The 56710-nt window shown below is 70.2% G+C and carries 51 protein-coding genes and 2 pseudogenes (1 of these 53 cut by a window edge); 32 read left to right on the plus strand and 21 right to left on the minus strand.

Annotated elements, in window-relative coordinates:
• The 3 genes and pseudogenes from EFK10_RS23040 to rplI form a co-directional block, all read left to right on the plus strand.
• A pseudogene (locus tag EFK10_RS23040) lies at positions 1–186 on the plus strand (single-stranded DNA-binding protein); the annotation flags it as partial.
• 45 nt (positions 187–231) lie between these two features.
• Complete coding sequence (rpsR, locus tag EFK10_RS23045; protein ID WP_026250812.1) at positions 232–468, plus strand: 30S ribosomal protein S18; 237 nt, start codon at positions 232–234, stop codon at positions 466–468.
• Positions 469–485: 17 nt separating this feature from the next.
• Entirely contained in the window at positions 486–935 is a 450-nt protein-coding gene (rplI, locus tag EFK10_RS23050) for a 50S ribosomal protein L9 (RefSeq protein ID WP_127357546.1), read from the plus strand.
• Positions 936–991: 56 nt separating this feature from the next.
• Here rplI and EFK10_RS23055 read toward each other — a convergent pair whose 3' ends face one another.
• On the minus strand, positions 992–2395 hold the full coding sequence (locus EFK10_RS23055) for an MATE family efflux transporter (RefSeq protein WP_127357547.1): 1404 nt from the start codon (positions 2393–2395) through the stop codon (positions 992–994).
• Between the two features lie 443 nt (positions 2396–2838).
• Between EFK10_RS23055 and dnaB the strand changes: the two genes are divergently transcribed.
• The 3 genes from dnaB to helR all read left to right on the plus strand — a co-directional run bounded on the left by dnaB (position 2839) and on the right by helR (position 9543).
• Complete coding sequence (gene dnaB / locus EFK10_RS23060) at positions 2839–5562, plus strand: replicative DNA helicase (RefSeq protein ID WP_206305553.1); 2724 nt, start codon at positions 2839–2841, stop codon at positions 5560–5562.
• A gap of 416 nt (positions 5563–5978) precedes the next feature.
• On the plus strand, positions 5979–7205 hold the full coding sequence (locus EFK10_RS23065) for a glycosyltransferase (protein ID WP_127357549.1): 1227 nt from the start codon (positions 5979–5981) through the stop codon (positions 7203–7205).
• A 190-nt stretch (positions 7206–7395) separates the two neighbouring features.
• A complete protein-coding gene (gene helR / locus EFK10_RS23070; protein WP_127357550.1) occupies positions 7396–9543 on the plus strand; it encodes an RNA polymerase recycling motor ATPase HelR in 2148 nt (715 codons plus the stop codon).
• A 560-nt stretch (positions 9544–10103) separates the two neighbouring features.
• Here the strand turns inward: helR and sigJ are convergent.
• Entirely contained in the window at positions 10104–10988 is an 885-nt protein-coding gene (gene sigJ / locus EFK10_RS23075; RefSeq protein ID WP_127357551.1) for an RNA polymerase sigma factor SigJ, read from the minus strand.
• A 74-nt stretch (positions 10989–11062) separates the two neighbouring features.
• Here sigJ and EFK10_RS23080 point away from each other — a divergent pair, with 74 nt between their 5' ends.
• The gene (locus EFK10_RS23080) at positions 11063–11521 is read left to right on the plus strand and encodes a carboxymuconolactone decarboxylase family protein (RefSeq protein ID WP_127357552.1); all 459 of its coding nucleotides are present in this window, start codon (positions 11063–11065) and stop codon (positions 11519–11521) included.
• A gap of 278 nt (positions 11522–11799) precedes the next feature.
• On the opposite strand, the gene EFK10_RS23090 is transcribed toward EFK10_RS23080, so the two are convergent.
• A complete protein-coding gene (locus EFK10_RS23090) occupies positions 11800–12678 on the minus strand; it encodes a GNAT family N-acetyltransferase (RefSeq protein WP_127357553.1) in 879 nt (292 codons plus the stop codon).
• A gap of 60 nt (positions 12679–12738) precedes the next feature.
• Here EFK10_RS23090 and EFK10_RS23095 point away from each other — a divergent pair, with 60 nt between their 5' ends.
• Both EFK10_RS23095 and EFK10_RS23100 read left to right on the plus strand, forming a co-directional pair.
• Complete coding sequence (locus EFK10_RS23095; RefSeq protein WP_127357554.1) at positions 12739–13389, plus strand: HAD family hydrolase; 651 nt, start codon at positions 12739–12741, stop codon at positions 13387–13389.
• A 191-nt stretch (positions 13390–13580) separates the two neighbouring features.
• Entirely contained in the window at positions 13581–15020 is a 1440-nt protein-coding gene (locus EFK10_RS23100) for a globin domain-containing protein (protein WP_127357555.1), read from the plus strand.
• Between the two features lie 22 nt (positions 15021–15042).
• Here the strand turns inward: EFK10_RS23100 and EFK10_RS23105 are convergent, their stop codons facing one another.
• From EFK10_RS23105 to EFK10_RS23120, 4 genes are all read right to left on the minus strand, one after another.
• The gene (locus tag EFK10_RS23105) at positions 15043–15552 is read right to left on the minus strand and encodes an NUDIX domain-containing protein (protein WP_127357556.1); all 510 of its coding nucleotides are present in this window, start codon (positions 15550–15552) and stop codon (positions 15043–15045) included.
• 67 nt (positions 15553–15619) lie between these two features.
• Positions 15620–16516 carry a LysR family transcriptional regulator gene (locus EFK10_RS23110; RefSeq protein ID WP_127357557.1) on the minus strand — a complete coding sequence of 299 codons (897 nt, stop codon included), beginning with the start codon at positions 16514–16516 and terminating at the stop codon, positions 15620–15622.
• Between the two features lie 243 nt (positions 16517–16759).
• Positions 16760–17896, minus strand: coding sequence for a cystathionine gamma-lyase (locus EFK10_RS23115; protein WP_127357558.1), 1137 nt, complete (start codon positions 17894–17896; stop codon positions 16760–16762).
• Positions 17897–17970: 74 nt separating this feature from the next.
• Complete coding sequence (locus EFK10_RS23120; RefSeq protein WP_127357559.1) at positions 17971–18348, minus strand: phage holin family protein; 378 nt, start codon at positions 18346–18348, stop codon at positions 17971–17973.
• Positions 18349–18396: 48 nt separating this feature from the next.
• On the opposite strand from EFK10_RS23120, the gene EFK10_RS23125 reads away from it, so the two are divergent.
• Positions 18397–18717 carry a cupin domain-containing protein gene (locus EFK10_RS23125; protein WP_127357560.1) on the plus strand — a complete coding sequence of 107 codons (321 nt, stop codon included), beginning with the start codon at positions 18397–18399 and terminating at the stop codon, positions 18715–18717.
• 94 nt (positions 18718–18811) lie between these two features.
• On the plus strand, positions 18812–19027 hold the full coding sequence (locus EFK10_RS23130) for a DUF5326 family protein (RefSeq protein ID WP_127357561.1): 216 nt from the start codon (positions 18812–18814) through the stop codon (positions 19025–19027).
• A gap of 92 nt (positions 19028–19119) precedes the next feature.
• Here the strand turns inward: EFK10_RS23130 and EFK10_RS23135 are convergent, their stop codons facing one another.
• The 3 genes from EFK10_RS23135 to EFK10_RS23145 all read right to left on the minus strand — a co-directional run bounded on the left by EFK10_RS23135 (position 19120) and on the right by EFK10_RS23145 (position 22251).
• Positions 19120–20601: an SPFH domain-containing protein gene (locus EFK10_RS23135; protein WP_206305554.1), complete on the minus strand. Its 1482-nt coding sequence runs from the start codon at positions 20599–20601 to the stop codon at positions 19120–19122.
• A 143-nt stretch (positions 20602–20744) separates the two neighbouring features.
• Positions 20745–20999 (minus strand): hypothetical protein, encoded by a 255-nt coding sequence (locus EFK10_RS23140; protein ID WP_206305555.1) that lies wholly within the window; start codon positions 20997–20999, stop codon positions 20745–20747.
• A complete protein-coding gene (locus EFK10_RS23145; RefSeq protein WP_240677411.1) occupies positions 20959–22251 on the minus strand; it encodes a YibE/F family protein in 1293 nt (430 codons plus the stop codon). The genes EFK10_RS23140 and EFK10_RS23145 overlap by 41 nt, the downstream gene beginning before the upstream one ends.
• A 171-nt stretch (positions 22252–22422) precedes the next feature.
• Between EFK10_RS23145 and thiC the strand changes: the two genes are divergently transcribed.
• Positions 22423–24192, plus strand: a complete 1770-nt coding sequence (thiC, locus tag EFK10_RS23150) for a phosphomethylpyrimidine synthase ThiC (protein ID WP_127357562.1) — start codon at positions 22423–22425, stop codon at positions 24190–24192.
• On the opposite strand, the gene EFK10_RS23155 is transcribed toward thiC, so the two are convergent.
• The 3 genes from EFK10_RS23155 to EFK10_RS23165 all read right to left on the minus strand — a co-directional run bounded on the left by EFK10_RS23155 (position 24189) and on the right by EFK10_RS23165 (position 27517).
• Positions 24189–25085 (minus strand): phage holin family protein, encoded by an 897-nt coding sequence (locus EFK10_RS23155; protein WP_127357563.1) that lies wholly within the window; start codon positions 25083–25085, stop codon positions 24189–24191. The two genes, thiC and EFK10_RS23155, sit on opposite strands and share 4 nt — an antisense overlap.
• Positions 25086–25220: 135 nt before the next feature.
• On the minus strand, positions 25221–26261 hold the full coding sequence (locus tag EFK10_RS23160) for a metallophosphoesterase (protein WP_127357564.1): 1041 nt from the start codon (positions 26259–26261) through the stop codon (positions 25221–25223).
• 158 nt (positions 26262–26419) lie between these two features.
• Entirely contained in the window at positions 26420–27517 is a 1098-nt protein-coding gene (locus EFK10_RS23165) for a LacI family DNA-binding transcriptional regulator (protein ID WP_127357565.1), read from the minus strand.
• Between the two features lie 291 nt (positions 27518–27808).
• Between EFK10_RS23165 and hisC the strand changes: the two genes are divergently transcribed.
• The 5 genes and pseudogenes from hisC to EFK10_RS23190 all read left to right on the plus strand — a co-directional run.
• Complete coding sequence (hisC, locus tag EFK10_RS23170) at positions 27809–28882, plus strand: histidinol-phosphate transaminase (protein WP_127357566.1); 1074 nt, start codon at positions 27809–27811, stop codon at positions 28880–28882.
• A 259-nt stretch (positions 28883–29141) separates the two neighbouring features.
• Positions 29142–30650, plus strand: coding sequence for a cytochrome ubiquinol oxidase subunit I (locus EFK10_RS23175; RefSeq protein ID WP_127357567.1), 1509 nt, complete (start codon positions 29142–29144; stop codon positions 30648–30650).
• Positions 30651–30665: 15 nt separating this feature from the next.
• Complete coding sequence (cydB, locus tag EFK10_RS23180; RefSeq protein ID WP_127357568.1) at positions 30666–31673, plus strand: cytochrome d ubiquinol oxidase subunit II; 1008 nt, start codon at positions 30666–30668, stop codon at positions 31671–31673.
• 28 nt (positions 31674–31701) lie between these two features.
• Positions 31702–35247: a thiol reductant ABC exporter subunit CydD gene (gene cydD, locus EFK10_RS23185; RefSeq protein WP_127357569.1), complete on the plus strand. Its 3546-nt coding sequence runs from the start codon at positions 31702–31704 to the stop codon at positions 35245–35247.
• 39 nt (positions 35248–35286) lie between these two features.
• Positions 35287–36450 (plus strand): annotated as a pseudogene (locus EFK10_RS23190) (GAF domain-containing sensor histidine kinase); the annotation flags it as partial.
• A gap of 19 nt (positions 36451–36469) precedes the next feature.
• On the opposite strand, the gene EFK10_RS23195 reads toward EFK10_RS23190, so the two are convergent.
• Entirely contained in the window at positions 36470–37333 is an 864-nt protein-coding gene (locus EFK10_RS23195) for an HAD family hydrolase (protein WP_127357571.1), read from the minus strand.
• 97 nt (positions 37334–37430) lie between these two features.
• Between EFK10_RS23195 and EFK10_RS23200 the strand changes: the two genes are divergently transcribed.
• Entirely contained in the window at positions 37431–37862 is a 432-nt protein-coding gene (locus tag EFK10_RS23200) for a DUF6083 domain-containing protein (protein WP_240677412.1), read from the plus strand.
• Here EFK10_RS23200 and EFK10_RS23205 read toward each other — a convergent pair.
• Positions 37855–38742 (minus strand): LLM class flavin-dependent oxidoreductase, encoded by an 888-nt coding sequence (locus EFK10_RS23205; RefSeq protein ID WP_127357572.1) that lies wholly within the window; start codon positions 38740–38742, stop codon positions 37855–37857. The two genes, EFK10_RS23200 and EFK10_RS23205, sit on opposite strands and share 8 nt — an antisense overlap.
• Before the next feature lie 70 nt (positions 38743–38812).
• Between EFK10_RS23205 and EFK10_RS23210 the strand changes: the two genes are divergently transcribed.
• From EFK10_RS23210 to EFK10_RS23240, 7 genes are all read left to right on the plus strand, one after another.
• On the plus strand, positions 38813–39526 hold the full coding sequence (locus EFK10_RS23210) for a response regulator transcription factor (protein WP_127357573.1): 714 nt from the start codon (positions 38813–38815) through the stop codon (positions 39524–39526).
• On the plus strand, positions 39523–40887 hold the full coding sequence (locus EFK10_RS23215) for a sensor histidine kinase (protein ID WP_127357574.1): 1365 nt from the start codon (positions 39523–39525) through the stop codon (positions 40885–40887). The genes EFK10_RS23210 and EFK10_RS23215 overlap by 4 nt, the downstream gene beginning before the upstream one ends.
• Positions 40888–41044: 157 nt before the next feature.
• Entirely contained in the window at positions 41045–41371 is a 327-nt protein-coding gene (locus EFK10_RS23220; RefSeq protein WP_127357575.1) for a hypothetical protein, read from the plus strand.
• Positions 41368–42345: an FAD:protein FMN transferase gene (locus EFK10_RS23225; protein WP_127357576.1), complete on the plus strand. Its 978-nt coding sequence runs from the start codon at positions 41368–41370 to the stop codon at positions 42343–42345. The genes EFK10_RS23220 and EFK10_RS23225 overlap by 4 nt, the downstream gene beginning before the upstream one ends.
• Complete coding sequence (locus EFK10_RS23230; protein ID WP_127357577.1) at positions 42342–43016, plus strand: ferric reductase-like transmembrane domain-containing protein; 675 nt, start codon at positions 42342–42344, stop codon at positions 43014–43016. Before EFK10_RS23225 ends, EFK10_RS23230 begins: the two co-directional genes overlap by 4 nt.
• On the plus strand, positions 43013–44323 hold the full coding sequence (locus EFK10_RS23235; protein WP_240677413.1) for an NADH-ubiquinone oxidoreductase-F iron-sulfur binding region domain-containing protein: 1311 nt from the start codon (positions 43013–43015) through the stop codon (positions 44321–44323). Before EFK10_RS23230 ends, EFK10_RS23235 begins: the two co-directional genes overlap by 4 nt.
• Entirely contained in the window at positions 44320–44526 is a 207-nt protein-coding gene (locus tag EFK10_RS23240) for a ferredoxin (RefSeq protein ID WP_127357578.1), read from the plus strand. Before EFK10_RS23235 ends, EFK10_RS23240 begins: the two co-directional genes overlap by 4 nt.
• 60 nt (positions 44527–44586) lie before the next feature.
• Here the strand turns inward: EFK10_RS23240 and EFK10_RS23245 are convergent, their stop codons facing one another.
• Positions 44587–45477, minus strand: coding sequence for a D-alanyl-D-alanine carboxypeptidase family protein (locus EFK10_RS23245; protein ID WP_127357579.1), 891 nt, complete (start codon positions 45475–45477; stop codon positions 44587–44589).
• Positions 45478–45750: 273 nt separating this feature from the next.
• On the opposite strand from EFK10_RS23245, the gene EFK10_RS23250 reads away from it, so the two are divergent.
• The 7 genes from EFK10_RS23250 (at position 45751) to EFK10_RS23280 (ending at position 51408) form a co-directional block, all read left to right on the plus strand.
• Positions 45751–46074: a DUF6344 domain-containing protein gene (locus EFK10_RS23250; RefSeq protein ID WP_127357580.1), complete on the plus strand. Its 324-nt coding sequence runs from the start codon at positions 45751–45753 to the stop codon at positions 46072–46074.
• Between the two features lie 117 nt (positions 46075–46191).
• Complete coding sequence (locus EFK10_RS23255) at positions 46192–47106, plus strand: ABC transporter ATP-binding protein (protein WP_127357581.1); 915 nt, start codon at positions 46192–46194, stop codon at positions 47104–47106.
• The gene (locus EFK10_RS23260; RefSeq protein WP_127357582.1) at positions 47090–47989 is read left to right on the plus strand and encodes an ABC transporter permease; all 900 of its coding nucleotides are present in this window, start codon (positions 47090–47092) and stop codon (positions 47987–47989) included. Before EFK10_RS23255 ends, EFK10_RS23260 begins: the two co-directional genes overlap by 17 nt.
• Positions 47986–48903 (plus strand): ABC transporter ATP-binding protein, encoded by a 918-nt coding sequence (locus EFK10_RS23265; RefSeq protein WP_127357583.1) that lies wholly within the window; start codon positions 47986–47988, stop codon positions 48901–48903. The genes EFK10_RS23260 and EFK10_RS23265 overlap by 4 nt, the downstream gene beginning before the upstream one ends.
• A gap of 12 nt (positions 48904–48915) precedes the next feature.
• On the plus strand, positions 48916–49647 hold the full coding sequence (locus EFK10_RS23270) for an ABC transporter permease subunit (protein WP_127357584.1): 732 nt from the start codon (positions 48916–48918) through the stop codon (positions 49645–49647).
• 401 nt (positions 49648–50048) lie between these two features.
• Positions 50049–50648, plus strand: coding sequence for a YceI family protein (locus EFK10_RS23275; protein ID WP_127357585.1), 600 nt, complete (start codon positions 50049–50051; stop codon positions 50646–50648).
• A 34-nt stretch (positions 50649–50682) separates the two neighbouring features.
• Positions 50683–51408 carry a rhomboid-like protein gene (locus tag EFK10_RS23280; protein ID WP_240677414.1) on the plus strand — a complete coding sequence of 242 codons (726 nt, stop codon included), beginning with the start codon at positions 50683–50685 and terminating at the stop codon, positions 51406–51408.
• Here EFK10_RS23280 and EFK10_RS23285 read toward each other — a convergent pair.
• From EFK10_RS23285 to EFK10_RS23305, 5 genes are all read right to left on the minus strand, one after another.
• Positions 51344–52159 carry an HAD family hydrolase gene (locus EFK10_RS23285; RefSeq protein ID WP_127357586.1) on the minus strand — a complete coding sequence of 272 codons (816 nt, stop codon included), beginning with the start codon at positions 52157–52159 and terminating at the stop codon, positions 51344–51346. The two genes, EFK10_RS23280 and EFK10_RS23285, sit on opposite strands and share 65 nt — an antisense overlap.
• Entirely contained in the window at positions 52156–53433 is a 1278-nt protein-coding gene (serS, locus tag EFK10_RS23290) for a serine--tRNA ligase (protein WP_127357587.1), read from the minus strand. Before serS ends, EFK10_RS23285 begins: the two co-directional genes overlap by 4 nt.
• A 553-nt stretch (positions 53434–53986) precedes the next feature.
• Entirely contained in the window at positions 53987–54916 is a 930-nt protein-coding gene (gene pheA, locus EFK10_RS23295; RefSeq protein ID WP_127357588.1) for a prephenate dehydratase, read from the minus strand.
• Positions 54917–54942: 26 nt separating this feature from the next.
• On the minus strand, positions 54943–56178 hold the full coding sequence (gene efeB, locus EFK10_RS23300) for an iron uptake transporter deferrochelatase/peroxidase subunit (RefSeq protein ID WP_127357589.1): 1236 nt from the start codon (positions 56176–56178) through the stop codon (positions 54943–54945).
• Positions 56178–56710 carry the end of a copper resistance CopC/CopD family protein gene (locus EFK10_RS23305; protein ID WP_127357590.1) on the minus strand. The gene runs 1360 nt beyond the window's last position, so the window shows 533 of its 1893 coding nt (coding positions 1361–1893); the start codon falls outside the window, past its right edge; its stop codon occupies positions 56178–56180. Before EFK10_RS23305 ends, efeB begins: the two co-directional genes overlap by 1 nt.

Here is a 56710-nt window from a genome sequence, read left to right on the forward strand (position 1 = left end):
GGCGGCCAGGGCGGCAGCTGGGGCGGAGGCTCCGGCGGCGGCCAGGGCGGCGCTCCGGCCGACGACCCGTGGGCAACCAGCGCTCCGGCCGGTGGTGGCCAGGGCAGCGGTGGCGGCGGTGGCTGGGGCGGCGGCTCCGGCTCCGGCAACTCCGGCGGCGGCTACTCGGACGAACCGCCCTTCTAGGGGCGGGTCCGTACCAAAACTTCTTGATCATACTGGAGAGAGACCATGGCGAAGCCGCCTGCTCGCAAGCCTAAGAAGAAGGTTTGCGTGTTCTGCAAGGACAAGATCACGTACGTCGACTACAAGGACACGAACCTGCTGCGGAAGTTCATTTCCGACCGCGGCAAGATCCGTGCCCGCCGGGTCACCGGCAACTGCACCCAGCACCAGCGTGACGTCGCCACGGCCGTGAAGAACAGCCGTGAGATGGCGCTGCTGCCCTACACCTCGACCGCTCGCTAAGGGAGGGTGAATCAAGCATGTCGAAGATCATCCTCACCAACGAGGTCAGCGGCCTCGGTGCCGCCGGCGACATCGTCGATGTCAAGCCGGGCTACGCCCGCAACTACCTGATCCCGCGCGGTTTCGCGATCGCGTGGACCAAGGGTGGCGAGAAGGACGTCGAGCAGATCCGCCGTGCGCGCCGGATCCGCGACATCCACACCATCGAGCAGGCCAACAGCGTCAAGGGCCAGCTCGAGGGCGTCAAGGTCAAGCTGGCCACCCGCGCGGGTGACGCCGGCCGCCTGTTCGGTTCGGTGACCCCGGCCGACATCGCCGCTGCCATCAAGGCCGCCGGCGGTCCGGACGTGGACAAGCGCCGCATCGAGATCGGCTCGCCGATCAAGACGCTGGGCTCGCACGGGATCTCGGTCCGTCTGCACCCCGAGGTCGCGGCCTCGGTCGACGTCGAGGTTGTCGCAGCCTGACGCAAGGCAACGCGAAGGGCCCGGAACCGCTGTCGGTTCCGGGCCCTTCGCGTTGCTCAGGCGCGTACGGCCCCCGTCACCAGCCACTTTCCGGAGCGGGCACGCAGCCCCAGGGTGGCCGTACGGGTCAGCATCATCAGCATCAGCGCCCACCACAGGGCCGACAGGCCGCCGCCCAGTGCGGGAACCGCGAAGGCGGCCGGGGTGAAGACGGCGAGGGTGACCAGCATCGACCAGGCGAGGTAGGGGCCGTCCCCGGCGCCCATGAGCACTCCGTCGAGGACGCAGACCACCCCCATCACGGGCTGGGACAGCGCGACGATCAGCAGCACCGGCATCAGCACGTCCCGCACCGCCGGGTCGGAAGTGAACAGCGGCACGATCAGCGGCCTGGCCACGACCACCAGCAGGCCGAGTACGACGCCGGAGGCGATCCCCCACTGCACCATGCGCCGGCAGGCCGCGGCGGCGCCGGCCGGGTCGTCGGCGCCGAGGTAGCGGCCGATGATGGCCTGCCCCGCGATGGCGATGGCGTCCAGGGCGAAGGCCATCAGCGTCCACAGGGTGAAGGCGACCTGGTGGCCGGCGATCGAGACATCGCCGATCCGGGCCGCGACGGCGGTCGCGATCACCAGGATCGCCCGCAGGCAGAGCGTCCGCACCAACAGCGGCCCCCCGGCCCTTGCGCAGGCCCGGATCCCGGCGGCGTCGGGCCGCAGCGACTCCCACCATCCCGGTCGCGCTCCGCCTCGACTCCGCTGCGGGCGGGTGCCGCGCAAGTGCCGCCGGGCACCCCGCACAACCACGGTGAGGTAGACGGCCGCCATGGCGTTCTGGGCGATGACCGTCCCCCAGGCGGAGCCGGCGATGCCGAGGCCGGCGCCGTAGACGAGGGTGAGGTTGAGCCCGGCGTTCGCGGCGAAGCCGGCGACGGCGACGTAGAGCGGCGTACGGGTGTCCTGCAACCCGCGCAGGACACCGGTGGCGGCGAAGACGACCAGCATCGCCGGGATGCCGAGGGAGCTGATCCGCAGATACGTCACCCCGTAGGGCGCCGCTGTCGCGGAGGAGCCGGACAGGTCGATGAGGGCAGGGGCGGCGGGTATGGCTACGGCGACGACGACGGCGCTGATGATCAGGGCGAGCCAGATGCCGTCCATGCCCTGGCGGATCGCGGTGGGCAGGTCGCCGGCGCCGACCCGGCGGGCGACGGCGGCGGTCGTGGCGTAGGCGAGGAAGACGAAGACCCCGACGGCGGTCGCGATGAGGGTCGCGGCGACACCGAGCCCGGCGAGTTGCGGGGTGCCGAGGTGGCCCACGATGGCGCTGTCGGCGAGGAGAAACAACGGCTCGGCGACGAGCGCTCCGAAGGCGGGCAGGGCGAGGGCGATGATCTCCCGGTCGTGACGGCGGGGCGCGCCGCCGGGGGCGGCGCGGAGGTCATCGGGTGCCTGTGTCATTCGCTCAGGGTAATCATCCACATGTAATGACCGCAAGTGCCGACCGTCTATTACCGACGACTGCGTAGCGTGATCTCCTCCGTGCCGTTTGTCAGGATCTTGAGCCTACCGGTGAAGTTTTTCTTGTCCACAGTGCGTGGATGAGGAATTCGCAGGTCAGGCCACTGATCATCGGGTGATTGTGTGCTTGTCCACGTGGCTGTCCCCCGACCTGTGCACAGGTTGGAGGGGCTTCTCCACAGGCGTGGCCTCTTTCATCCACAGGCTTCCCCAGCCCCTGTGGATAACCATCTTGGCTGACGGCGCCCTGCACCCCTACCGTGGACCGTCACCCGACGCGCCGCTGCCCTCCCCACAGGGCTCGACTGTCAGCGCTGTGGCGTAAGAAAGCGTAAGCAACAACAAGCACACAGCGGTCCGCCGCACGGGAGGAGGTGACGGGGGTGAGCCAGCCCGAACCCGCGGACGACCACTGGGGAGAGGAACCCCCCTTCCCCCCGGACAACGGCCCCGGCGACCGCCTCCCCGTCTCCCGCTTCCGCAAGAAGGACGACTCCCGCGACGGCGACAAACGCCGCGACGACGCCTTCGCCGGCGGCTTCGAACGCGTACCTCCGCAGGACCTGGACGCCGAACAGTCCGTCCTCGGCGGCATGCTGCTCTCCAAGGACGCCATCGCCGACGTCGTCGAGGTCCTCAAGGGCGCCGACTTCTACCGCCCCGCCCACGAGACCATCTACGCCGCGGTCCTCGACCTCTACGCCCGAGGCGAGCCCGCCGACCCGATCACCGTCGCCGCCGAACTCACCAAGCGCGGCGAACTCACCAAGGTCGGCGGCCCCCCTTACCTCCACACCCTCGTCAACGCGGTCCCCACCGCCGCCAACGCCGAGTACTACGCCGAGATCGTCCACGAGCGCGCGGTGCTACGGCGGTTGGTCGAGGCCGGCACCCGCATCACCCAGATGGGTTACGCCGCCGACGGCGACGTCGACGAGATCGTCAACTCCGCCCAGGCCGAGATCTATGCCGTCACCGAACAGCGCACCTCCGAGGACTACCTCCCCCTCGGCGACATCATGGAAGGCGCCCTCGACGAGATCGAGGCCATCGGCTCCCGCAGCGGCCAGATGTCCGGCGTCCCGACGGGCTTCACCGACCTGGACTCCCTCACCAACGGCCTCCATCCCGGCCAGATGATCGTCATCGCCGCCCGGCCCGCCATGGGAAAGGCACTGGCTCTGGACACTGTGCTCCCCACTCCTGCCGGGTGGACCACCATGGGCGAGGTCAACGTCGGAGACTTGCTGCTCGCTGCCGACGGGACACCGACCCGGGTGGTCGCCGCCACCGATGTCATGGTCGGGCGTCCCTGTTACGAAGTCACTTTCGACGACGGGACGGCAGTCGTCGCTGACGCGGATCATCAGTGGCTCACCGACACCAGGGCCTCACGGCGGTCGGCTCGGGAAAACAGACCGGATCGGCAGAGAACTCACGCTGCGGTCAGGACGACCAAAGAGATCGCTGCCACGCTGCGTTGTACGAGCCTGGCTGACCAGCGGCTGAACCATACCGTGAAGAATGCGGCCCCTCTTGATCTCCCTCATCAGAAGCTGCCTGTTCCGCCGTACACGCTTGGTGCATGGCTCGGCGATGGCCACAGTGAAGCCGCACGGATCACGTCGGCCGATCCGGAGGTCGTGCAGCGCGTCGAGAACGAGGGTTTCGAGGTCCGGCGCGTGGGCACATCGATCACCTATGCGCTCAGGTTCGCGGTCGAGGAGCCGGAACTTCTGGAACGGTCCTGCGTGGTCTGCGGGAAAGTGTTTGTTCCCAAGCTCGCCCACGTGCGGAGCTGCGGGAAGTCGTGCGGGGGCAGAGCGAGGAGCGTGTCGGCTCCGGTTCCCCATGCCACCTGTGTGGACTGCGGCAAAGTGTGCTTCTCGGCCTTCTCGAAGCCCCGGTGCTCCACCTGCACGAGGAGTTACGGCAGTCTCCGGACGGCGCTTCGTGACTTGGGCGTCCTGGGCGACAAGCACATTCCACAGGAGTACCTGCGCGGTTCCATCGCGCAGCGGAGGGCGTTGCTGGCCGGTCTACTGGACACTGACGGAACGGTCACCAACACCGGTTCGGTTCAGTTCACAGTCACCAATCGGGTCCTGGCGGAAGGATTCCGTGAGCTTCTTGTGGGTCTCGGTTACCGCTGCGGCATGACGACCAAGAGCGTCAAGGGGCGCACCGAGAAATCATCTATCGCGTACATCGTCAATTTCACGACTTCCGATGATGTCTTCGGGCTGGAGCGGAAGCGACGAGTGCACGCCGAGCGGCGACGACCTGGCACTCCCAAGCTGTCGCAGCGCTTCATCACCGATGCGCGAGAGATCGAGAGCGTCCCGGTTCGCTGCGTCCAGGTGGACAATCCGGAACACCTGTACCTGGCCACCCGCTCGATGGTGCCGACCCACAACAGCACGCTGGCCCTGGACTTCGCCCGCGCCTGCTCGATCAACAACGGCATGCCCAGCGTCATCTTCTCGCTCGAAATGGGCCGCAACGAGATCGCGATGCGCCTTCTGTCGGCCGAAGCCCGGGTCGCCCTCCACCACATGCGCTCCGGCAGCATGACGGATGACGACTGGACCCGGCTGGCCCGCCGCATGCCGGACGTCTCGGCGGCGCCGCTCTACATCGACGACTCCCCGAACCTGTCGATGATGGAAATCCGCGCCAAGTGCCGCCGCCTGAAGCAGCGAAACGATTTGCGGCTGGTCGTCATCGACTACCTCCAGCTGATGCAGTCCGGCGGCTCCCGGCGCCCGGAAAGCCGGCAGCAGGAGGTCTCGGACATGTCCCGAAACCTCAAGCTGCTGGCCAAGGAGCTGGAGGTCCCGGTGATCGCGCTGTCCCAGCTGAACCGTGGTCCCGAGCAACGCACCGACAAGAAGCCGATGGTCTCCGACCTCCGCGAGTCGGGCTCGATCGAGCAGGACGCCGATATGGTCATCCTGCTGCACCGCGAGGACGCCTACGAGAAGGAGTCCCCGCGCGCAGGCGAAGCCGACCTGATCGTCGCCAAGCACCGTAACGGCCCCACAGCGACGATCACGGTGGCCTTCCAGGGGCACTACTCCCGCTTCGTGGACATGGCGCAGACGTAAATCGCGGCTGCTGCTGCGGCGGCGGCGGGGAGGGTCCAGTTTTCGGCGTCCAATTCCGGCGAGATCGAGATGTGTCCACTGTCCGGCCAATTGGACAGGAAGGTCCGGAGGTCGAGCTCCAAGGACCAGAGCAGACGGCTGTTGCCGCGGCCTCCTAGAGGGTGGAGAACTTCTCGTTCCGCGGCTGCATCCGTAGGCCCATAGGAGATCCTCCTGGGCCGACGGTACCGCCGTACGCGGCGCGCCGGGTATTTCGCGAGGAGGTTGTCCGTCCACAGCGGACGATAAAGGGGAAAGGAGAGTACCCACTCCTTTCCACTCTTAAGTTATAGCGCACCGGGGGGCTTGCGGCAAGCCCCCTGTCGTGCCGCAGAATCGCCGACCGAGGCCAGATCTACGGAAACGGAAGTCGCGAAATGCGTGTGTTGTTGTCGACGTATGGGTCGCGCGGGGACGTCGAACCACTGGCGGGACTCGCGGTGCGGTTGCGGGCACTCGGCGCGGAGGTGCGGATGTGCGCGCCGCCGGACAAGGAGTTCGCTGAGCTGCTGGCCGGTGTCGGAGTGCCGCTGGTGCCGGTCGGCCCGCCGATGGGCTCGATGGTGCGACCGTCGTCGGCGGCGGACGCGTCCCGGCGCGTGTCCGAGCTGGCCGCGCAGTTCGACCCCGTCGCCGCGGTAGCCGAGGGATGTGACGCCCTCTTGGCGACCGGGTTGGCGCATTTCGCCTCGCGGTCGGTGGCCGAGAAGCTGGGCATCCCTTACGTGTACGCGACCTTCTGCCCGTTCATTCTGCCGTCGCCGCACCACGCGCCGCCGGCGGGGCTGCTGCCGGGCCAGCCGGTCCCACCGGAGGTGACCGACAACCGGGTGCTGTGGGACCTGAACGCCCAGAGCTTCAACGCGCTGCACGGCGCGGCGCTCAACACCCACCGGGCCTCGATCGGTCTGCCACCGGTGGACGACGTCCGCAACTTCATCCTCACCGACCACCCGTGGCTGGCGGCGGACCCGACCCTGGGCCCGTGGCAGGAGACCTCGGACCTCGACGTCGTGCACACCGGTGCGTGGATCCTGCCGGACGAACGCCCGCTCCCGGCCGAGTTGGTGGCGTTCCTGGACGCCGGCGCACCACCGGTGTATGTCGGCTTCGGCAGCATGCGCCTTGTCTCGGAGGACATCGCCCGGGTGGCCATCGAGGCGATCCGCGCGCAGGGCCGCCGCGCACTCGTCGCGCGCGGCTGGGCGGACCTGGCCCTGATCGACGACCGGGACGACTGCTTCGTCGTCGGCGAGGTCAACCAGCAGGCACTGTTCGGCCGGGTGGCCGCCGTCGTGCACCACGGCGGCGCGGGCACGACGACGACGGCCACCCGGGCCGGCGCGCCCCAGGTGGTGGTACCCCAGGCGGCGGACCAGCCGTACTGGGCCGGCCGGGTGGCCGACCTGGGCATCGGCACGGCACACGGCGGTCCGACTCCGACCACCGAGTCCCTGTCAGCCGCACTCAGCACGGCTCTGACCCCCGAGACCCGCGCACGAGCGACCGCCGTTGCCGGCACGATCCGCACCGACGGGGCGACGGTGGCCGCAACGCTGCTGCTCGGCGCGGTCAGCCGAGAAAGGCCGCCCGTGTCCGCGTGAACCACGCGGGTTCATCGAGCCAGGACCCAGAACACTAGAACCTACAAACCCTGGCGACCTGAACCGACAACGGCCACGGGGTCCACGTCAGGCGGAGCGTTGCTCGTCATGGCCACCAGGTTCGTCACGCCGGTCCAGACGCCTTGCTGCGCGCAATGGTTGCAAGCGACCTCAGATCGGAGCTGATGACATGAACCCCCTGACTACCAGCGCGTTTGACCTTCCCGACCGCCTCTCCCCCAAGGCCGACCCGACGCTGATCGACGGCGACGAGCAGCACTTCGCGGCCATCGCGGAGAGCCTCGAGCAGGCGATCGCCGAACTGTCCGACCGCCTCGATGCCGAGCGCATGGCGCCCGGCGGCATTGGCCGGGAGGCGATGGACCGGGACATGGAGATCCACCGGCTGACCGGTCGCCTGCGCGCCTTGCGTCGCTTCGGTTTGGACCTGTGCCTCGGACACATCGTCAGCACAGACAACCCCGAGCCCGTGTACGTCGGACGATTTGGCCTCACCGACAGCGCGGGTCGTCGGCTGCTGCTCGACTGGCGCTCCCCTGCGGCTGAGCCGTTCTTCGCAGCGACCCACGCCAACCCGATGGGTCTGGCAAGCCGCCGCAGGTATCGCTGGACCCGCGGCCGGATCAGCGACTACTGGGACGAAGTGTTCACCGCTGACGGGCTTGAAGGGCACGCCGCGCTCGACGACCAGTCCGCCTTCATCGCCAGCCTGGGCAGCAACCGGTCGACCCGGATGCGAGACGTGCTCGCCACCATCCAGGCCGACCAGGACGCCATCATCCGCGCGGGATCCCGCGGCGCTCTCGTCGTCGACGGCGGTCCGGGTACGGGGAAGACCGTCGTCGCTCTGCACCGCTCCGCCTATCTCCTCTACTCCGACCCTCGCCTCGGTCACCGTCGGGGCGGCGTGCTGTTCGTCGGTCCGCACCAGCCCTACCTGGCCTACGTCGCCGATGTCCTGCCCAGCCTCGGAGAGGAGGGCGTGCAGACCTGCACCCTGCGGGACCTCGTCGCCGAGGGAGCCGGAGCAGCGATCGAGACCGACCCGAGCGTGGCCCTTCTGAAGTCGTCCGCGGACCTGGTGAAGGCGATCGAGCCGGCCGTCAGTATCTACGAGGAGCCGCCCACCGAGGGGATGACGGTCTCGAGCCACTGGTCCGACATCTGGCTGAGCGCCGGCGATTGGGCGGCGGCGTTCGAAGCAGTGGAACCAGGTACTCCGCACAACGAGGCGCGCGACCAGATCCGGGAGGAACTGCTCACGATCCTGATGGACAAGGACGACAGTGACGCCCCGCCCGACCTGCTTAGGAGGTCGCTGCTGCAGGACCGAGAGCTGATCAGGACCCTCAACCGCGCGTGGCCGATGCTCGAAGCGACTGACCTCGTCGGAGATCTGTGGTCGGTACCCGCCTACCTGCGCAAGTGCGCTCCCTGGCTCAGCACCGATGACGTTCGGAAGCTGCAGCGCGAGGACGCCCAGGCCTGGACAGTGTCCGACCTGCCGCTCCTGGACGCGGCACGGCAACGGCTCGGCGACCCGGAGGCGTCACGACGCAAGCGTCGGCACGACGCCTCTGTCGCCGCCGAACGTGCGCGCAGGGCCGACGTCATCGACGGCCTGCTGGAGGCCGATGACGACGGTGAAGGTGCGGTGACGATGCTGCGCGGACAGGACCTGCAGGACAGCCTGATCGACGAGAGCGCACTGCCCGGCATCGACCCGGAACCTCTCGCCGGCCCGTTCGCGCACATCATCGTGGACGAGGCTCAGGAACTGACCGACGCAGAGTGGCACATGCTGCTGCTCCGCTGCCCGTCCCGGAGCTTCACCATTGTCGGGGACCGCGCCCAGGCCAGGCACGGGTTCACAGAGTCGTGGCAGGAACGGCTCGAGCGGGTCGGGCTCGACCGGATCAACGTGGCCTCCCTGAGCATCAACTACCGGACGCCGGAAGAGGTCATGGCGGAAGCCGAGCTGGTCATCCGGGCCGTGCTCTCGGACGCCAATGTGCCGACCTCCATCCGCAGCAGCGACGTCCCCGTCGTACACGGATCTGTTTCGGATCTGGGCTCGATCCTCGACACCTGGCTCGCCGCGCATGCCGACGGGATCGCCTGCGTCATCGGTGATCCCGCGTTCCGGGCGACGTCCCGCGTCCGGTCGCTGACCCCGGAGATGTCGAAGGGGCTCGAGTTCGACCTGGTCGTCCTCATCGACCCAGAGGCGTTCGGCAAGGGTATCGAAGGAGCGGTCGACCGCTATGTCGCGATGACCCGAGCGACCCAGCAACTCGTCATCCTCACGAGCACCTGACGTCCACGGCCGCCGGGTGGCGACCGGGTCCAGCGCGCCGCCGGCGCAGTAGAACGGCACCGCGGCGTTGTCGCGCCGACTGTCCTCCTTGGACTGGTGCGCCTGCGCGGCCGCGTCCCCCCGCCCGTATCCGGCGTCCGCCGCACCACCCGCCCAGATCCGTTCGAAGGCGGCGAAGGCGTCGGGGAACCACGGTTCCGCACGCCTTCGTTCGGCCACCTCACGCCGGTCCTGATCGGTGACCTCCACTCCGGCGACCTTCGGACTGGGGGTTACCAGCGCAAGCCGGTTGATGTGCTCCGGATGCCGGGCGGCGTACAGGACTCTGCTGGCGACGCCTCAAACGAGCCCAATCATGATCGTGTTATGAGCTCTACGAGGAATGGCGAAGCGCCCAGGAAGCCGGCGGTCTCGCCGGTCGGGCACGCTGAGCCCAGGCTTCGAAGACCTCAATGGCCACGGAATTGGGACGGAACCAGTGGCCAACAGGTCCGGACGTTTCAGACTGACCTGGTCAGGCGGTCGTCTGAGGACACGAAAAGCTGGACCCTACGGGGGGATCAGTCGTCGAGGATGGTCAGGTCGATCCGGCTGAGGCGGGCGGGGTCGGCGAGGATGTCGATCTCGATGATCCTGCCGTTGGTGACGGTGAAGCCCATGACCGCGAAAGCCTGCCCGTTCGGGATGGTGATGAGGCCGGGGGTTCCGTTGACCAGCGCGGGCCGGGCGTACGGGGTGTAGCTGGAGAAGGTGAGCGCCTGCTCGACGACGGCCCGTGCGCCGCGAACGAGCTTGGACAGGCCCTGGGACAGGACACCGCCGTCGGCGCGCAGCACGACGTCCGGGTCGAGCACCGCGAGCAGCGCGTCGAAGTCCCCGCCCCGTGAGGCGGCGAGGAAGGCGTTGACGACCTCCCGTTGACGTGAGAGGTCGGCGTCGGGGACCGGGGCGTTTCCCTGTACGCGACGCCGGGCGCGGCTGGCGAGTTGGCGGGTGGCGGCCGGGCTGCGGTCGACGACGGGGGCGATCTCGTCGAAGGGCACGGCGAACATGTCGTGCAGAACGAAGGCGAGCCGCTCGGCGGGGGCCAGCGTCTCCAGCACCACGAGGAGGGCGAGGCCGACGGAGTCGGCCAGCAGTGCTTCGTGCTCGGGGTCGACCCGGTCGGCGTGGCTCACGATCGGCTCCGGCACATGTACGTCCCAGGGCTCCTCGCGACGGGCGCGGCGCGAGCGGAGCGTGTCCAGGCATACCCGTCCGACGACCGTCGTGAGCCATCCGGCGAGGTTTTCCACGTCGCTGGTGTCGGAGCGGCTGAGCCGGAGCCATGCCTCCTGCACGGCGTCGTCGGCCTCGCTGAGCGAGCCGAGCATCCGGTAGGCCACCGCCCGCAGGTGGGTGCGGTTCTCCTCGAAGCGCTCTGTCAGAAATTCGTGTGTGTCCATCGGTCACATTCTTCCGTCGCGTTCCGTCAGAGCTATGACGAGCAGAACCCGGTGGATGTGACAGGAGAACAGTCATGCAAGCACGTATGAAGAACCCGGCCGTGGTCATCCCTGAGGCCATGGAGCCCATCCTGGCCATCCTCAAGGCCGCGAAGAACGGGGGTGTGCCGGAGGCGACCCTGGAGCTGGTCCATCTGCGCGCGAGCCAGATCAACGGCTGCGGCTTCTGTGTCGACCTGGGCGCGCGCAGCGCCAGGAAGGCCGGGGAGACCGAGGAGCGGCTGTTCGCGGTGGCCGCCTGGCGGGAGGCGCCCTACTTCACCGACGACGAGCGGGCCGCGCTGGCGCTCGCCGAGGCGGCCACCCGGCTGGCCGACCGGGCCGATCCGGTGCCGGACGAGGTCTGGGACGAGGCCGCCGACCATTACGACGAGCAGCAGCTCGCGGCCCTGCTTCTGTGGATCGGCGTGACCAACCTCTTCAACCGGCTCAACGCCACCACCAAGCAGGTCGCGGGCGCGGTGACCTGGTAGCCGGGGCTCAGTCGCGACCGGGAGCGGGGCCGGAAGCGGGGGCGGGGGCGCTGGGGGTGTCCTCCGCCCACCGGTCGGCCCACCGCGACAGCCCGCCCAGCGCTTCCACCGCCTCGCGGCCGAGCGCGGTCAGCCGGCAGCGGCGAGCAGCTGCTCGACCTCATCACCCTCTGCGGCTGGTACCACGCCATCGCCTTCCTGGCCCGCGCCACCCGCCTCCCGCCCGAGCCCGGCGCCCCGCGCTTCACCGACCGCACCGACCGCACCGACCGCACCGACTAGCCGAGGGCGACCATGAGCGGGGTGTGGCGGCGGCGGTCGTCGCCGGGGAGGTCGCGATCGCCCAGCACCATGAGGGTGTTGGGGAAGCCGGGCAGCACTCCCTGGGCGGCGGCCCAGAGGTGGAGGCCGTCGGTCTCGGCCAGGCGGTCGGTGCGCAGGTCGAGGCGTACGGCGGTGTCGGGACCGGCGTTGCGGGCGAGGGCGGCGATCAACTGGCGGGCAGTGTCAGGGGTGTCGGCGATGACGGGGCCGATGACGAGGGTGTCGATGTTCCGCCAGGCGGCGGCGTAGCCGGTGATCCTGCCGTCGGGTGACCCGGACTCGGCGAGGACGGTGTGTTCCGCGAAGTGGGGGAGCCGGCGCAGCAGCGGCGCGCGGTCGGCGCCGAAGACCTCGGCGTCGAGAGTGAGGAGGGCGGGCAGGTCGGCCTCGGTGGCCGGGCGGACCGTCCCCGTCCCGGAGGGGTGGTCGGCGGTGGGCGTGAAGCGGCCGACGTGTGTGATGACAGTGCCGATCGGGCGGAATCCGAGCTTCTCGTACAGGGGGCGCCCCCGGTCGGTGGCGTGGAGGGTGACGGTGGCGTCGCCGGCCTGGTCGATGGCATGCGTCATGAGGTGGCGGCCGAAGCCCCGGCCTTCGTAACGGGCCGCGACCAGGACCATGCTGACGGCGGCAAGCGTGCTGCCGTAGCGGGTGAGGATGGTGGTGCCGGCCAGGCCGTCGCCGTCCGGGGCGTCAATGCCGTAGACCTCGCCATGGGTGAAGAGGAAGCGCCACTTGTGCTCCTCGGCGCCCCAGTCGCGGTTGACGGCGAGCTTGAGGCAGCCGGCCAGGTCGTCGGCGACGGTCAGGCGGCGGAGGGGCGGTTTCGTCATAAAGGCAGAATGCCCGGGTGGGGATGTGGCGGGCATCCGGATTTCGGGAGGGGCACGGGCGTGGCACGGCTGCACATATTCGACATGGACGGGACGCTGATGCGGGGGTCGTCGGCAAGCATGGAGATCGCCCGGGAGATCGGCCTGGTCGAGGAGTTCCGGGAGCTGGAGGCGGCGCTGGGGCGGGGCGTGATCGACCCGCCGGGGTATGCGGAGCGCGCGTACGAGCTGTGGGCGGCGCTGACCGAGGTGCAGCTGACGGCGGCCTTCGAGGGCTCGCCGTGGCTGGCCGGCATACGCGAGGTTTGGGCGGACATCACGGCGCGCGGGGAGTACTGCGCGGTGGTGTCGCTGTCGCCGGAGTTCTTCGTACGGCGGCTGCGCGCCTGGGGCGCGCACGAGGCGCGGGCGTCGCTCTTCCCGGAGGTACCGTTCCCGACGGGGGCGGTGCTGGATCTGGCGGGGATCATGCTGCCGGAGACCAAGGTGACGGTCGCCGACGAGCTGTGCGCCCGTTACGGGGTCGGGCGGGCGGACTGCATGGCGTACGGGGACTCGCTGTCGGACACGGCGCTCTTCGCGGCGGTGCCGGTGTCGGTGGCGGTCAACGGCGACCATTATGTGAGTGATTTGGCCACATTTGCCTACACCGGTGATGATCTCCGGGAAGCGTATGAAATGACGCGTGGCGTGGATCACGAGAAGCTGTGAGGCCTTGTGGAGTCGGCGGCTCCGGGTAGGGTCGACTGCGTTCTGCGCGGAGAGAAGCCGCGAGCGCGACAGCCTAGCGCCGCTGGTATCCCCCTTTCCCGTACTTCCGGCACTTTGTCCGGTGCGGCTGATTCTCCGTGGCAGGCTTACCCGGCAGGACTTGCGGCCGACGTACGGAAACGAAGCTGACCATGGACGCTGTGACCACCAACTCGGCCGAACCTGACAGCTCGGGCTGGTTCACGCCCCGTAAGCCCGTCCGCCCCGAGCAGCCGGGCGCGGAGCCGCCTGCCCAGGCGCCGGGGCAGACCCCCACCCCCGGGCAGAGGCCTGGGCAAGCCCCTGGGCAGACCCGAATACCGATACGCCCGGTGGGCAGCAGCACGTCCCGTATGCCGCCCCCGCCCCGGCCCGCGCCCCCCGAGAAGCCCGCCGAGCGGGTGCCTGAGCCGCGTCCCGGCACCGCGGAGGCCCCGGAGCCCCTTGGGCCCCCGGCGGCCCCGAACGCGCCCGAGCAGCCCGAGCCGTCCCCGGACGCGGTGCTGATCCGCCGCACCATGGCCGAGGTCGGCCCGGTCGCCGACAAGACGACGTCGTACTTCTACGCCCTGCTCTTCATCCGGCACCCGGAGCTGCGCGAGCTGTTCCCGCCCGCCATGGACGCCCAGCGGGACCGGCTGCTGAAGGCCCTGCTGACCGCCGCCGAGCACATCGACAACGCCGGGGTGCTGACCGAGTACCTGGCCAACCTGGGCCGGGGACACCGCAAGTACGGTACCCGGCCCGAGCACTACCCGGCCGTCGGTGAGTGCCTGATCGGCGCGCTCACCCGCTACGCGTCGGCGATCTGGAACCCGGAGGTCGAGGCCGCCTGGGTGCGCGCTTACACCGCGATCTCGCAGATCATGATCGACGCGGCGGCGAAGGACGAGCGGCACTCGCCGCCCTGGTGGCAGGCGGAAATCGTCTCGCACGAGCGCCGCACCTCCGACATAGCGGTGGTGACGGTCCGCGCCGACCGGCCGTATCCCTTTCTCGCCGGCCAGTACACGGCCCTGGAGACCCCCTGGTGGCCGCGTGTGTGGCGGCACTACTCGTTCTCATCCGCCCCCCGTCCCGACGGACTGCTGTCCTTCCACGTCAAGGCCATCCCGGCCGGCTGGGTGAGCACCGCGCTGGTGCGCCGCGCCCGGCCGGGCGATGTCATCCGGCTCGGTCCTCCGGCCGGTTCCATGATTGTGGATCACAGCACTGACAACGGGCTGCTGTGCCTGGGCGGCGGCACCGGCATCGCCCCCATCAAGGCGCTGGTCGAGGATGTCGCCGAGCACGGCCGCAAGCGCCCGGTCGAGGTCTACTACGGCGCCCGCAGCGACCACGACCTGTACGACCTGGACACGATGCTGCGCCTCCAGGGCAAGCATTCTTCCTGGCTGTCGGTGCGGGCCGTGGTGGACGGCCCGCTGCCGGAGGTCGTGGGGCGGTTCGGGCCGTGGCATGAGTACGACGCGTATCTGAGCGGGCCGCCCGGCATGATCCGCAGCGGCGTCGACACCCTCGTACGCAGCGGTATCCCCTCGCGGCGGATCCGGCACGACCGGGTCGAGGAACTGGTCGCGGCAGGCGACTAGGGACTGGGGACAAGCCCCGTCGTCAGCCCAGGTCGGGCGAGAGCAGCCCCAGGACGCCCTCGATGTTCGCGTCCAGGTAGTGCCGCAGGGTCAGCGGAACGATCTCGACGGAGGCCAGCCCGACCCGGCTGAAGGGCACGCGTACCACGTCGTACTCGCCGGTCGGCTCCTCGACCTCGGGGCCGTGCCGCCGGCCGGGGTCCATCGACTCCAGGCGGCAGACGAAGAAGTGCTGCACCTTGACGCCGTGCGAGCCGTCCTCCGCGATGTGCTCGATCGTGTCGACGAAGGCCGGGACGACGTCGGTGGCCTTGGCGCCCAGCTCCTCGTCCAGCTCGCGGTGGAGGGCGTCGACGATCGTGGCGTCCTCGGGGTCCACACCGCCGCCGGGCGTGACCCAGTACGGCGAGAGTCCGGGCTTGGTGCGCTTGATGAGGACCAGGGAATCACCGTCGAGCAGGATGGCGCGGGCGGTGCGTTTGACCACGGGCCGGGTGGCCCCGGTGGCCGGTGCTTCGATGTCCGGGGGCATGCCTGAGATCTGCCGCGGCACGGGTGGCGGCAAACGCCTCTGGGGCGGCAAATCCGGAACGTACGGTTCACCAGGCGCCGGCGGCGCGCAGCAGGCGGTCGTGCGCCCGCGCGATGTTCGGCAGCGCCAGCGTCCCGGCGCGCACTGACAGGAAGTACGTGCGCAGTGGCGGCAGCGGCGGGTCCAGCAGCGCGTTGACCTGGCCGCGGGTCATGGCCTCGCTGCACAGATAGCGCGGTAGGACCGCCATGCCGACCCCGGCGATCACGCACTCCAGGACCGCCCGCAGGTCGGGCACGACGACCGCGGGGACGTGCGAGGTCCGGGCGTCGAAGACCGCCGACCAGTAATGGGTCAGCAGCGGCAGCGACTCGTCGTACGAGATGACCGGGACGTCGTCCAGGGCCGAAGGCCCCTGCGTACGGACCGCGATGGGGCCGCCGATGCGCTCCAGCCAGGCCGGCGAGGCGATCAGCACCTGCTCCTCGTCCCACAGCGGGGTGGCGGCGAGCAGCCGGTCGCGCGGCTGCACGGTGCCGATGGCCAGATCGTGGTGGCCGGCGGCAAGGCCGGCCAGCGCCTCTTCCTCGCGGCTGATGGTGACCCGCAGCTCCAGGCCGTCGCTGGCCAGCGGCGCGAGGGCGGGGAGGGCGCGCAGCGAGGTGAAGGTGGACGGGCCCACGAGGTGCAGGGTCCGGCTGGCGGACTCGTCGTCGAGTTCGTGCTCGGCGATCTCGAGGAGCGCGTCGAGGTGCGGGGCGATCTTGTGGGCGAGTTCGTCGCCGATGGTCGTCGGTGCCACCCCGCGCGGCAGGCGGTGGAACAGCGGACGGCCGACCTGGCGTTCAAGACTTCGTATCTGGCCGGTGACCGCCGGCTGGGACAGGCCGAGCAGCTGGGCGGCCCGGGTGAAGGAGCCGGCTCGGTGCACCGTGACGAACGTGCGCAGCAGAGCCAGGTCCATCGGGCGCCCCCTTGTTGTGGAGTCCACGAACCGGTGTCGTAGGGTCCGAAACGATAAATATATCGATAGGTCTGCATTGATTCTGTGATTGGACACTGACGCAGAGTCAACTAGCCTTGTTCGAGCGGATCTCGGCACATCCGCCATATGGGCAGGGTGGTCCGAGCCACGAGGGGGGAGGCTCGGGCCACCCATTCTGCGTAGGGCGTGCGTAGATATTTCTACGGAACATCGCCTGGCGTTCTACTTGCCCGCCACATCCAGGGCATGCGTCACATCCCGCACAATATCGGCCGCGTCCTCCACGCCCACCGAGAAGCGGATGAACCCTTCCGGCACCGCGTCGCCGCCCCAACGGGCGCGCCGCTCGGCCGTGCTGGTGACGCTCCCGAAGCTGGTCGCCTCGGCGGTGAGCAGAAGCGCCCCCAGAAAGCGCTCGGCGTACTCCCGGTCGGGCAGCGTGAACGACACCACGCTCCCGAAGCGGATCATCTGGGCGGACGCCACTTCGTGCGACGGGTCCTCCGGCAGTCCCGGGTGGCGCAGACCGGTCACCTCGGGGCGTTCCCGCAACGCCGCCGCGAGGGCCAGGGCGTTGACCGCCTGCTTGTCCACGCGCAGCGCGAGCGTGGCCAGCGACCGGTGCGCCAGCCAGCTCTCCATCGGCCCGGGGATGGCGCCGACCGTCTTGCGCCACAGCCTCACGGCGGCGGCCAGTTCGGGGCTGCGGGTGGTGACGTAACCGAGCTGCAGGTCGCCGTGGCCCGACAGCGCCTTGGTACCGCTTGCGACGGAGAGGTCCGCCCCCAGTTCGAGCGGCCGCTGTCCGAGCGGCGTGGCCAGCGTGTTGTCCACCGCGACCAGCGCCCCGGCCGCATGGGCGGCGTCGGCGAGCCGGCGGATGTCGCACACCTCCAGGCCCGGGTTGGACGGCGTCTCGATCCACAGCAGCTTCGCACCGTCCAGCACCTCCAGCTGCGCGTCGCCCGGGGTGGGCGCGAGGCGCACGGTCACGCCGTAGGACTCCAGACGCTTCTGGAGCGAGCGGGTCGCCTGGTAGCAGTCCGACGGCAGGACGACGGTGTCGCCCGCGCCGACCTGCGACAGCAGCACGGAGGAGACCGCGGCCATGCCGGAGGAGAAGACCAGGGTCTCCGCGGGTGCGTCCGGCGATTCGAGGGACGACAGGGCCTGCTCCAGCAGCGTCCACGTCGGATTCTCGTCGCGCCCGTAGGTGTACGGGCCACTGGCCTCCCCCGGCAGGTGATAGTGCGCGGCGAAGACGGGTCCGGGCAGCGAGGGCTCGTACGCCTCGGCCGGCGGCCGCCCGGCGTGCACGCTACGGGTGCTGTCGCCGGGCGTGTCGTCGTACTCGGTCATGGCCGCCTCCATGGGTCGAAACTGCGTGCGTCCCCATCCAACCCGATGGGAGCGGCTCGTGCCGCGAGGTGTGGTCAGTCCTCGTCGGGCAGGACCATGTGCATGGCCCACGAGACAATGCTGATGATCAGACCGCCGATGAGGGCAGCCCAAAAGCCGCTGACATGGAAGTCCAGGTTGAGCTTGCCGGACAGCCAGGAGGTGAGCAGCAGCATCAGGGCGTTCACGACCAGCGTGATCAGCCCCAGGGTCAGGATGAACAGGGGGAAGGACAGCAGCTTGACGACCGGCTTCACAAGCCAGTTCACGACGCCGAAGACCAGCGCGACCAGTACGAGGGTGAGTGCCTTGTGCCCGGTACTGTCACCGGTGAGTGTGATGTTCTGCACCAGCCAGATGGCCACACCCAGGGCCACGGCGTTCGCGAGCGTCTTGACGACGAAGTTCTTCATGGCTGAGATCGTCGCAGAACTGATCGTAGAGGCAAGGGGCTGAAGAGCGTGAAGGTATTCCGGCTGGATGATCTGGAGGCGGAGCGCGCCGCCAACGACGGGGCATACCTCAGCTTTCTGCGCGAACGGCACATGTCCGCAGGTCTGTACGCCCTCAAGGCCGGCGAACTCGATCCGCAGAAGCCGCATTCGCAGGATGAGATCTACCTCGTCGTGAGCGGCCGGGCGGCGATCACCGTGGGGGAGGAGACGACCTATGTGGCCAACGGCAGTGTGGTCTACGTCCCCGCCGGGGTGCCGCACCGCTTCCACCACATCACCGAGGACCTCAAGGTGCTGGTGGTCTTCTCGCCGCCCGAGGGTCCCTAGGGGGAAGGTCAGGGACGCATAGGGTCTGTGGGGCCTCCACCCTGAGGTCCTGCGGGCCTAGCCTGGAGGCAGATTCGAGACAACGGAGGAAACGGTGAAGGAACTTCTCGACGGCCTGCCCTGGTGGGTCAAGTGGGTCGCCATCCCGGTGCTCGCGATCGCCGTCTTCGGCGGCCTCGTCGGCAGCTTGCTGGGCCTGCTGTTCGGTCTGCTCTTCAAGGTTGTGATCTTCGCGGCCCTGGTCGGCGGTCTGGTGTTCGTGGTGAAGAAGTTCACCTCGTCCTCCTCCGACTCCCGCGACACCTGGTGAAGCGCCGGACGGGCGACGCTTCGCGTGTTTCACGTGAAACAGGTCCGTCCGGCGCTTGATCCGGCTACTTCTTCACGGCCGCTTCTTCGCGGCTACTCCTTTACGGAGACCCGCTCGGGCCGCGAGCCGTTCGGTGAGGCGGACGGTGACGGGGCGGACGGCACGACGCCGTCCGTGCTCCCCATCGAGGCCAGCAGTTGGCGGGCCAGGCCGAGGCCCGTGCCGCCCATGGTGAGGGCCTTGGCGAACATCTCGGACATCCCGTCGGCGCCGTTGAGCAGCACCATGTGGTCGATGTTGCCGAAGGCCTCGGCCCCGGCGCGGACGATCTCGGGCCAGTTCTCGGCGAGCTGCTGGGCGACGACCGCCTCCTGGTTCTCGGCGAGTGCGGCGGCCCGTGCCTTGATCGCCTCGGCCTCGGCGAGACCCTTGGCCTTCGCGGACTCGGCCTCCGCGAGACCGCGCGCCTGGGTCGCCGCGGCCTCCGCCTCGCCCGTGGCGCGGGTGGCGGCAGCGGCCGCCTGACCGCTCACCCGGGTCATCTCGGCCTTGGCGGCGGCGGCGATCTTCACCTGGTTCGCCTCGGCGACGGCGGCCAGCTCAGTCTCCTTGGCCTTCGCCTCGGCCGCCGAGATCCGCGCGTCGCGCTCGGCCTCGGCCCAGGTCCGCTTCTCGTACGCAGCGGCGTCGGCCGGCTTGCGTACGTCCACCTGAAGCTGCTGCTCGCGCCGGTCAGCCTCCAGCTCGGCGACCCGGGTCTCCTGGATCACGACCTCCTGCCGGGCCGCGGCCTCCGCCAGCGGACCGGCCTGCTGGGCCTTGGCGGCCGCCTTGTCGCGCTCGGCCTGGTAGCCCGCCTGCAGGATTTCGCTGTCGCGGGTCGCCTCCGACATACGGGCGGCGGCCTTCTGCTCGGCCTCGGTGGCCAGCCGGTCGGCCTCGGCCTGCGCGATGCGGGCGTCACGATGGACGGCGGCGGCGTGCGGGGCCGCCAGATTGCGGATGTAGCCGGTCGGGTCCTCGATCTCGTGGATCTGCAGCGAGTCGATGATCAGACCGAGCTTCTCCATCTCCGAGCCGGACGCGGCCCGGGTCTGGGCGGTCAGCTTCTCGCGGTCGCGGATCATCTCCTCGACCGTCAGACCGCCTACGATGGACCGCAGATGACCGGAGAACACGTTGTGCACCCGGTCCCCCATGAACTTCTGCTGGTCCAGAAAGCGGCGGGCGGCATTCGCGATCGACACGAAGTCGTCGCCCACCTTGAAGATCACCACACCCCGCACCTTCAGCGGGATGCCCTGCTTGGTCACGCAGTCCACCAGCAGCTCGGCCTGGTTCAGGTCGAGCGACAGCTTGCGCACCGCCTGCACGCCCGGCACGACAAGCGTCCCGCGCCCGGTGACGATCCGGAACCCCAGCCCCTCTTCCAGCCCCTCCATACGGTGCCTGGAACCGGAGATGACAAGTGCCTCGTTGGGCTCGGCCACCCGCCACATGAGCTTGAACAGCCCGACCAGGATGATGATTGCGGCGAGAACCACTCCCGCCACGGCGCCGATCAGCATCGGCATACGCCCCCTTACGATGGCCCCGAACTGGAGCCGCGTAGGGGAGTGTGCGCCTGTCGCGACCGGCCGTGAAGACGCTTACGGTTCCTTGTCACAATCTTGATGCACAGTTGGATCCCCGCAGGTCAGGCGGGGGTGACGGTGCGTCATCCGTACGCGGGAGCGACGTACACCGTACGGGGCGCCTGGTACTCCACGACCACCACCAGGGTGCCCGGCTCCATCCGCTCCCCCGGCGTCACCGGGTAGGCCAGAAAGGCCTCCGCGCCGCCGCGCACCCGCACCATGACCTCGCCCACCAGGCCCGGCCCGACCGTCCCCGTCACCCTGCCCTGCAGTCCGATCACGGCACGGTCCCCCTCACTTCGCGCGGCGCCGACGGCCCCCGCTGCTACGGCCATTGTCGCGGTCCGCCGACACCACGAGCGCGGCCAGCAGCGACGTCAGCGGCACCGAGGCGACCAGGCCGATGCTGCCCACCAGGGTCCGTACGATCTCCTCGGCCACCAGCTCGCTGCCGGCGACCGTCAGTACGCTGCGCTGCGCGATCGAGAAGAGCAGCAGCAGTGGCAGGGCCGCGCCCGCGTAGGCCAGGACCAGGGTGTTGACCACCGAGGCGATGTGGTCGCGGCCGATGCGCATCGCCGCCCGGTACAGCTTGCGCCAACTGGCGCCCGGATCGGCGTCCTTGAGCTCCCACACCGCCGAGGTCTGGGTCACGGTCACGTCGTCGAGCACACCCAGCGAGCCGATGATGATGCCGGCCAGCAGCAGACCGCGGATCTCGATGTCCGGGTAGAGGGCGTGGATGGTGCCGGTCTCATCCGAGGTGTTGCCGGTCAGATGGGTCCAGGAGATGAAGACCGACCCGAGGAAACCGATCAGCAGCAGCGAGAAGAGGGTGCCCAGGACCGCCACCGAGGTGCGGGCGCTGAGGCCGTGGCACAGATAGAGCGCGACGAGCATGATCGCGCTGCTGCCGATCACCGCCACCAGCAGCGGATTGTCGCCTTGCAGGATCGCCGGGAGGATGAACAGCGACAGGATCGCGAAGCTGATGACCAGCGCGACCAGCGCCAGCAGGCCGCGCATCCGCCCGATGACGACGACGGCGACCGCGAAGATCCCGGCGAGCAGCCACAACGGGAAGGCCCGGTCGACGTCGGTCACCGAGTACTGCAGGTCCTTCGGCGCGTTGGGCGCGTACGCGAGCAGCACCTTCTGGTTCAGGCTGTACTGCCGGGACTGGGTCGGCTGGACGACCTCGGTGAAGGTGCGGCCCTTGTCCTTGCCGGTGGTGACCTCGATGGTCGCCTTCTTGCAGATGTCCGACGCGGCGGACGGCGATGCGGACGGCGAGGGCGAGGCGTCGGACGTCGTACCGCCGCCGCCGGCGTTGACGTCCGAGCACTTCACGTCGTCGATCTTGACGACCTGCCCGGACTGCGTCTGCTGGTCGAAGCCGACTCCGGTCCGCTGGTGCGCGGGCACACCGCCGGGCCACAGCACGATCATCCCGACGACGACGGCGGCGGCGAAGGGCACCAGAATCGCGGCGATGACCTTGCGCAAATGCTTGGAAACCGGGTGCACCGGGCCGCCGTGACTGTGGCCATGGGCGTGAGCGTGCGAGTGATCGGAGTCAGAGTCCACGGGCCGATCATCGCAACACCCACTGGTGCGCGGCAGGGGGGACCCGCTAGCGTTGTGACACCTTTGCAAACCGCGGGAGCTCGGAGCACCGGGCTGAGAGGGCGCTGACACCACAGCTGCGCCGACCGCTGAACCTGTTACCGGGTAATGCCGGCGTAGGGAGTGGGTCTCATGACCATGCAGGATGCACGCACGCCTGAAAGCACCCACATCGGGTCGCACAAGGGCTACGTCGACGGATCGCGCCCGGACATCCGGGTCCCGGTCCGGCGGGTGCACCTCACCGACGGTCGCGATGTGACGCTGTACGACACATCCGGCCCGTACACCGACCCGAACATCACCACCGACGTCCGCCGCGGTCTGCCGCCGCTGCGGGAGAACTGGATCATCGGCCGCGGCGACACCGAGGAGTACGCAGGCCGGCCAGTCCGTCCCGAGGACGACGGCCTCAAGCACACCTCACCGCGCGGCGGCCTGCGCAATCTCGACGCCGTCTTCCCCGGCCGCCCCCGCCTGCCCAGGCGCGGGCGCACCGGCCCCGACGGACAGCAGGCGGTCACCCAGCTCGCGTACGCCCGCCGGGGGGAGATCACCCCGGAGATGGAGTACGTCGCGATCCGCGAGAACGTCTCGCCGGAGGTCGTACGCGAGGAGATCGCCGCCGGACGTGCCGTCCTCCCGGCGAACGTCAACCACCCCGAGATCGAGCCGATGATCATCGGCAAGCGGTTCCTGGTGAAGGTCAACGCCAACATCGGCAACTCCGCCGTCACGTCCTCCATCGAGGAGGAGGTCGACAAGATGACCTGGGCCACCCGCTGGGGCGCCGACACCGTCATGGACCTCTCCACCGGCCGCAACATCCACACCACCCGCGAGTGGGTGCTGCGCAACTCCCCCGTCCCCATCGGCACCGTGCCCCTCTACCAGGCCCTGGAGAAGGTCGACGGCAAGGCCGAGGAGCTGACCTGGGACATCTACCGGGACACCGTCATCGAGCAGGCCGAGCAGGGCGTCGACTACATGACCGTCCACGCCGGCGTGCTGCTGCGGTACGTCCCGCTCACGGCCCGGCGCAAGACCGGCATCGTCTCGCGCGGCGGCTCCATCATGGCCGCGTGGTGCCTGGCCCACCACAAGGAGAGCTTCCTCTACGAGAATTTCGAGGAGCTCTGCGACATCCTGGCCGCCTACGACGTCACGTACTCGCTCGGCGACGGGCTGCGCCCCGGTTCGATCGCCGACGCCAACGACGAGGCGCAGTTCGCGGAGCTGCGCACGCTGGGCGAGCTGAACACCATCGCCAAGCGGCACAACGTCCAGACGATGATCGAGGGTCCGGGCCACGTCCCGATGCACAAGATCAAGGAGAACATCGACCTCCAGCAGGAGATCTGCGAGGAGGCGCCGTTCTACACCCTCGGCCCGCTGACCACCGACATCGCTCCCGCGTACGACCACATCACCTCGGGGATCGGCGCCGCGATGATCGCCTGGTGGGGCACGGCGATGCTCTGCTACGTCACGCCGAAGGAGCACCTGGGCCTGCCGGACCGCGACGACGTGAAGACCGGCGTCATCACGTACAAGATCGCGGCCCACGCGGCGGACCTGGCCAAGGGCCATGAGGGCGCGCAGGCCTGGGACGACGCGCTGTCGGACGCCCGCTTCGAGTTCCGGTGGGAGGACCAGTTCAATCTGGCCCTCGACCCGGACACGGCGCGGTCCTTCCACGACGAGACGCTCCCCGCCGAGCCGGCGAAGACCGCGCACTTCTGTTCGATGTGCGGTCCGAAGTTCTGCTCGATGAAGATCTCGCAGGACATCCGGCGCCAGCACGGCGGCGAGCTGTCGCTGGACCCGGAGGAGGGGATGCGCCAGAAGTCCGAGGAGTTCGCGGCGGCGGGGAACCGCGTGTATCTCCCGATCGCCGACTAGTTCGGCTTGTTCTCCGGGCCGCCGAAATCGGGGCTCGTGAAGTCAGGGCTGGTGAAGTCAGGGCTGGTGAAGCGCCGTCCGGGCTCCGGGGATTCCTCGGGGCCCGGACTGGTGAAGTCCGGGCGGGAGTAGCCCAGGCGGGGCATGCGCGGGCCGCTCGCATCGCCGTCGTACGACGACGGGGCGGGGGCGTGAGGCGCGTCGGCGGCCTTGGCGAGGGCCTCGGCCAGGAATGGCCGGAGGCCGCGTTCCAGCAGGGCCCGGCGCCAGGCGGCGCGGGCGAGGGCGACCTCGGGCGGGAGCTCGTCGGGGCCGTCGTGGAGGGCGGTGGCGCCGTTGCGCAGGGCGGTGAGCAGCAGGCCGACCATGGCGACGACGATGCCGAAGACCGCGACCCCCGCGAAGAGCCAGCCCACGCTGATCAGCGGTGCGGCGATGGCGGGCACGGGGTGTCCCAGGCGCAGCGCGTAGCCGACGACCAGGACGATGACGGCCGCCGCGCCGGCCAGCATCGGGGTGAGGACGGCGACGACGGCGAACAGCCCCGCCCCGCTTCCGTCCGGATCGGCGACCGGGGCCACGGCCGCCGCGTACCCCATGCCGGAGGAGACGGTGGGCGCGGTCGGTCCCGCGGAGCCGACCCGGGCGCGCTGCCGCTCCTCGGTGGCCTCGCGCACCTGCTCGCGCACCTTGCGGTAGTGCTGGTACTCGGGCGCGGCGCAGGCCGCGATCGGCTCGACCGCGCTCAGTGCCATGGTGCGCAGCTGTTCGGTGTTGAGCGGGTTGCCGCCGTCGCCCAGAGCCGCCTGGGTCTCGGAAGAGTGCAGCACCTCGTCGAGGGCGCGCTCGAAGTCCGCGCGGTCCTCGTTGAGCAGATGCTGAGCGCTGTTCATCTACATCCCCCGATGCTCCGTCTCCGGCCCCTCTCCGGAGCCCCGGCGGAAGTGGAGGAGAGCGTACCTACGGATAACCCCGATGGTAGAGCGAGGAGGTGACAGCGTGACAGAGAGTTTGCGGAAAATGGCAGGCTAGGGCAGAAGTGGCAATTGCGCGACCAGCAGCTTGCCATCCATCGTTACCCCACCGTCCATCGCCACCGCGAGGTCGTCCGCGTATACATGCGGCCCCTGGACCACCGGCGCCGCCCGCTCCTCGCCGTCGGCGGTGTGGTCGCCGCCCACCTGTCCGAGCAGGTACGGAATGGGGCTGTGGCCGTGCACGACCCGCCGGCCGCCGTATGTGGCGAGCAGTTCCCGTACGGCCTCGGGGCCGCCGTCGCCGCGGAAGGCGAAGCGCTTGGTGAACTTGCGGAACAGCTCCCAGCATTCGTCCGCGTCGCCGCGCTGAAGAATGCCGGTTACCGCGTCGTTCATCGCGTCGATGGTGGTGCCGTAGTCCAGGTACGCGGTCGTGTCGGAGTGCAGCAGCAGGTGGCCGTCGGCGACGGTGGCCGCGTCGAGGCGGGACATCCAGGCGATGTGGTGGTCCTGGAGCCGTTCCATGTCGGTGGTCTGGCCGCCGTTGAGCCGCCAGGCGGCGAGGAAGGAGGCGGTGCCGGCCACGGAGTTGATCGGGGCGTCGCCGAAGCGGTGGGCGCCCAGCAGCAGCAGTTCGTGGTTGCCCATGAGGGCCTTGGCGTAGCCGCCGGCGGCCGCGGCCTCGGCGGAGAGCTGCATCACCAGCTCGATGACGCCGATCCCGTCCGGGCCCCGGTCGGTGAAGTCACCCAGGAACCACAGCCGGGCCGTGCCGGCCGACCAGTGGCCCTCGGCGTCGATCAGCCCGGTCGCGTAGAGCGCGTCGCGCAGCTCGTCGATGTACCCGTGAACGTCGCCGACGACGTAGAGCGGCCCGGGGCGCGCCTCCGGTGCGGTGATCACCGGAAGATCGCGTTCGGTGGGGGTGTACTCCGGTGGGTACGCCTCGTGCTCCTCGTATTCCCCGGCCACCGGGGCAGGGGCCAGCCGCGCGTCGGCCCGCGTGGGCTCGTAGCCCGCGGGCGCGGTGCCCACCGGGCTCCAGCCGCCAGCCGTCGCTTGTACGGGTCCCTGACCGGCCCCCTGAGTCATCGACCCCTCCACCTTCGCGCCGCCATCCGCCCATCATAGGAATGACGAAGTCGCAGCGTGACACACCTGGCTAGCGGGATTTCGTCGGGTGCCGACAAATCGCCACGCGGCGGGCGTTACTTCCCTCTGCTTCCCTTTGGTCCGCTTCCGGTTCTCGTCTATTCACCCGCGTTGCGCGGCGGACTGACCGTCGTGCGGGGCTGCCGGCGCTGTGACGAGATGCGGACGATGAGGTCCGTGGGCATCACCTGCTGGACCGGCGCGCCACTGCCGCCGCCCTCGATGGCGTCGATGAGCAGCTGGACGACGGCGGTGCCGATCCGGCCGGGCTTGAGCGACAGGGTGGTGATCGGCGGCTCGGTGGTCGCGTACACACTGCTCTCGCTGCAGCAGACCAGCAGCAGGTCGTCCGGCACCCGCAGCCCGTATCTGCGCGCGGCGGCGAGCAGATCGGTGCCGTTGGGGTCGAAGAGCCCGTAGACGGCGTCCGGCCGGTCTGGGCGGGCGAGCAGCCGGTCGGCGGCCACCGCGCCCGCGCACGGGTCGTGGGCCGGATAGGCCTCGTAGACCGGCTCCTGCCCGACCCGTTCGCACCACTCGAGGTACGCGGTGGTGGACAACCGGGTGTACGTGTCCGTGCTGGTCCCGGTGAGCAGGCCGATCCGCCGGGCGCCGGCGGCGGCCAGGTGGTCGAGGATGTCCAGGACGGCGGCCTCGTGGTCGTTGTCCACCCAGGCGTGCACGGGCAGATTCCCCGCCGGGCGGCCGTCGCTGACCACCGGCACGCCCTGGCGCACGAGGTCGGTGACGACCGGGTCGTGGTCGGAGGGGTCGATGACCACCGTGCCGTCGAGCGCGACATTGCTCCAGACGTCGTGCCGCGAGGACGCGGGCAGGATCACCAGGGCATAGCCGCGGGCGAGCGCCGCCGAGGTCGCGGCCCGTGCCATCTCGGCGAAGTACGCGAACTCGGTGAAGGTGAAAGGTTCTTCCCCGTATGTGGTCACGGTCAGGCCGATGAGGCCCGATCTACCGGTGCGCAGTGTGCGGGCCGCGGCCGACGGGCGGTAGCCCAGCCGGTCGGCGACCTCGCGCACATGGCGGCGGGTGGCATCGGGCAGTCGGCCCTTGCCGTTGAGCGCGTCGGAGACAGTCGTGATCGAGACACCGGCCGCGGCGGCCACATCCCTGATGCCCGCCCGCTCCAGCCGGCGTCCGATCGGCCGGCTCGCCTGGTGTTTCCCTGCTGCTGTCATGGCGAGCCGATAGTAGGGCTCGGGTGGTCCGTTCGCGGGGGGTCGCGGAAGCAGCTTGACAGATACGTTTCTCCATGGCTGAGGCAGCTATGGGGCCTTGCATTCACAGGTGACACACAGCATCCGGTGGTGCTTACGGACGTCCGCGCGACGATCTCCTGCCAAGTGGTCCAGATTTCGAGGAGGTATCAACTCACCTGTACGGGGGATGCGCGCCAGGGGTCGCGCCACCGGCGCACAGCCCTGTACCCAGCCCTCCCCTGTCCCCTTACGCCCTCGTATGGTGTGGTCATGAGCCCACGACTGCGCCCGGAACTGGACGGCATCCCCATCTATAAGCCGGGGCGGCCCCCGGCCGTGGCGGACGGAGTGACTGCATACAAACTGTCCTCCAACGAGAACCCGTACCCGCCGCTGCCCGGTGTGCTGGAAGTCGCCGCCGCTGCCGCGCAGTCGTTCAACCGCTACCCTGACCTGGCCTGCACCGCCCTGCACGCCGAACTGGCCGACCGCTTCGAGGTCCCGGTCGCGCACATCGCCACCGGCACCGGCTCGGTCGGTGTGGCCCAGCAGCTGGTCCAGTCGACGGCGGGCGCGGGCGACGAGGTGATCTACGCCTGGCGGTCCTTCGAGGCGTACCCGATCATCGCGCAGATCAGCGGTGCCACGTCGATCCAGGTGCCCCTGGACGCCGACGAGAACCACGACCTCGACGCGATGGCGGCCGCGATCACCGACCGGACCCGGCTGATCTTCGTCTGCAACCCCAACAACCCCACCGGCACCATCGTCCGCCGCGCCGAACTGGAGCGCTTCCTGGACCGGGTGCCCTCGGACGTCCTGGTCGTCCTGGACGAGGCGTACATCGAGTTCGTCGCCGATGCGGACTTCCCCAACGGCGTCGAGCTCTACCGCGACCGCCCCAATGTCTCTGTGCTGCGCACCTTCTCCAAGGCGTACGGCCTGGCCGGCCTCCGGGTCGGCTTCGCCATCGCCCATGAGCCGGTCGCCGCCGCGCTGCGCAAGACGGCCGTGCCCTTCGGCGTCAGCCAGCTCGCGCAGGACGCCGCCGTCGCCTCGCTGCGCGCGGAGGACGCGCTGCTGGAGCGGGTGAAGGCGCTGGTCGTCGAGCGGGCCCGGGTCCACGAGGGGCTTGCCGCCCAGGGCTGGACGCTGCCGGAGACGCAGGCCAACTTCGTCTGGCTGCGGCTGGGGGAGCGGACCCTGGACTTCGCGGCCGCGTGCGAGCGGGCCGGCGTCACGGTCCGGCCCTTCCCGGACGAGGGCGTACGGATCACCATCGGCGAGACCGAGGCCAACGACGTACTGCTGCGCACGGCGGAGGCCTTCCGCAAGGAGCTGTAGGAGCCCGAGCTGTAGGAGCCCGAGCTGTAAGAGCCCCGAGCTGTAAGAGCCCGAGCTGCAGGAGTCCGCAAGTAGCTCCGGCGCTTATCTGTCAAGCACCAAATGGGCTGGTCAGCTTGCTGGCGTTCCCTCGTTTGCCCCCTCCCGCCCCCCGGTGGGAGGGGGCAAAACTGTGTCAGTCATAATTTAACTTGTGAATGCGTTCACTTTCACAAGCGGCCTCAACGGCCCGCCGGGCCAGTAACGAAGGAGGCGTGACGTGCAGCTCGCGCTGGACTCCGTCATCGTCGCGCGATGGCAATTCGGCATCACCACCGTCTACCACTTCCTCTTCATCCCCCTGACGATCTCGCTCGCCGCCCTGACCGCCGGCCTGCAGACGGCCTGGGTGCGGACCAGCAAGGAGAAGTACCTCAAGGCGACCAAGTTCTGGGGCAAACTCTTCCTGATCAACATCGCCATGGGCGTCGTCACCGGCATCGTCCAGGAGTTCCAGTTCGGCATGAACTGGTCCACGTACTCGCGGTTCGTCGGTGACGTGTTCGGTGCGCCGCTCGCCTTCGAGGCGCTGATCGCCTTCTTCTTCGAGTCCACCTTCATCGGGCTGTGGATCTTCGGCTGGGACAGGCTGCCCAGGAAGATCCACCTCGCCTGCATATGGATGGTCTCCCTCGGCAGCATCCTGTCCGCGTACTTCATCCTGGCCGCCAACTCATGGATGCAGCACCCGGTCGGTTACCGCTACAACAAGACCACCGGCCGCGCCGAGCTCACCGACTTCTGGCACGTCCTCACCCAGAACACCACCCTCGTCGTGGTCTTCCACACCCTCACCGCCGCCTTCCTCACCGGCGCCGCCTTCATGATGGGCATCGCGGCCTACCACCTGGCCCGCAAGAAGCACGTCGAAGTGATGCGGACCTCGCTGCGCCTGGCGCTGGTCACCGCGGTCGTCGCGGGCCTGCTGACCGCCGTCAGCGGCGACCGGCTCGGCAAGGTCATGTTCACGCAGCAGCCGATGAAGATGGCCGCCGCCGAGGCCCTGTGGGACGGCCAGTCCCCCGCGCCCTTCTCGGTCTTCGCGTACGGCGACGTCGCCGCGGGCCACAACACGGTCGCCATCGACATTCCCGGCCTCCTGTCCTTCCTGGCCAAGGACGACTTCACCTCGTACGTCCCCGGCATCAACGACGTCAACAAGGCCGAGCAGGCCAAGTACGGCCCCGGCGACTACCGGCCCAACATCCCCACCGCCTACTGGGGTTTCCGCTGGATGATCGGCTTCGGCATGACCTCCTTCGCGGTCGGCCTGGCCGGACTGTGGCTCACCCGCCGCAAGCTGTGGCTCGCGCCGGAGCACCGCACTGGCGACGACGAGCCTCCGCATCTGGTGCTGACCAAGAACAGGCGGCTCGGCCCGACCCTGTCCAGGTGGTACTGGCGGATCGGCCTGCTCACCATGGGCTTCCCGCTGATCGCCAACTCCTGGGGCTGGATCTTCACCGAGACCGGCCGGCAGCCCTGGGTCGTCTACGGACTGCTCAAGACCACGGACGCGGTCTCCCCCACCGTCTCCACCGGCGAAGTCCTCACCTCGCTCATCGTCTTCACCGCCCTGTACGCGATCCTCGCCGTCGTCGAGGTCAAGCTCATGGTCAAGTACGTCAAGGCCGGGCCGCCCGAACTTACCGAGGCCGACCTGAAATCCCCCACCAAGATTGGCGGCGACGATGACGACGCCGACCGCCCCATGGCCTTCTCGTACTAGAAAGCGGAGACGGACATGCACCTCCACGACGTCTGGTTCGTCCTCATCGCCGTCCTGTGGACCGGCTACTTCTTCCTCGAGGGCTTCGACTTCGGGATCGGCATCCTCACCAAGGCACTGGCCCGCGACCGCGTCGAACGCCGCGTCCTCATCAACACCATCGGCCCGGTCTGGGACGGCAACGAGGTCTGGCTCATCTCGGCGGGCGGCGCGACCTTCGCCGCCTTCCCCGAGTGGTACGCCACCCTCTTCTCCGGCTTCTACCTGCCGTTGCTGATGATCCTGATCTGCCTCATCGTGCGGGGCGTCGCCTTCGAGTACCGCGCCAAGCGGCCCGATGAGACCTGGCAGCGCAGGTGGGAGACCGCGATCTTCTGGACCTCGCTCATCCCGGCCGTGCTGTGGGGCGTCGCCTTCGCCAACATCGTGCACGGCGTCAAGATCGACAAGGCGGGGGAGTACGTCGGCGGCTTCTGGGACCTGATCAACGTCTACTCGGTCCTCGGCGGCCTGGTGACCCTGACGCTGTTCACCTTCCACGGCGCGGTCTTCGCCTCCCTCAAGACCCTCGGCGACATCCGCGAGCGCGCCCGCCGCTTCGCCACCGGCGCGGGCATCACGGCCGCCCTGTGCGCGCTGGCCTTCCTGATCTGGACCCAGCTCGACGGCGGCGACGCCAAGAGCGGGGCGACTGCGGCGGTTGCCGTCCTCGCGTTGCTGGCGGCACTCGGCGCGAATCTGCTGGGCCGGGAAGGCTGGTCCTTCACCCTCTCCGGGATCACGATCGTCGCCACCGTCGCGACGCTCTTCCTGACCCTGTTCCCGGACGTCATGCCGTCCTCGCTGAACGACGCCTGGAGCCTGACGGTCACCAACGCGTCCTCGACGCCGTACACGCTCAAGATCATGACGTGGTGCGCGGGCATCGCGACCCCGATGGTGCTGCTCTACCAGAGCTGGACGTACTGGGTCTTCCGCAAACGCATCGGCACCCAGCACATCGCCGACTCCGCCGCGCACTGACGGCCGTGCACTGAGAGGTGTGTTTCACGTGAAACCGATCGACCCCCGGCTGCTGCGTCACGCCCGCGCCTCCCGCGCCTTCATAGCGGGTTCCGTCCTGCTCGGCCTCGCCGGGGCCGGGTTGGTCATCGCCCAGGCCATGCTCATCGCCGAGGTCGTCGTCGGCGGCTTCCAACACGGCCTCGGCGCCGGCGAGCTGCGCACCCCGCTGGTGCTGCTCGCCGCCGTCGCGGCCGGCCGGGCGGCCGTCGCCTGGCTCACCGAGCTGTGCGCCCACCGCGCCAGCGCCGCCGTCAAGTCCCAGCTGCGGGGTCGGCTGTTGGCCCGGGCCACGGAGCTCGGGCCTGCTTGGCTCACCACGCAGCGCAGCGGCGAACTCACCACCCTCGCCACGCGCGGTATCGACGCCCTCGACGACTACTTCGCGCGGTACGTGCCGCAGCTCGGCCTCGCCGTCGTCGTACCGGTGGCGGTGCTGGGCCGCATCGTCACCGAGGACTGGATCTCCGCCCTGACGATCGCTCTGACGCTGCCGCTCATCCCGGTCTTCATGGTGCTCATCGGTTGGGCCACCCAGACCCGTATGGACCGCCAGTGGAAGCTGCTGAGCCGGCTGTCCGGCCACTTCCTCGACGTCGTGGCCGGCCTGCCCACCCTCAAGGTCTTCGGCCGCGCCAAGGCCCAGGCCGAGTCCATCCGCACCATCACCGCCGACTACCGCCGCGCCACACTGCGGACGCTGCGCATCGCCTTCATCTCCTCCTTCGCCCTCGAACTCCTCTCCACCCTGTCCGTCGCCCTGGTCGCCGTCGGCATCGGCATGCGGCTCGTCAGCGGCGGCCTCGACCTCTATACGGGGCTGGTCATCCTCGTCCTCGCGCCTGAGGCGTACCTGCCGTTGCGGCAGGTCGGCGTCCACTACCACGCGGCGGCGGAGGGCCTGGCCGCGGCGGAGGAGGTCTTCGCCGTCCTGGAGACCGCGCCGGTCGTACGCGGCACGGCTGCGGCGCCCGACCTGCGTTCGGCCACCATCACCATCGACGGCATCGCGGTCGCGGGCCGCCTCGGCGAGACCTCCCTCGTCGTCGCCCCCGGCGAGACGGTCGCCGTGACCGGGCCCAGCGGCGTCGGCAAGACCACGCTGCTCAGCGCGCTGCTCGGCTTCACCGAACCGACCTCGGGCCGCGTCCTCGTCGACGGCACCGACCTCGCCACGTACGACCCATCCGGGTGGCACCAGCAGATCGCCTGGGTCCCCCAGCACCCCCACCTCTTCCCCGGCACCATCGCCGACAACGTCCGCCTCGCCCGCCCCGACGCCACGCATGCCCAGGTCCTTGCCGCCCTCGCCGACGCCGGTGCGCCCGACCTCGACCCCGGCGCATTGCTGGGTGAGGCCGGCGCCGGCCTCTCCGCCGGCCAGCGCCAGCGGGTCGCCCTGGCCCGGGCGTTCCTTGCCGACCGGCCGCTGCTTCTGCTCGACGAACCCACGGCCAATCTGGACGGCGACACGGAAGCGGCTGTCGTGGCGGCGGTCGAGCGACTCGCGGTCGGCCGCACGGTGCTGCTCGTTGTGCACCGGCCGGCGCTGCTGGCGGTGGCGGACCGCGTGGTGCGGTTGGGCTTCGCCGATGCGGGTGTCGTTGTCGGCCGCGGGTTGGTGGCCGGGTTGTGCCAGAGCCCCAGCGGGTCCGGGTGGGGGCACCTCCCAAACGAAGGTTTGGGGGAGAGCCCGGTTTCGGGAAGGGGCGGGGTGGGGGAGCAGCCCGCCGCAGGCGCGACGCTGCCGCACCCCGCAGGGGACCGCAGCGTGCTGCGGCGGGTCCGGCAGCACGGCGCCAGGGGCCGGCAGGGCGGCCGCTTCGCGGCTGCGGCCGGGCTGGGCGCACTCGCGATGCTCTGCGCGATCGGGCTGATGGCGACCTCCGGGTGGCTGATCTCCCGGGCCTCCCAACAACCGCCGGTGCTCTATCTGATGGTCGCGGTCACGGCGACCCGGACGTTCGGCATCGGTCGCGCGGCCTTCCGGTACGCCGAGCGCCTGACCGCCCACGACGCCGTGTTCCGGGCCCTGGCCGACCTCCGGGTCGCCATGTACCGCCACCTGGAACGGCTCGCGCCGGCCGGGCTGCGGGAAACCCGCCGGGGCGACCTCCTGTCCCGCCTGGTCGCGGACGTGGACGGCCTGCAGGACTACTTCCTGCGCTGGCTGCTGCCGGCCGCGACCGCCGCGACGGCGGCAGTGGTCGCCGTGGGCTTCACCGGCTGGCTGCTTCCGGAGGCGGGCGCAGTCCTCGCCGTGGGTCTGCTCGCCGCGGGAGCCGGGATTCCCGCGCTGTCCGCCACCGTGGCCCGCCGCGCGGAGCTCCGTATCGCCCCTGCCAGGGGCGAGTTGTCGACGCAGACCCTGTCCCTGCTGACCGGCACCGCCGAGGTGACGGTCGCCGGCGCGATGGCCGCCCGCCTCGGGGCGGCCGGGGACGCGGACCGTACCCTCACCGCCGTCGCCGCGCGCTCGGCCGCCGGCGCGGCGCTGGGTGCGGGACTGTCCGCCCTGGTCACCGGGATGACGGTGGTGGTCTGCGCCGTCGTGGGGTTGCAGGCAGTCACGGGGGGCCGCCTGCAGGGCGTGGCGCTGGCGGTGATCGTTCTGACGCCCCTCGCGGCGTTCGAGGCCGTCGCCGGGATGCCGCTGGCCGCCCAGCACCGGCAGCGCAGCCGTGAGGCGGCAAGCCGGGTGTACGAGATCCTCGACGCGCCGGAGCCGGTCAGCGAGCCGGCCCTCCCCCAAGCACTTCGTGCAGGGGGTACCCCCATCTCGCTGCGCTCGGCTGCGGCCCCGGAGAGCCCGTTCCCCATCGCCGTACGCGGCCTGACGGCCCGCCACCCTGGCCAGCAGAGCCCGGCCATCGCCGGCATTGACCTCGACCTCACCCCCGGCCGCCGGATCGCCGTCGTCGGCCCGTCCGGCTCGGGCAAGACCACGCTCGCCCACGTCCTGCTCCGCTTCCTCGACCGTGAGAGCGGCACGTACACCCTGGCCGGTCAGGACGCCGCCGCGCTCGACGGCGACGCCGTACGCCGCCACGTCGGCCTGTGCGCCCAGGACGCCCACATCTTCGACAGCACCGTGCGGGAGAACCTCCGCCTGGCCAGGCCCGGCACCCCCGACGCGGACCTGAGCGAAGCCCTCGCCGCCGCCCGCCTCGACCTGGACCTCGACACGGCCGTCGGCGAGCACGGCGCACGGCTGTCCGGCGGCCAGCGTCAGCGCCTTGCCCTGGCCCGGGCGCTGCTCGCCGGCTTCCCCGTCCTCGTACTGGACGAGCCCGCCGAGCACCTGGACCTGCCCACCGCCACTGCCGTTACCGCGGACCTCCTGGCCGCCACCGAGGGCCGGACGACGCTCCTGATCACCCACCGGCTCAGCGGCTTGGACGCGGTCGACGAGATCCTCGTCCTCGACCGGGGCCGGGTCGTCCAGCGCGGTACGTACGCGGAGCTGGCCGCCGCCGACGGACCGTTCCGCCGGACGCTGGACGGGGAGCGCGCCGCTGATCTGCTGACCGCCTGATCAGCACCTACGCTCGATCCCATGGCAGAACGCCTCTCCAGGCTCCTGGACGCCGTGGGCTCCGTCAGCACCGCCCTGCTCGCCGCCGACGCCGGGGAGGCCGGGCAGGCCGGGGCCGGGTCCGGAGACGGCGTGAAAGCCACGAGCGCCCTGGACGTCGTCGCCACCGAGGCCCGCAAGCTGGCCGGCGCCGACGCCGGGCTGGTGCTGCTGCCGACCGGCGAGGGCGGCCTGGAGGTCGTGGCGGCTTCCGCCGACCGGCCGGAGGGGCTGGTCGGCACCGTCATCGAGCCGGACAGCCCGGTCGTGGAGCACCTGCTCGCCGGGGAGCCGGTCTTCATCGACGACTCGGCGACCGACCCCCGGATGACCACCGCCATCGCGCCGCGCTTCGGCCCGAGCATGATGCTGCCGCTGCGCAGCGGCAGCCGTGTCATGGGCACGCTCGTCCTGCCGCGTCTGCGCGGCGCGCCCGGCTACACCGCCGAGGATCACCTCTTCGCCACGCAGTTCGCCGCCCAGGCGGCCCTCGCGCTGCTCCTCGCCGACGCCCAGCGCGACCGGGAACGCCTCGCCGTCTACGAGGAGCGCGACCGCATCGCCCGCGACCTGCACGACCTCGTCATCCAGCGGCTCTTCGCCACCGGCCTGATGCTGCAGGGCGCCCAGCGCCGCGCCGACGACCCCACGATCGACCGCGAGATCAAGGACGGCATCGGCCGCGCCGTCGACGAGCTCGACGCCACCATCCAGGAGGTCCGCACCGCCATCTTCGCCCTCCAGCAGAGCCCCGCCGAGGCCCCCTCCGGCTTGCGGACCCGTGTCCTGCGCGAGGTCAGCACCGTCGCCGTGCCGCTGGGCTTCCAGCCCTCCGTACGCTTCGTGGGCGCCGTCGAGGCCCGGGTCGGCGAGCTGAGCGCGAAGAACCTCGTCGCCGCGCTCCGCGAGGCCCTGTCCAACGCCCTGCGCCACGCCGGGGCCTCCCGCATCGACGTCGTCATCGACGCCACCGCCGTCCTCGCCGACGGCTCGTCCGGCGTACGCCTGGTCGTCTCCGACGACGGTGTCGGCATCCCCGCCACCGGCCGCCGCAGCGGCCTCAACAACCTTGCCCAGCGGGCCGAATCCCTCGGCGGCACCTCCACGTACGGCCCCCGGCCGGACGGCGCCGGGACGGCGGTGGTCTGGGAGGTCCCGCTCTGAGGGCCTGGGGGCCGCCGCGCTACAGGGCCTTGGCCAGGATCCGTTCGATGACGGCCGCCACGCCGTCCTCCTCGTTCGCCGCCGTACGGTGCGTGGTGGCCGCCAGGACATCGGGGTGCGCGTTCGCGACGGCGTACGAGGTGCCCGCCCACGAGAGCATCTCCAGGTCGTTGGGCATGTCGCCGAACGCCACGACCTCCTCCGCCGTGATGCCCCGCTCCGCACAACACCTGGCCAGCGTCGTGGCCTTGCTCACTCCGGTCCCGCTGATCTCCAGCAGCGCCGAGGGACTCGACCGGGTGATCTCCGCATATTCGCCCGCCACCGCCCGCGCCGTCTCCAGGAAGACGTCCGGATCGATGGCCGGATGCTTCGCCAGCAGCTTCAGCAGCGGCTGGTGGCCCCCGGCATCCGCCAGCAGCTCCTCCACCGGCGCCACCACCGCCTCCACATCCGGGTCGTACGGCACGTACTCCGGGTCGTACGCGAAGCCCCCCGTCCGCTCGACCGCGAAGGTCGTGCCCGGCACCGCCGCGCGCAGCGCCTCGAGCACTTGGAGCGCGTCCCGCGCGTCCAGCGGGTAGGCCGCCAGCAGCCGGTCGCGGTGCAGGTCGTAGACAGCCGCGCCGTTCGCGACGATCGCCATGCCGTGGCGAGCGGTGTGCTCGGCGACCACGCTCATCCAGCGCGCCGGGCGGCCCGTGACGAAGAAGACCTCGATCCCGGCGGCTTCGGCTGCCGCGAGCGCGGCGATCGTGCGGGCCGACACCGTCTTGTCGTCGCGCAGCAGCGTCCCGTCAAGGTCGGTGGCGATCAGCCGTGGCGGTATCGGGGTCGCTATGCGGACGCCGGTGGTCTGGGGAAGCTCGGTGGCTGAGGTCACGCGCTACATCCTCCTGTATACGGTCTTACGATGCCGAGTGCGACCAGTGCAGCACGGAGCGCAGTCGATTGTCAGTGCCGGGTGCCACCATCGGGACATGGAGAAAGCAGAGCACGCCGACCGCGAACCGGTGCTGCTGGGCGAAGCTTTGGGCACCGTCCTGGACGGCATCCGCTTCGCCGCGCGCACCTCGATACCCGTCGCCGGCCCGACCGCCGGCCCGTCCTCCGCCTGCGACCGCTGCGGCTCGGCCGCCGAGTGGCACCTCACCGTGCGCGGCCGCTGGATCATGATCGAGCCCGGCGCCTGGCCCACCGGGGCCATCCCCGCGGGCCGCCGCTGGCGCATCGCAGGCGACGGCACCGCCGTCAACCTGCGCTCGGCCGAGCCCTCCGACACCTGCCGCATCACCCACTTCGACATCTGCCCGGCCAACCCCACGCCCGTCGAGTCGCCGGTCCTGCTCTCCCTCTGGCGCCGCAACGCCCGCCGGGCAAGGGCGGACACGGCGGAAAGGGAGGTCAGCTGAGCTGGGCGGCCGCCTCGGTCGCGATGCGCTCGAACACACCCATGTCCGCGTCGTAGACCGATTCGGGCACCGGCCAGTGGATCGCGATCTCCGTGATCCCGATCTCCGCGTACCGCCCCGCGTATTCCACAAAGGCGTCCACCGACTCCAACGGCCGCTCCGCCGTCGATCCCTGCAACAAAACGCGGTCCAGCTCACCCATCTCCCGGTCGATCTCCGCGCAGGCGATCTGCAGCTTGTCCAGCTGCCGGGAGACCACCGCCGGGCACTCCTCCGCCGGAATGTCCGCCGGCCCGCGGGGATCGCCGTACGTCACCCACGCCTGCCCGTACCTTGCCGCAAGCTTCAGCCCGCGTGGCCCTGTCGCCGCCACCGCGAAGGGAATCCTCGGCCGCTGCACACACCCCGGGATGTTCCGTACCTCGTGCGCCGAGTAGAACTCTCCCTCGTACGTCACCACCGGCTCCGTCAGCAGCCGGTCCAGCACCGGCACGAACTCCCCGAACCGGTCCGCCCGCTCCCGGGGCGACCACGCCGCCTGCCCCATCGCCGTGGCGTCGAAGCCGGTCCCGCCGGCCCCGATCCCCAGCGTGATCCGACCGTCGCTCACGTCGTCCAGCGTGATCAGATCCTTGGCCAAGGTCACCGGATGCCGGAAGTTCGGCGACGTCACCAATGTCCCCAGTCGCATCTGCTCGGTCGCCGCCGCAGCCGCCGTGAGCGTGGGCACCGCCCCGAACCACGGCGCGTCGCGGAAGCTCCGCCAGGAGAGGTGATCGTAGGTGTAGGCGGTGTGGAAGCCGAGTTCCTCGGCGCGACGCCACACCTTCTGACCCTCGGACCAGCGGTGGATAGGGAGGATGACAGTGCTCAGACGCATAGGAACGAGGTTACGGTCAGAACGCTCGTGATCACCGACCGGCCCTTCCGGGGCGGCCTAGGATGACAGGATGCGGGTGCTCGTTGTCGAGGATGACCCTGGGATCGCCGATCTCCTGGTGCGGGGACTGGAACGGGCCGGTTACGAGGCCGGCAGTGTGTCCAGCGGGCAGCAGGCGCTGAGCGCGGTGCCGGAGCCCGATGTCGTCCTGCTGGACCTGGGGCTGCCCGACGTGGACGGTCTCGATGTGTGCCGCCGGCTGCGCAGCCGCTCCGGGGTGGCGATCATCGTGGTGACGGCCCGAGGCGAGGAAGGCGACCGGGTCGCCGCGCTCGACGAGGGCGCCGACGACTATCTGGTCAAGCCGTTCGGCCTGGCCGAGCTGCTCGCCCGGATCCGCGCGGTCCTGCGACGGGTCCGCCCGGTCGACTCGGCCGGACAGGAGTTGTTGCGTCACGGCCTCCTCATGGTGGACCCGCGCACCCACAAGGTCACCGTCGGGGATCGGGAGGTGGCGCTCACGCCGAAGGAGTTCGACATCCTGGAGGCCCTCGCCGTCGACCCCGGCCGGGTGGTCACCCGGCAGGAGATCCTGGAACGGGCCTGGGACGCCCACTGGTACGGCCCGACGAAGGTGCTGGATGTGCACGTCGCCGCGCTGCGCCGCAAGCTCGGCGTGCCGGGGCTGGTCGAGACGGTGTACGGCAGGGGCTTTCGCCTCGGCACGCCGGATACGGCGCCGGACACGCCCACCGAGCCACCCGCACCACCGGTGTCGCGATGACCCGCCGCATCGCCCTGGCCGTCATGGCACTGGTCACCGTGCTCCTGGTGCTGGCCGTCGTTCCGCTGGGGCTGTCGTTGTCCTCGCGCGAGCGCACGTCCTTCCATGACAACGTCGAGGCGGCGGGCCGGGCGATCGCGGCCGCAGCCGAGGAGCACCTGTCCGACCGGCATTCGGCCGCCTCCACGCGACAGCTGTTGAACAGCGCGAGGCAGGAGGGGGACTGCGCGGCGGTCTTCGACTCCCACGGCACCTTGGAGGCGGCCACCAGCTGTCCCGGGCAGAAGGCCGCGGAAACGAAGAAGGCCACCGCGGACTGGGCCGACCTCGCCCGCGAAGTGATCGCCGATCCGGAAACGGTCGCCCGGGAGAGCAACAACCGGCTCGTCGTCGCGGTCCCGATCGGTGACACCGCACACCCCGTCGGCGCCGCAGTACTCTCCCGGTCGGCGAAGACGATGAACGACCGCATCGCGACGATGTGGTGGCGGCTGGCGCTGATCGGGGTCGGCGGCCTGATCGCGGGCGCGCTGCTGGCGGTGGCGCTCGCCCGCTGGGTCGGCCGCCCGCTGCGGGTCGTGGACGCCGCCGCCCGCGAGCTGGGCGAAGGCCGGCTGGAGGCACGGGCGTCCGGCGGGCGGGGGCCCGACGAGGTACGCAGGCTCTCGGCGACCTTCAACACCATGGCGGCCCGCATGGAGACGCTCATCCACGGTCACCGGGCCGTGGTCGCCGACGTCTCGCACCAGCTGCGTACGCCGCTCACCGCCCTGCGGCTGCGACTGGACGTACTGGCGGCGGACGCCGACGACGACATCGCGTCCGAACTCGCCGCGGCCCAGGAGGAGATCGGCCGCCTGTCCCGGCTGGTCGACGGCCTGCTCGCGGTGGCCCGGGCGGAGAACGCCGTACCGCGGCCGATTCCGGTGCGGGTCGACGAGGTGGTGGAGGACAGGGTCGCCGCCTGGAACCCGCTGGCGCAGGACAAGCAGGTCACGCTCACCGGCCGGTGTCCCGCCGGTCTGACCGCTCACCTGGGGGCGGGGGATCTGGAGCAGATACTCGACAACCTGCTGGCCAACGCCCTGGACGCGGTGAGCGAGGGTGCGCGGGTACGTATCGAGGGACACGCCCGTCGCGACCGGGTACTGCTGGCGGTGGCCGACGACGGCCCTGGCATGAGCACGTCGGCGCGTGGGGCGGCCTTTCGGCGGTTCGGCAATCGGGAGGGGTCGGGCACCGGTCTGGGGCTCGCGATCGTGCACCGGCTGGTCACGGCCAACGGCGGGGTGGCGCGGCTGGAGGACACCCCGGGCGGCGGCCTGACCGTCGTCCTGGAGCTGCCCGCCGGGGAGGCCTGACCATGTCTGGTCCTGGCCACTTCTCGGTCCTGACCAGCTCTGACCTGGCCACTTCCGGGTCTTAACCACTTCTGAGGATTCCCTGTACGGGTTCCTGACGGGCCGCACGGCAGCCTGAGTGAGGAAGCACCGCCCTCGCTGCGAGGAGTTCTCTCCCATGGCCTTTCCCCAGCCGCCTCGGTCCCCGGACCACCGCCCCGACCCCTCCGTCACGGCCGCCGTACGCCGCCGTGACCAGGGACGGCGCCGCGTGGGCCGCGCCACCCGCTGGGCGGTGGTCGCCGCCGTCGCCGGCACCGCCGCGCTCGGCGCGGGCTACGCGCACGCGATCCCCGGCGCCTCCGCCCAGTCGTCCACCACCACCGCGCCGGTCGGCGGCAGCGGCAGCAGTAGCACTCGGGGCACGTCGGGCCGTCTGCACGCCCCGGCGCAGGCCCCCGGAACGACGTCGCAGGCGCCGCAGACCAATTCGGGTGCGTCATGACCGCCCTCGTGGACCCGGCCGTACGGCGCGGAGAGCCCGCCCGTACGTCCTTCCGTGCGCTGGGCACCACGGCCGAACTGCTCACCGCGGACCCGGCCCGTGCGGACCTGGCCCTGGAGGTGCTGCGGGCCGAACTCGACGCCGTCGACGCCGCGTGCAGCCGCTTCCGCCCCGACTCCGAGCTCAGCCGCGCCAACGCCGCCGCGGGCACCGGCCGTCCGGTGGCGGTCGGGGCGCTGCTGGCCGAGGCGGTGGGGGTCGCGCTGCGCGCCGCCGAACTGACCGAGGGCGCCGTCGACCCCACCGTGGGCCCGGCCATCGCGGCCCTCGGCTACGACGTCACCTTCGCCGCGATCGCCCGCAGCGGCCCGTCGCCCGTGCTGCGGCCCGCCACCGGATGGCGCGCTGTCGGCTGGGACCCGGCCCTGCGGCTGCTGACGCTGCCCGCCGGTGCCGCACTCGACCTGGGCGCCACCGCCAAGGCCCTGGCCGCCGACCGGGCGGCACACCAGGCCGCCCGCGCCACCGGCTGCGGGGTGCTGGTCAACCTCGGCGGCGACCTCTCCGTGGCCGGCCGGCCACCGGACGGCGGGTGGCGGATCGCCATCGCCGACGACCACGGCGCCGTGCCCACCGATGCGGGACCGGTCGTCACGGTGCACGGCGGGGGGCTCGCCACCTCGGGCACCACCGTCCGTGCCTGGCGGCGCGGCGGCCGGACCCGGCACCACATCATCGACCCGGTCACTGGCGACTCGGCGCCCGCGATCTGGCGCACCGCCTCCGTCGCCGCCGCCTGCTGCGTGGATGCCAACACGGCCACCACCGCCGCGATCGTCCTGGGCGAGCGCGCCCCCGCCTGGCTGCACAGCACCGGACTGCCCGCCCGGCTGGTCCGGGCCGACGGGAGCGTATGCCTCCTGAACGGATGGCCGTCCGACCCGGCAGAAGACCCGACGGGAGGCTCCCGATGACCGCCTCGGCGCACGCCCTTGTCGCGCTCGCTTCCTCGGGCCCGAGCCCGCTCTGGTACGCCACCCGGGCAACCGGCACGGTGGCCGTGCTGCTGCTGACCGCCACGGTGGCGCTCGGCATCGCGGCCGGCGGCCGGTACGCGCCGCAGCGGATCGCCAGGTTCGAGGTGTCCTCGCTCCACCGCAACCTGTCCCTGCTCACCCTGGCCTTCCTCGGCCTGCACATCGCCACCGCCGTGAGCGACAGCTACACCTCGATCGGCTGGCCGGCCGCCTTCATCCCGCTCGCGTCGTCGTACCAACCGCTGTGGGTGGGCCTGGGGGCCGTCGCGCTGGACCTGCTGCTGGCCGTCGCGGTCACCAGCGCCCTGCGCCACCGCCTGGGGCGCCGCCGGTGGAAGGCGGTGCACTGGCTGGCGTACGGGGCGTGGCCGGTCGCCCTGTTCCATGCCGTCGGCACAGGGACGGACACCCGGCTCGGCCCGCAGCTCCTGCTGTACGCGGCCTGCCTGGCGACCGTGCTCGCCGCGGTCGGGTGGCGGATCGCCCGCACGACCGGTGGCGCGGCGCGCCGGGCCCGGGTCTGGGGGCCGCCTGCCTCCGTACGGGTGCCGGTGACGCTCGGCGCGTCCGGGGAGAACCACGAAGGAGAAGGAAGAGGCAACGAGTGAACCTTGACACGACCGACACCCTGACCCCGCACGCACCGGAGGGCTTGCGCCCTCCGGTCAGTCCGTACGGGGCCCGTCTGCTGCACGGCTGGTACGAGACCGGCCGGCCCGCAGGACTCGCCGAGCACCTCGACCTCTACGGCCCCCTCCCGCGGGCGGCGGCCGACGGCGCGCTGGTGACCGCCGTCGAGCAGTCCGGGCTCACCGGCCGGGGCGGCGGCGGTTTCCCGACCGGCCGCAAGCTCCGCGCGGTCGCCGGGAAGCGTGGCCCCGCGGTCGTGGTCGCCAACGGCATGGAGAGCGAACCGGCCAGCAGCAAGGACGAGACGCTGCTCTTCCTCGCCCCCCACCTGGTCCTGGACGGAGCCGTACTGGCCGCCGCCTCGGTCGGCGCCACCACGGTCCACCTGTGCCTGGCCCGTACCCGCGTCGGGCAGGAGCGCCAGCTCGCCCAGGCGGTGGAGGAGCGCCGCCGCGCCGGTAGGGACCCGGTCCCGGTGGAAATCCACACCCTGCCGCACCACTTCGTCTCCAGCGAGGAGACCTCCCTGGTGAACTGGCTGAACGGCGGCGACGCCCGGCCGCAGGCCACACCGCCCCGGCCCTTCGAGAAGGGCGTCGGCCGCCGACCCACCCTTGTCGACAATGTGGAGACGCTGGCCCATCTCGCGCTCATCGCCCGCTACGGTCCCGACTGGTTCCGGGAGACCGGCAGCCCCGAGACCCCCGGCACGACCCTGGTGACGCTCTCCGGCGCGGTCCGCACCCCGGGCGTGTACGAGGTGCCGATGGGCAGCCCCGTCGCCCGGGCCCTCGGCGTGGCGGGCGGGCCCACCGGACGGCTCGGCGCGGTCCTCGCCGGCGGCTTCTTCGGAAGCTGGCTGCCAGTGCCGCTGAACGGCGTGGCGCTGGGCCGGGGCGCCGGAGTACTGGCGGCGCTGCCCGAGGACGCCTGCGGCCTCGCCGAGACGGCCGCTGCGCTGGCCTATCTGGCCGGCCAGAGCGCCGGGCAGTGCGGGCCCTGCCGCTTCGGACTGCCGTCCGTGGCTGAGGACTTCGCCGAACTCGCCTGGGGGCGGCCCGGTGCGACCCTGCTGGAGCGGCTGAACCGCCGGCTCGGTGTGCTTCCCGGCCGGGGCGGCTGCCGTCACCCCGACGGAGCCGCCCGACTGGCCGCCTCGGCGCTCAGGGTCTTCGGCGACGACGTGCTCCGGCACGTCCGCTATGGGCCGTGCTCCCCCGCGCACGACGCCCTGGTCCTGCCGGTGCCGCCCGCGCGGCCCCCGAAAGAGGAGGAATGGCGATGAGCGGGGACGACCGGTCACTCGCCGTCGACTTCACCGTCTGCGACGGCCACGGCCTGTGCGCCGAACTCCTTCCCGAGCTCGTCGGGCTGGACGAGTGGGGCTACCCGGTGCTCCGCGCCGCTACCGTCCCGGCCGGGCTGCTCCCGGACGCCCGTCGGGCTGTCGCCGCCTGCCCGGTGATGGCCCTGCGGCTGAGCCGGTGAAGCGGCCTGCCCTCGCCCGGGCGGTCGAGGGCAGGTGCCACACAGCTGTGCCGGGTCGGGCTACTTCTTGAAGCCGTAGTCCATCAGCTTCTTCGCGTCGGAAGTGCGGTTGGCCACCGAGGTCGACGCGAGGACCGTGCCGATGACCGTCTTGCCGTTCCGGGTGGCGGCGAAGACCAGGCAGTACCCGGCCTCCGGGCCCGAGCCGGTCTTGATGCCGATCGTGCCCGTGTAGCTGCCGAGCAGCGTGTTGGTGTTGGTCCACGACATGTAGCGGTAGCCGCCGCTCTTCGTCGTGACCTTCTGCTTCGTCGACTTCGTCTTCACGACGGTACGGAACGTCGAGTACTTCATCGCATTGCTGGCGAGCTTCGTCAGGTCGCGCGGCGTCGAGTAGTTCTTGCCGCTCCCGATGCCGTCGAACGAGTCGAAGTGCGTGTTCGTCAGGCCGAGGCTCTTGGCGGTGGAGTTCATCTTGCCGATGAACGACGTCACGCGCTTGGCCCGGGTGGTCCCCGTGCCGTACTTGTCGGCCAGTGCGTACGCCGCGTCGCAGCCGGACGGGAGCAGCAGCCCGTAGAGGAGCTGGCGGACCGTCACCTTGTCGCCGACGATCAGGTGGGCCGACGACGCGTTGTTCGCGACGATGTAGTCGCTGTACGCCTTCTGGATCGTGACCTTGGAATCCAGGTTGAGGTTCGTCTGTGCGAGCACCACCCGGGCCGTCATGATCTTGGTTGTGGAGCCGGTGGAACGACGAGTGTCCGCGGCCTTGGTGAAGAGAGTCTTCCCCGTGCCGTTGTTCATCACGAAGCCGCCCTTGGCGACGATCGTGGGCGTCGCGAGCGTGGCGGCCGACGCCGGAGTGGCGAACGCCGCGGCCGTCAGGACGGCTCCCGCGGTTACGACAACCGCGGATGCGCGACGTATGCCTTTTATGCCGGTTATCAAGATGAGTGCTCCAAATGCCCCTGTAATGCGGTCACATGAGAATACTGCTTCCTCACGAGACTCCTCGGAACGGGCAAAGGATGTGCTCTTTGTGAAGATTCTTTTCAGGCTCTTGACCGTCCCGCACGGGCCGCAGTCGAAGCCCTCGTTACTCCGCCCGGGTGGCGTTCATGTGTATATCGCCGCATCCAAGGTGCGGCATCCACAAATCCGTGCTCGCTTTCCTCATCATCGGAGCAGGTTGATAGCCGTACATGAGGAAGTGAGAGGCCCATGTCCATCGCCAAGGTCACGACGTTCTGGAACGCCTTCATCGCCGTGCTCGTGAAGTGCGTTGCCGCCCTGGGAGTCACGGTCACGTCCAAGGCCACCATCCCGGCCACGCCGCGATCGGTGGCCACCGACGCCACCGAACCCACCCGCCGCAACCTCCTGGCGACCATCCCCTCGCCCCGGTCTTTTGAGCCCCTTCGTGACCGGTCGCTCCCTCCCACCATGAAGCAGCGCATCCACGCCGAACGTCACGGCTCCTCCCCCGCCACCCGCAGCCTTCCCGGCGACCCCACCGACTCCCCGTCACCAACGCTCGCCGCCTGACGCGGGCGGTCGACCCGCGGCGTGCGGCCCCTACGGGGACGTCAGCCCGGAGTACGACATGGAACCAGCCCTCAAGGGTGACGACGGGGTGTGGCGTACGCCACTAACGTCGGGGTTGTGACTGTGATTGCCACTGAAGGCCTGACGAAGCGGTACCCGAGGGTGACCGCGCTGGATCGGCTGACCGTTGACATCAAGACCGGTGTGACCGGTCTTGTGGGGGCCAACGGGGCCGGTAAATCGACGCTGATCAAGATCTTGCTGGGGTTGTCGCCCGCTACGGAGGGCGGGGCGAAGGTCCTCGGGCTGGACGTGGCGACCGAGGGCGCGGCGATTCGCGCCGGGGTCGGGTACATGCCCGAGCACGACTGCCTACCGCCCGATGTGTCGGCGACGGAGCTCGTCGTCCACATGGCCCGGATGTCGGGGATGCCCCCGACGGCTGCCCGCGAGCGCACCGCGGACACCCTGCGCCATGTCGGCCTGTACGAGGAGCGGTACCGCCCGATCGGCGGCTACTCGACCGGTATGAAGCAGCGCGTGAAGCTGGCCCAGGCGCTGGTTCACGACCCGAAGCTGGTGCTGCTGGACGAACCGACGAACGGCCTGGACCCGGTGGGCCGGGACGAGATGCTGGGACTGATCCGGCGCGTCCACACAGACTTCGGGATCTCGGTGCTGGTGACCTCTCATCTTCTGGGGGAGTTGGAGCGGACCAGCGACCACATCGTCGTCATCGACGGCGGGACGTTGCTGCGCGCGGACTCCACGAGCGACTTCACGCAGGCCACGGCGGCTCTTGCCGTCGAGGTGACCGACAGCGAGGAGCAGCTGCTCGAGAAGCTGACCGCCGCGGGCCTGACGGCGCACTCCGACGGCCGGTTGCTGCTGGTCGACATAGCGGGTGACGAGACGTACGACACCGTGCGCGACGCGGTCGCGGAGCTGGGTGTCGGGCTCGTACGCATGGAGCAGCGGCGGCACCGCATTGCCGAGATCTTCCGGGGAGAGTCGCATGACAGCGCAGCCTGACGTCACCCCTGACGTCATCCATGACATCGGCTACCGCCACTACGACGGCCCGCGCCTGGGTCGGGCGTACGCGCGCCGGTCGCTGTACTCGCAGAGCCTGCGCGGGGCGTACGGACTGGGAAGGTCGGCGAAGTCGAAGGTCCTGCCGATGATTCTGTTCGCGGTGATGTGCGCGCCGGCGGCGATCATCGTGGCGGTGGCGATCGGCACCAGCATGACCAAGCTGCCGGTCGAGTACACCCGTTACGCGATCATCATGCAGGCGGTGATCAGCCTCTTCCTGGCGGCCCAGGCCCCGCAGTCCGTCTCGCTCGACCTGCGCTTCAAGGTCACGCCGCTGTACTTCTCGCGCCCGATCGAGCGGATCGACTACGTCGCGGCGAAGTTCGCGGCGCTGGCCACGGCGCTGTTCGCCCTCACAGCGATTCCCGTCGCCATCCTCTATGTAGGAGCTCTGCTCGCGAAGTTCGACTTCGGGAGCCAGACGGCGGGCTTCGCCAAGGCGCTCGTGGCCGAACTGCTGCTGTCGCTGCTCTACGCGGGCCTGGGCCTGCTGATCGCGGCGCTGACGCCGCGCCGGGGCTTCGGCGTGGCGGCGATCATCGCCGTCTTCACCCTTTCCTACGGTGCCGTGTCGAGCGTCCAGGCCGTGGCGTCGGTGCAGGGCAACCCGGGCGCGATCGGCTGGCTCGGCCTCTTCTCGCCGATCACCCTCATCGACGGGGTGCAGACGTGGTGGCTCGGCTCCACCTCCTCGTACGTCGACGCGGCGGGCCCGGACTCGGCGTTGGCCGGGGTGGTCTTCCTCGTTGTCCTGCTCGCCGTGATCGGCGGCTCGTTCGGCCTGCTGATGCGCCGCTACCGAAAGGTCGGACTGTCGTGACCACCCTGTCCATTGACCATGTGTCCCGCTGGTTCGGGAATGTCGTGGCCGTCAATGACGTCACGATGACGATCGGCCCCGGCGTGACCGGCCTCCTCGGCCCGAACGGCGCCGGGAAGTCCACGCTCATCAACATGATGGCCGGCTTCCTGGCCCCCTCCACCGGCAGCGTGACGCTCGACGGCGCCACGATCTGGCGGAACGAGCAGGTCTATCGGGAGATCGGGATCGTGCCGGAGCGGGAGGCGATGTACGACTTCCTCACTGCCCGCGAATTCGTGGTCGCCAACGCCGAGTTGCACGGGCTGGCCAATCCGGGCGAGGCAGCCCGCAAGGCGCTGGCCACGGTCGAGATGGAGTACGCGCAGGACCGGAAGGTGGCGACGTACAGCAAGGGCATGCGGCAGCGCGTGAAGATGGCCTCGGCCCTGGTCCATGAGCCGTCGGTGCTGCTGCTGGACGAGCCGTTCAACGGGATGGACCCGCGGCAGCGGCTCCAACTCATGGATCTGCTGCGGCAGATGGGCTCGGACGGCCGCACCGTGCTGTTCTCCTCGCACATCCTGGAGGAGGTCGAGCAGCTCGCCAGCCACATCGAGGTGGTGGTCGCCGGGCGGCACGCCGCGTCCGGGGACTTCCGGAAGATCCGGCGGCTGATGACGGACCGCCCGCACCGCTATCTCGTACGGTCGAGCGACGACCGGGCGCTCGCCTCGGCTCTGATCGCGGACGCGTCCACGGCCGGCATCGAGCTGGACTGGCACGAGAAGGCACTGCGTATCCAGGCGATCGACTTCACCGGCTTCACCGAGTTGCTGCCGCGCGTCGCCCGCGAGCAGGGCATCCGGCTGTACGCGGTCTCGCCGTCCGACGAGTCCCTGGAGAGCGTCTTCTCCTACCTGGTCACGGCGTAAGGAGCCGGAGCGATGTCTACTGTCTACAATCCCACCGTGGCCCGGCTCACCTACAAGGCGCTGCTCGGCCGCCGCCGCGCGCTGATCCTCTTCGCCCTGCCGCTGCTGCTGCTCGTGATCTCGATCGCCGTACGGGCCCTGACCGGCGCCGACGACTCGACGGCGTCCTCGATCCTCGGGGGCTTCGGGCTCGCGACGATGGTGCCGCTGATCGGCGTCATCGCGGGCACCGGCGCCATAGGGCCGGAGATCGACGACGGGTCGATCGTCTATGTACTGGCCAAGCCGCTGAAGCGGCCGACGATCATCCTCACCAAGCTCCTGGTCGCGATCGGCGTCTCGGTGGTCTTCTCGGCCGTGCCGATGATCCTCGCGGGCTACATCCTCAACGGCAACAGCCAGAATCTCGCGATCGCCTTCGGCGCCGCTGCGGCCGTGGCCTCGGTCGCGTACAGCGCTGTCTTCCTGCTGCTGGGGGTGGTCACCCGGCAGGCGGTGGTCTTCGGGCTGGTCTACGCCCTGGTCTGGGAGACCCTGATCGGCAATCTGGTGCCGGGGGCGCGGACGCTGAGCGTGCAGCAGTGGGCGCTGGCGCTGGCGCAGAAGATCGCGGGCGACGGCAGCGCGGTCAGCTCGGACGTCGGGCTGCCGACGGCGCTGGTGCTGCTGGCGGGCGTCACGGTGGTCGGCGCGTGGTTCGCGGGGCAGAAGCTGCGGACGCTGACGCTGGCGGGTGAGGAGTGAGCGGCCGGTAGAGGGCAGGGCCAGGGCCTGTCCCGTGACAGGTCCTGGCCCGAAAGAGTGGTCTTCGCCGGGCGGCGAGGCACGGCTCACGGTGTAGCGAAGTTTGAATTGTCACATTTGCGTGTATGTCTGAGCCTCCCCTGGTCTTCGCCGCCGGCCTGTTCCTCGTCGCCCTCGGCTTGCTGCTTGCCGTGCTCACCCCCCGGGCGGTTGAGGGTGCTGCGACTGTGGCTTCCGGCCCGCCGCCCGCCTGCCGCCGCCCGCCAGAGGGCGACTGCTCCGGTGCGTGCGGTCGTCTGATCATCCAATCCCACCCGGCCTACTACTTGAACCCTCAATGGAATAGCGCTACGGTCGAAGAAGTTGAAAGCCGTACCAACTAGTCCTCAGGAGAGTTCATCATGGGTCTGTTCAACCGCAAGTCCGACACCGACACCGACACGGTCACCGCCGGCCCCGACCTGGCGCACCTCACCGGTGACTACACGATTGACACGACCCACAGCGAGATCGGGTTCTCCGTCCGGCACGCCATGGTGACCACCGTGCGCGGCCAGTTCGCCGAGTACGACGGCAAGCTGCACCTTGACGGCGGCAACCCGTCCGCCTCCTCCGCCGAGGTCACGATCAAGGTTGTGAGCATCGACACCAACCAGGAGCAGCGCGACGGCCACCTGCGCACCGGCGACTTCTTCGATGCCGAGACGCACTCGGAGATCACCTTCCGCAGCACCTCCGCCGAGCGGGTCGACGAGGAGACGTACCGCCTCGCCGGTGACCTGACGATCAAGGGCATCAGCAAGCCCGTGACCATCGACTTCACCTTCAACGGTGCCGCCAAGGACCTCTACGGCAACGAGCGCGTCGGCTTCGAGGGCTCCACCACGATCAACCGCACCGACTGGGGCCTGACCTACAACGCAGCCCTGGAGACCGGTGGCGTCCTGATCGGCGAGAAGGTCAAGCTCAACTTCGACATCTCCGCAGTCAAGGTCGCCTGAGCAGTCCGAATCGCCATGCCCGAAAATAGGGTCAATGGCAGCCGACGAAAGCACCACGCAGCGCCGCCGCGTCACGCTCCACCTCAGTGACGCGGCGCGCTTCGTCGTATCCCGGGCCGTGCCCTGGGTGCGCTCCACCCCCGGCACCCACCTCTGGCTGCTGATCCTGGCCGTCAACAGCGGCATCCTCGCCGTCGTCTCGCCGGAACTCCGCGAATTCCTGCTGCACCACAACAGCACCAACCTCGTGGAGCTGCGGGCCCACCCCGTACGCGTCCTGATCGTCAGCGCCCTGTGGATAGAGTCGCCGTCGGGCTTCGCGCTCTACTTCCTCTTCTACGAGGTCATCCACGCCCCCGCCGAACGCTGGCTCGGCACCGGCCGCTGGCTTGCCGTGGTCGCCACCGCACACGTCGGCGCGACCCTCATCAGCCAGCGGGCCGTTCTGATGGGCATCAGCTACAACCGACTGCCCAGATCCCTGGCCTACACCGTCGACATCGGCGTCAGCTACGGCCTCGTCGGCATCGTCGGCGTCCTCACCTACTACCTGCCCCGGCGGCCCCGGCCGCTGCGCTGGCTGTACGCCGCCGCCGCCATCGGCTTCTTCGGGTATCCCCTGCTGGGCAGTGGCCGTACCTTCACCGACCTCGGGCACTTCTCCTCCCTGCTGATCGGCTTCGTGTGCTACGCGCTCACGCCCCCGGGAAGAGTCCTTCGAGCACCGCGGCGACTCCGTCCTCGTCGTTGGAGGCCGTGACCTCGTCGGCGACGGCCTTCAGTTCCGTATGGGCGTTGGCCATGGCCACGCCGTACGCAGCCCAATCCAGCATCGGGAGGTCATTGGGCATGTCGCCGAAGGCGATGGTGTCGGCGGCCCGCAGCCCCAGCCGCCGGGCGGCCAGCGACAGACCGGTGGCCTTGGTCAGGCCCAGTGGGAGCAGTTCGACGATGCCGATGCCCGACACCACGACGCCGACCAGGTCACCGGCGGCGGCGCGCGCCATGGCGGCGAGTTCGTCATCGCCGATCGACGGGTCCGGGTGCTGGACGAAGATCTTGGCCAGCGGCTCGGCCCACAGCTCGTCCCGGCTGGTCATCTGCCCGTCGATGGGCTTGTCCCAGGCGAGCTCGAAGCCCGGCCCGACCAGGTAGCCGCCGTCCAGCCCGTCCCGTACGAAACCGAGCGACAGCTTGCCGGTCTCGGCCTCGATCTTGGCCATTGCGAGCTGCGCCGTCTGCCGGTCGAGGGTGACCGAGGTCAGCAGCCGGTGCTCACCCGCGTGGTAGACCTCCGAGCCCTGGCCGCAGACGGCCAGGCCCTCGTAACCGAGGTCGTCGAGGATGTGCTTGGTACGGGATGCCGGGCGCCCGGTGACGACGATGTGCGCGGCGCCCGCCGCGGTGGCCGCGGCGAGCGCCCTGCGGGTCCGTCCGGAAACCTGGTGGTGGCTGTTGAGCAGCGTTCCGTCGAGGTCGGTCGCGATCAGCTGGTACGGAAGAGCGCTCACTTGGCGACCGGCTCCAGGACCTCGCGCCCGCCGAGGTAGGGCCTCAGCACCTCGGGGACGAGGACGGAACCGTCGGCCTGCTGGTGGTTCTCCAGCAGCGCGACGATCGTGCGCGGTACCGCGCACAGCGTGCCGTTGAGCGTGGCGAGGGGGCGGGTGCCCTTCTCGTCGCGCATCCGGATCGACAGCCGCCGGGCCTGGAACTCATTGCAGTTGGACGCCGAGGTCAGCTCGCGGTACTTGCCCTGCGTGGGGATCCAGGCCTCGCAGTCGAACTTCCGAGAGGCGGACGCGCCGAGGTCGCCGGTGGCCACGTCGATCACCTGGAAGGGCAGGCCGAGCGAGGTCAGCCACTGCTTCTCCCAATCCAGCAGGCGCTGGTGCTCGGCCTCGGCGTCCTCGGGCGCGATGTACGAGAACATCTCGACCTTGTCGAACTGGTGCACCCGGAAGATGCCCCGGGTGTCCTTGCCGTACGTACCCGCCTCGCGGCGGAAGCAGGGGGAGAAGCCGGCGTAGCGCACCGGCAGCTTGGCGGCGTCGAGGATCTCGTCCATGTGGTAGGCGGCGAGCGGGACCTCGGAGGTGCCGACCAGGTAGTAGTCGTCCTTCTCCAGGTGGTACACGTTCTCCGCGGCCTGGCCGAGGAAGCCGGTGCCCTCCATGGCACGCGGGCGGACCAGCGCGGGGGTCAGCATCGGGATGAAGCCGGCGGCGGTGGCCTGCGCGATGGCCGCGTTGACCAGGGCCAGTTCCAGCAAGGCGCCGATGCCGGTCAGGTAGTAGAAGCGCGAGCCGGAGACCTTGGCGCCGCGCTCCACGTCGATCGCGGCGAGCAGCTCGCCCAGCTCCAGGTGGTCCTTGGGCTCGAAGCCCTCGGCGGCGAAGTCGCGCGGGGTGCCGATGGTCTCCAGGACGGTGAAGTCCTCCTCGCCGCCGACGGGCACGTCGGGGTGGACCACATTGCCGAGCTGGAGGAGAAGGCGCTGGGCTTCTTCCGCTGCCTCGTTCTGCTCGGCGTCGGCGGCCTTGACGGCGGCGGACAGCTCGCCGGCCCTCTTCAGAAGCTCGGCCTTCTCATCGCCCTGGGCCTTGGGGATGAGCTTGCCGAGTGCCTTCTGCTCGGCGCGCAGTTCGTCGAAGCGGTGACTGGACGACCTGCGACGTTCGTCGGCGGAGAGCAGGGCGTCGACGAGCGCGACATCCTCTCCACGGGCGCGCTGGGAGGCGCGCACACGGTCGGGGTCCTCACGAAGCAGGCGAAGGTCAATCACGAGGACAGGCTACCGGTGCGGCGGCCTTCCACGCGACAAGTTAAGCGCTTTATGGGGCATTTTGTCCGATTCGGAGAAAAGGGGAGGGAAAAGCGATAACGGCCGCAAAGTGGCCGCCAACCGAATTCCGTGTGTCCCTCGTGTGGATGCACTGGCCTTGTGGACAACGGGAGTTGAGCAGGTCCGGGGGGTTGAGTTATCCACAGGGCCGAGTGGGGATATCCCCGTTGTCCACAGGTTGTGCGTGCGAACTGTGGAAGACGGAGTTGATCATTCCGGGGGCTGAGTGCTCGGCTACGGATTCCCGGTTCAAACCCGTCTCACACTCCCCTTCGAGTGATATCTCTTCCCTCTACCGAGTTGTTCGAAGGGATGGGGCTGACGAACGGGTGGTCAGGGGTGACGTGCGCCACTGTGGACGGAGTTGATACCCCTGTACCGATTTGTCGACTAGGTCGGACTGTCCTGTCGACTTATCCCCAGGTAGTCCTCAGCCCCTGTGGATAACTTCGTGGATAACTCGAGAACGGCTCAGGCGCGGCTTCGGGACGGCTCAGGCGCGCCCGTCGAGCGCCCGGCCCAGCCAGTCCGAGGCCGCAGTGAACTCCTCGTCCGTTGTCCCCTTGCGCACCTTCGGGCGGACCTCGTCCGCCCGCGGGTACGACCCCAGGAAGCGCACCTTCGGGCAGATCCGCTTCAGCCCCATCAGCGCCTCGCCCACCCGGCGGTCGGTGATGTGACCCTCAGCGTCGATCGAGAAGCAGTACTGCCCGATGCCCTCGCCCGTCGGCCGCGACTCGATCCGGATCAGGTTCACACCGCGTACGGCGAATTCCTGCAGCAGCTCCAGCAGCGCGCCCGGGTGGTCGTCCCCCAGCCAGAACACCGCCGACGTCTTGTCCGCCCCCGTCGGCGCGACCGGCCGCGCCGGGCGGCCGACCAGGACGAAGCGGGTCTGCGCGTTCGCCGCGTCGTGGATCTCGGTGACCAGCGGCTCCAGCCCGTACGTCGGCGCCGCGAACTCGCCCGCGAACGCCCCGTCGAAACGGCCCTCCTGCACCAGCCGGGCACCGTCGGCGTTCGACGCGGCCGACTCCCACACGGCGTCCGGCAGATGAGCCGCCAGCCAGTTACGGACCTGCGGCTGGGCGACAGGATGCCCGGTCACCGTCTTCACGTCCGACATCTTCGTTCCGGGACGTACCAGCAGCGCGAAGGCGATCGGAAGGACCACCTCGCGGTAGATGCTGAGCGGCGCGCCCGTGGCCAGCTCGTCGAGGGTCGCCGTCACGCCGCCCTCGACCGAGTTCTCGATCGGCACCAGCGCGGCCGCCGCCTCGCCGTTGCGGACCGCGTCCAGCGCGGCCGGCACCGAGACCATCGGCACCAGCTCCCGGGTCGCGGCCTCCGGGAGGGTCCGCAGCGCGGCCTCGGTGAAGGTGCCCTCTGGTCCGAGATAGGTGTAGCGGCTCGCCGGCGACATGCGTCCAGCCTAGCGGCTGCGCGCCCTCAGGCCTCCAGAAGGCGTTGGCCGACGTACTCGCCCTTGGCCGGGCCGCCCGGGACGGCGAAGAGGCCGCTGGATTCGTGGCTGAGGAAACGGGAAAGTCCGTCGCCGCGGTCGAGCTTGCGCTGGACCGGCACGAAGCCCGTGAGGGGATCCGCCTGCCAGCAGACGAAGAGCAGACCGGCGTCCGGGGCGCCGTCGTCCCGATAGCCGTCGTGGTACGAGAAGGGCCGCCGCAGCATGGCGGCCCCGCCGTTCGACTCGGGCTTGGCGACGCGGATGTGGGCGTCGCCGGCGATGGCGAGCGCGCCGTTCGTGAACTTGTCGAGGTCGACCGTGGTGGTCTCCGTACCGCCCTTACCGGCCGACAGGGGCGCGCCGTCGGACTTGCGCCGGCCTATGACCTTCTCCTGGCGGTCGAGGGGGAGGTTGTCCCAGGAGTCGAGCAGCATGCGGATGCGGCGTACGACCGCGTACGAGCCGCCGGCCATCCACTCGGGCGAGCCGGAGGAGGGGACGAAGATCCGCTCGTTGAAGGTGGCGTCGGTCTCCTTCGGATTGTTCGTGCCGTCGATCTGACCCATGAGGTTGCGGGCCGTACGCGGCTGCGCCGTGGCCCCGGGGGTGCGGTTGAAGCCGTTCATCTGCCAGCGGAGACGAGCGGCGTCGCCGGCCTCCTTCTGGAGGATGCGCAGGGCGTGGAAGGCGACGAGGCCGTCGTCGGAGCCGATCTGGATCCACAGCTCGCCGTTGCTGCGCTTCGCGTCGAGCGCGTCGGCGGAGAAGTCGGGGAGCGGTGCGAGCGCCTCCGGGAGCTGCTTGCTCAGGCCCGCCTTGGCGAAGAAAGTGCGGCCGAAGCCGAAGGTGACGGTCAGGGAGGACGGCCCGGCGTCGAGGGCGATCTGGTTGTCGCCGCTCGGCGCCCTGCCCGCCGTCATGGCCTCCGCCGCCGCCGACCAGCGGCGCAGCAGTGCGGCGGCGCCCTTGCGGTCCGTACCGGCGGCGAGGTCGAAGGCGACGAGGTGGCCGCGGGCCTGCAACGGGGTGGTGATGCCGGCCTGGTGCGTGCCGTGGAAGGGGACGGTGGCGGCGCCGACCGAGGCCAGCGCGGTGGGCTCGTCGCGCAGGGCCGACGCGGCGACGGCGCCGCTGGCGCTGCCCGCGACGAGTCCGGCGGCGCCGGCCGCACCCGCTGTGCCGAGGAGGCGGCGCCGCGAGATGGTGCTGTCGTTCGTCATCAGTTGATCTTCACTGTCTTCGTTTCGGTGATCTGGTCGATGTCGGAGGTGCGTACGGTCACGGCCATCAGCCACTGGCCGGGCATCGGCAGCTGGACGTTGGTCGAGGCCCAGTGGCCGGTGTCGATCTTTCCCAGCGTGACCGGCAGCGGGCCGATCTTCTTGGCGGTGAGGGTGAAGGTGACCTTCACCTCCGGCACATCGCGCGCGTTCCCGTCCGTGCCGATGATCAGCAGGTGCAGCTCGTTCTGCCCGGACGTCGCGGGGTCGAGCGTGACGTCCGCCGTCCCTTTGCCCTTCGGGCCGCCGGTGTCGAAGGGGAGCGTCACATCCAGCGGCTCCGGGGTCGTGGTGGCCGGTGCGGTCACCGTGCCGGCCGTGGCCGCCTCGGCGGCCGCCCGCCCCGGCTGCGTATTGGTCAGCACGGTCGTGACCGCCAGCACGGCGATCGCCACCACCACCTCGGCCAGGACGGACTTCCGCAGCCCCGTACGCTCCGGGTCGGCGTCCCGGGCCTTCTTGGCCCGGGTCC

The organism is Streptomyces soli, from assembly GCF_003999195.1.
GTDB classification, from domain to species: domain Bacteria; phylum Actinomycetota; class Actinomycetes; order Streptomycetales; family Streptomycetaceae; genus Actinacidiphila; species Actinacidiphila soli.

What these genes read in the sequence shown, in the direction of transcription:
- EFK10_RS23215 (WP_127357574.1), top strand. Translation starts at nt 39,523, where the DNA reads ATGACCCGCCGCATCGCCCTGGCCGTCATGGCACTGGTCACCGTGCTC.
- thiC (WP_127357562.1), top strand. Translation starts at nt 22,423, where the DNA reads ATGACCATGCAGGATGCACGCACGCCTGAAAGCACCCACATCGGGTCG.
- pheA (WP_127357588.1), bottom strand. Translation starts at nt 54,916, where the DNA reads ATGTCGCCGGCGAGCCGCTACACCTATCTCGGACCAGAGGGCACCTTC.
- EFK10_RS23120 (WP_127357559.1), bottom strand. Translation starts at nt 18,348, where the DNA reads ATGAAGAACTTCGTCGTCAAGACGCTCGCGAACGCCGTGGCCCTGGGT.
- EFK10_RS23055 (WP_127357547.1), bottom strand. Translation starts at nt 2,395, where the DNA reads ATGACACAGGCACCCGATGACCTCCGCGCCGCCCCCGGCGGCGCGCCC.
- EFK10_RS23270 (WP_127357584.1), top strand. Translation starts at nt 48,916, where the DNA reads ATGTCTACTGTCTACAATCCCACCGTGGCCCGGCTCACCTACAAGGCG.
- EFK10_RS23115 (WP_127357558.1), bottom strand. Translation starts at nt 17,896, where the DNA reads ATGACCGAGTACGACGACACGCCCGGCGACAGCACCCGTAGCGTGCAC.
- EFK10_RS23100 (WP_127357555.1), top strand. Translation starts at nt 13,581, where the DNA reads ATGGACGCTGTGACCACCAACTCGGCCGAACCTGACAGCTCGGGCTGG.
- EFK10_RS23250 (WP_127357580.1), top strand. Translation starts at nt 45,751, where the DNA reads ATGTCCATCGCCAAGGTCACGACGTTCTGGAACGCCTTCATCGCCGTG.
- EFK10_RS23260 (WP_127357582.1), top strand. Translation starts at nt 47,090, where the DNA reads ATGACAGCGCAGCCTGACGTCACCCCTGACGTCATCCATGACATCGGC.
- EFK10_RS23140 (WP_206305555.1), bottom strand. Translation starts at nt 20,999, where the DNA reads ATGGCCGTAGCAGCGGGGGCCGTCGGCGCCGCGCGAAGTGAGGGGGAC.
- helR (WP_127357550.1), top strand. Translation starts at nt 7,396, where the DNA reads ATGAACCCCCTGACTACCAGCGCGTTTGACCTTCCCGACCGCCTCTCC.
- EFK10_RS23200 (WP_240677412.1), top strand. Translation starts at nt 37,431, where the DNA reads ATGGAGAAAGCAGAGCACGCCGACCGCGAACCGGTGCTGCTGGGCGAA.
- EFK10_RS23280 (WP_240677414.1), top strand. Translation starts at nt 50,683, where the DNA reads ATGGCAGCCGACGAAAGCACCACGCAGCGCCGCCGCGTCACGCTCCAC.
- EFK10_RS23240 (WP_127357578.1), top strand. Translation starts at nt 44,320, where the DNA reads ATGAGCGGGGACGACCGGTCACTCGCCGTCGACTTCACCGTCTGCGAC.
- EFK10_RS23230 (WP_127357577.1), top strand. Translation starts at nt 42,342, where the DNA reads ATGACCGCCTCGGCGCACGCCCTTGTCGCGCTCGCTTCCTCGGGCCCG.
- EFK10_RS23135 (WP_206305554.1), bottom strand. Translation starts at nt 20,601, where the DNA reads ATGCCGATGCTGATCGGCGCCGTGGCGGGAGTGGTTCTCGCCGCAATC.
- EFK10_RS23165 (WP_127357565.1), bottom strand. Translation starts at nt 27,517, where the DNA reads ATGACAGCAGCAGGGAAACACCAGGCGAGCCGGCCGATCGGACGCCGG.
- EFK10_RS23160 (WP_127357564.1), bottom strand. Translation starts at nt 26,261, where the DNA reads ATGACTCAGGGGGCCGGTCAGGGACCCGTACAAGCGACGGCTGGCGGC.
- sigJ (WP_127357551.1), bottom strand. Translation starts at nt 10,988, where the DNA reads ATGGACACACACGAATTTCTGACAGAGCGCTTCGAGGAGAACCGCACC.
- EFK10_RS23210 (WP_127357573.1), top strand. Translation starts at nt 38,813, where the DNA reads ATGCGGGTGCTCGTTGTCGAGGATGACCCTGGGATCGCCGATCTCCTG.
- EFK10_RS23225 (WP_127357576.1), top strand. Translation starts at nt 41,368, where the DNA reads ATGACCGCCCTCGTGGACCCGGCCGTACGGCGCGGAGAGCCCGCCCGT.
- EFK10_RS23065 (WP_127357549.1), top strand. Translation starts at nt 5,979, where the DNA reads ATGCGTGTGTTGTTGTCGACGTATGGGTCGCGCGGGGACGTCGAACCA.
- EFK10_RS23090 (WP_127357553.1), bottom strand. Translation starts at nt 12,678, where the DNA reads ATGACGAAACCGCCCCTCCGCCGCCTGACCGTCGCCGACGACCTGGCC.
- cydB (WP_127357568.1), top strand. Translation starts at nt 30,666, where the DNA reads ATGCACCTCCACGACGTCTGGTTCGTCCTCATCGCCGTCCTGTGGACC.
- rpsR (WP_026250812.1), top strand. Translation starts at nt 232, where the DNA reads ATGGCGAAGCCGCCTGCTCGCAAGCCTAAGAAGAAGGTTTGCGTGTTC.
- EFK10_RS23205 (WP_127357572.1), bottom strand. Translation starts at nt 38,742, where the DNA reads ATGCGTCTGAGCACTGTCATCCTCCCTATCCACCGCTGGTCCGAGGGT.
- EFK10_RS23155 (WP_127357563.1), bottom strand. Translation starts at nt 25,085, where the DNA reads ATGAACAGCGCTCAGCATCTGCTCAACGAGGACCGCGCGGACTTCGAG.
- EFK10_RS23275 (WP_127357585.1), top strand. Translation starts at nt 50,049, where the DNA reads ATGGGTCTGTTCAACCGCAAGTCCGACACCGACACCGACACGGTCACC.
- efeB (WP_127357589.1), bottom strand. Translation starts at nt 56,178, where the DNA reads ATGACGAACGACAGCACCATCTCGCGGCGCCGCCTCCTCGGCACAGCG.
- EFK10_RS23220 (WP_127357575.1), top strand. Translation starts at nt 41,045, where the DNA reads ATGGCCTTTCCCCAGCCGCCTCGGTCCCCGGACCACCGCCCCGACCCC.
- hisC (WP_127357566.1), top strand. Translation starts at nt 27,809, where the DNA reads ATGAGCCCACGACTGCGCCCGGAACTGGACGGCATCCCCATCTATAAG.
- rplI (WP_127357546.1), top strand. Translation starts at nt 486, where the DNA reads ATGTCGAAGATCATCCTCACCAACGAGGTCAGCGGCCTCGGTGCCGCC.
- EFK10_RS23110 (WP_127357557.1), bottom strand. Translation starts at nt 16,516, where the DNA reads ATGGACCTGGCTCTGCTGCGCACGTTCGTCACGGTGCACCGAGCCGGC.
- EFK10_RS23105 (WP_127357556.1), bottom strand. Translation starts at nt 15,552, where the DNA reads ATGCCCCCGGACATCGAAGCACCGGCCACCGGGGCCACCCGGCCCGTG.
- EFK10_RS23080 (WP_127357552.1), top strand. Translation starts at nt 11,063, where the DNA reads ATGCAAGCACGTATGAAGAACCCGGCCGTGGTCATCCCTGAGGCCATG.